Source organism: Pseudomonas sp. KK4 (assembly GCF_001984065.1).
Taxonomy (GTDB): domain Bacteria; phylum Pseudomonadota; class Gammaproteobacteria; order Pseudomonadales; family Pseudomonadaceae; genus Aquipseudomonas.
Genome location: NZ_LYVP01000021.1, coordinates 1 through 57671, shown reverse-complemented (window position 1 = coordinate 57671; position 57671 = coordinate 1). Strand labels below are relative to the sequence as shown.

Annotated in this window: 48 protein-coding genes (1 of these 48 running past the window's edge); 25 read left to right on the top strand and 23 right to left on the bottom strand. The window is 61.1% G+C overall.

From position 1 onward, the window contains the following. The 9 genes from nuoF to nuoN form a co-directional block, all read left to right on the top strand. On the top strand, positions 1 to 813 hold the 3' portion of the coding sequence (gene nuoF, locus B0W55_RS10480) for an NADH-quinone oxidoreductase subunit NuoF (protein WP_077045927.1). Its footprint begins 543 nt before the window's first position; the window shows 813 of its 1356 coding nt (coding positions 544–1356); its start codon lies off the left edge, out of view; the stop codon is at positions 811 to 813. 136 nt (positions 814 to 949) lie between these two features. Next, on the top strand, positions 950 to 3664 hold the full coding sequence (gene nuoG, locus B0W55_RS10475; protein ID WP_077045926.1) for an NADH-quinone oxidoreductase subunit NuoG: 2715 nt from the start codon (positions 950 to 952) through the stop codon (positions 3662 to 3664). Then, the gene (gene nuoH / locus B0W55_RS10470; RefSeq protein ID WP_077045925.1) at positions 3661 to 4668 is read left to right on the top strand and encodes an NADH-quinone oxidoreductase subunit NuoH; all 1008 of its coding nucleotides are present in this window, start codon (positions 3661 to 3663) and stop codon (positions 4666 to 4668) included. Before nuoG ends, nuoH begins: the two co-directional genes overlap by 4 nt. Positions 4669 to 4680: 12 nt before the next feature. Then, positions 4681 to 5226, top strand: coding sequence for an NADH-quinone oxidoreductase subunit NuoI (gene nuoI / locus B0W55_RS10465; RefSeq protein WP_178132024.1), 546 nt, complete (start codon positions 4681 to 4683; stop codon positions 5224 to 5226). Positions 5227 to 5235: 9 nt separating this feature from the next. Then, positions 5236 to 5739 (top strand): NADH-quinone oxidoreductase subunit J, encoded by a 504-nt coding sequence (gene nuoJ / locus B0W55_RS10460; protein ID WP_077045924.1) that lies wholly within the window; start codon positions 5236 to 5238, stop codon positions 5737 to 5739. 2 nt (positions 5740 to 5741) lie between these two features. Continuing rightward, the gene (nuoK, locus tag B0W55_RS10455; protein WP_007946416.1) at positions 5742 to 6050 is read left to right on the top strand and encodes an NADH-quinone oxidoreductase subunit NuoK; all 309 of its coding nucleotides are present in this window, start codon (positions 5742 to 5744) and stop codon (positions 6048 to 6050) included. Continuing rightward, positions 6047 to 7900: an NADH-quinone oxidoreductase subunit L gene (gene nuoL, locus B0W55_RS10450; RefSeq protein ID WP_077045923.1), complete on the top strand. Its 1854-nt coding sequence runs from the start codon at positions 6047 to 6049 to the stop codon at positions 7898 to 7900. Before nuoK ends, nuoL begins: the two co-directional genes overlap by 4 nt. Positions 7901 to 7939: 39 nt before the next feature. Continuing rightward, the gene (gene nuoM, locus B0W55_RS10445; protein ID WP_077045922.1) at positions 7940 to 9472 is read left to right on the top strand and encodes an NADH-quinone oxidoreductase subunit M; all 1533 of its coding nucleotides are present in this window, start codon (positions 7940 to 7942) and stop codon (positions 9470 to 9472) included. 7 nt (positions 9473 to 9479) lie between these two features. Further along, positions 9480 to 10943: an NADH-quinone oxidoreductase subunit NuoN gene (nuoN, locus tag B0W55_RS10440; protein WP_077045921.1), complete on the top strand. Its 1464-nt coding sequence runs from the start codon at positions 9480 to 9482 to the stop codon at positions 10941 to 10943. Positions 10944 to 11080: 137 nt separating this feature from the next. Here the strand turns inward: nuoN and B0W55_RS10435 are convergent, their stop codons facing one another. From B0W55_RS10435 to B0W55_RS31525, 3 genes are read right to left on the bottom strand one after another with little or no spacing between them, the layout of a single operon-like run. Then, positions 11081 to 11524, bottom strand: coding sequence for a hypothetical protein (locus B0W55_RS10435; RefSeq protein ID WP_256576259.1), 444 nt, complete (start codon positions 11522 to 11524; stop codon positions 11081 to 11083). After that, a complete protein-coding gene (locus tag B0W55_RS31110; protein WP_077045920.1) occupies positions 11505 to 11972 on the bottom strand; it encodes a polymorphic toxin type 44 domain-containing protein in 468 nt (155 codons plus the stop codon). Before B0W55_RS31110 ends, B0W55_RS10435 begins: the two co-directional genes overlap by 20 nt. 24 nt (positions 11973 to 11996) lie before the next feature. Then, the gene (locus B0W55_RS31525) at positions 11997 to 12614 is read right to left on the bottom strand and encodes a PAAR domain-containing protein (protein ID WP_371807263.1); all 618 of its coding nucleotides are present in this window, start codon (positions 12612 to 12614) and stop codon (positions 11997 to 11999) included. A gap of 752 nt (positions 12615 to 13366) precedes the next feature. On the opposite strand from B0W55_RS31525, the gene B0W55_RS10420 reads away from it, so the two are divergent. After that, complete coding sequence (locus B0W55_RS10420) at positions 13367 to 13702, top strand: type II toxin-antitoxin system Phd/YefM family antitoxin (RefSeq protein WP_256576260.1); 336 nt, start codon at positions 13367 to 13369, stop codon at positions 13700 to 13702. After that, positions 13699 to 14076, top strand: coding sequence for a type II toxin-antitoxin system VapC family toxin (locus B0W55_RS10415; RefSeq protein ID WP_077045918.1), 378 nt, complete (start codon positions 13699 to 13701; stop codon positions 14074 to 14076). Before B0W55_RS10420 ends, B0W55_RS10415 begins: the two co-directional genes overlap by 4 nt. 260 nt (positions 14077 to 14336) lie before the next feature. Here the strand turns inward: B0W55_RS10415 and B0W55_RS10410 are convergent, their stop codons facing one another. Genes B0W55_RS10410 through B0W55_RS10385 form a run of 6 tightly spaced genes read right to left on the bottom strand, consistent with a single transcriptional unit; the run spans position 14337 to position 20293 of the window. Then, a complete protein-coding gene (locus B0W55_RS10410; protein ID WP_077045917.1) occupies positions 14337 to 16079 on the bottom strand; it encodes an ABC transporter substrate-binding protein in 1743 nt (580 codons plus the stop codon). Positions 16080 to 16126: 47 nt separating this feature from the next. Next, on the bottom strand, positions 16127 to 16399 hold the full coding sequence (locus B0W55_RS10405; protein ID WP_056854889.1) for a DUF2160 domain-containing protein: 273 nt from the start codon (positions 16397 to 16399) through the stop codon (positions 16127 to 16129). 10 nt (positions 16400 to 16409) lie between these two features. Continuing rightward, positions 16410 to 17210 (bottom strand): carbohydrate ABC transporter permease, encoded by an 801-nt coding sequence (locus B0W55_RS10400; protein ID WP_077045916.1) that lies wholly within the window; start codon positions 17208 to 17210, stop codon positions 16410 to 16412. Positions 17211 to 17220: 10 nt separating this feature from the next. After that, positions 17221 to 18087: a carbohydrate ABC transporter permease gene (locus B0W55_RS10395; protein ID WP_077045915.1), complete on the bottom strand. Its 867-nt coding sequence runs from the start codon at positions 18085 to 18087 to the stop codon at positions 17221 to 17223. After that, the gene (locus tag B0W55_RS10390) at positions 18084 to 19199 is read right to left on the bottom strand and encodes an ABC transporter ATP-binding protein (RefSeq protein WP_077045914.1); all 1116 of its coding nucleotides are present in this window, start codon (positions 19197 to 19199) and stop codon (positions 18084 to 18086) included. Before B0W55_RS10390 ends, B0W55_RS10395 begins: the two co-directional genes overlap by 4 nt. Continuing rightward, positions 19199 to 20293 (bottom strand): ABC transporter ATP-binding protein, encoded by a 1095-nt coding sequence (locus B0W55_RS10385; RefSeq protein WP_077045913.1) that lies wholly within the window; start codon positions 20291 to 20293, stop codon positions 19199 to 19201. The genes B0W55_RS10390 and B0W55_RS10385 overlap by 1 nt, the downstream gene beginning before the upstream one ends. 404 nt (positions 20294 to 20697) lie before the next feature. Here B0W55_RS10385 and B0W55_RS10380 point away from each other — a divergent pair, with 404 nt between their 5' ends. Then, on the top strand, positions 20698 to 22542 hold the full coding sequence (locus tag B0W55_RS10380; RefSeq protein WP_077045912.1) for a sigma-54-dependent Fis family transcriptional regulator: 1845 nt from the start codon (positions 20698 to 20700) through the stop codon (positions 22540 to 22542). A gap of 167 nt (positions 22543 to 22709) precedes the next feature. On the opposite strand, the gene cysS is transcribed toward B0W55_RS10380, so the two are convergent. Together cysS and B0W55_RS10370 are read right to left on the bottom strand one after the other, a co-directional pair. Beyond that, a complete protein-coding gene (gene cysS / locus B0W55_RS10375; protein ID WP_077045911.1) occupies positions 22710 to 24092 on the bottom strand; it encodes a cysteine--tRNA ligase in 1383 nt (460 codons plus the stop codon). Positions 24093 to 24107: 15 nt separating this feature from the next. Then, positions 24108 to 25805, bottom strand: a complete 1698-nt coding sequence (locus tag B0W55_RS10370) for a glutamine--tRNA ligase/YqeY domain fusion protein (RefSeq protein ID WP_077045910.1) — start codon at positions 25803 to 25805, stop codon at positions 24108 to 24110. Positions 25806 to 26053: 248 nt separating this feature from the next. On the opposite strand from B0W55_RS10370, the gene B0W55_RS10365 reads away from it, so the two are divergent. Both B0W55_RS10365 and lpxH read left to right on the top strand, forming a co-directional pair. Continuing rightward, entirely contained in the window at positions 26054 to 26557 is a 504-nt protein-coding gene (locus B0W55_RS10365) for a peptidylprolyl isomerase (RefSeq protein WP_077045909.1), read from the top strand. Further along, positions 26554 to 27306 carry a UDP-2,3-diacylglucosamine diphosphatase gene (gene lpxH, locus B0W55_RS10360; protein WP_077045908.1) on the top strand — a complete coding sequence of 251 codons (753 nt, stop codon included), beginning with the start codon at positions 26554 to 26556 and terminating at the stop codon, positions 27304 to 27306. Before B0W55_RS10365 ends, lpxH begins: the two co-directional genes overlap by 4 nt. A 126-nt stretch (positions 27307 to 27432) precedes the next feature. Here lpxH and B0W55_RS10355 read toward each other — a convergent pair whose 3' ends face one another. The 7 genes from B0W55_RS10355 to B0W55_RS10325 form a co-directional block, all read right to left on the bottom strand. Next, entirely contained in the window at positions 27433 to 28965 is a 1533-nt protein-coding gene (locus B0W55_RS10355) for a DHA2 family efflux MFS transporter permease subunit (protein WP_077045907.1), read from the bottom strand. Between the two features lie 151 nt (positions 28966 to 29116). Beyond that, positions 29117 to 30319, bottom strand: a complete 1203-nt coding sequence (locus B0W55_RS10350; protein WP_077045906.1) for an efflux RND transporter periplasmic adaptor subunit — start codon at positions 30317 to 30319, stop codon at positions 29117 to 29119. Positions 30320 to 30334: 15 nt separating this feature from the next. Beyond that, entirely contained in the window at positions 30335 to 31804 is a 1470-nt protein-coding gene (locus tag B0W55_RS10345; RefSeq protein ID WP_077045905.1) for an efflux transporter outer membrane subunit, read from the bottom strand. After that, on the bottom strand, positions 31794 to 32276 hold the full coding sequence (locus B0W55_RS10340; RefSeq protein ID WP_077045904.1) for a MarR family winged helix-turn-helix transcriptional regulator: 483 nt from the start codon (positions 32274 to 32276) through the stop codon (positions 31794 to 31796). Before B0W55_RS10340 ends, B0W55_RS10345 begins: the two co-directional genes overlap by 11 nt. Positions 32277 to 32540: 264 nt before the next feature. Further along, a complete protein-coding gene (locus B0W55_RS10335) occupies positions 32541 to 36209 on the bottom strand; it encodes a translocation/assembly module TamB domain-containing protein (protein WP_077045903.1) in 3669 nt (1222 codons plus the stop codon). Further along, positions 36206 to 37933 (bottom strand): autotransporter assembly complex family protein, encoded by a 1728-nt coding sequence (locus B0W55_RS10330; RefSeq protein ID WP_077045902.1) that lies wholly within the window; start codon positions 37931 to 37933, stop codon positions 36206 to 36208. The genes B0W55_RS10335 and B0W55_RS10330 overlap by 4 nt, the downstream gene beginning before the upstream one ends. Positions 37934 to 37998: 65 nt before the next feature. Further along, positions 37999 to 38649, bottom strand: coding sequence for an N-acetyltransferase (locus B0W55_RS10325; protein ID WP_077045901.1), 651 nt, complete (start codon positions 38647 to 38649; stop codon positions 37999 to 38001). A 264-nt stretch (positions 38650 to 38913) separates the two neighbouring features. On the opposite strand from B0W55_RS10325, the gene xthA reads away from it, so the two are divergent. Next, positions 38914 to 39726, top strand: coding sequence for an exodeoxyribonuclease III (gene xthA, locus B0W55_RS10320; RefSeq protein ID WP_077045900.1), 813 nt, complete (start codon positions 38914 to 38916; stop codon positions 39724 to 39726). A gap of 191 nt (positions 39727 to 39917) precedes the next feature. Continuing rightward, positions 39918 to 41258 (top strand): substrate-binding domain-containing protein, encoded by a 1341-nt coding sequence (locus B0W55_RS10315; RefSeq protein WP_077045899.1) that lies wholly within the window; start codon positions 39918 to 39920, stop codon positions 41256 to 41258. A gap of 112 nt (positions 41259 to 41370) precedes the next feature. Here the strand turns inward: B0W55_RS10315 and B0W55_RS10310 are convergent, their stop codons facing one another. Next, complete coding sequence (locus tag B0W55_RS10310) at positions 41371 to 42600, bottom strand: acyl-CoA dehydrogenase (RefSeq protein WP_077045898.1); 1230 nt, start codon at positions 42598 to 42600, stop codon at positions 41371 to 41373. A gap of 164 nt (positions 42601 to 42764) precedes the next feature. Between B0W55_RS10310 and B0W55_RS10305 the strand changes: the two genes are divergently transcribed. From B0W55_RS10305 to B0W55_RS10295, 3 genes are all read left to right on the top strand, one after another. Next, on the top strand, positions 42765 to 43694 hold the full coding sequence (locus B0W55_RS10305) for a LysR family transcriptional regulator (RefSeq protein ID WP_077045897.1): 930 nt from the start codon (positions 42765 to 42767) through the stop codon (positions 43692 to 43694). 182 nt (positions 43695 to 43876) lie between these two features. Beyond that, positions 43877 to 44278, top strand: a complete 402-nt coding sequence (locus B0W55_RS10300; protein WP_077045896.1) for a MerR family DNA-binding transcriptional regulator — start codon at positions 43877 to 43879, stop codon at positions 44276 to 44278. A gap of 142 nt (positions 44279 to 44420) precedes the next feature. Then, a complete protein-coding gene (locus B0W55_RS10295; protein ID WP_077045895.1) occupies positions 44421 to 45320 on the top strand; it encodes a hydroxymethylglutaryl-CoA lyase in 900 nt (299 codons plus the stop codon). A 679-nt stretch (positions 45321 to 45999) separates the two neighbouring features. Here the strand turns inward: B0W55_RS10295 and B0W55_RS10290 are convergent. Beyond that, positions 46000 to 47697 (bottom strand): AMP-binding protein, encoded by a 1698-nt coding sequence (locus B0W55_RS10290; protein ID WP_077045894.1) that lies wholly within the window; start codon positions 47695 to 47697, stop codon positions 46000 to 46002. Between the two features lie 201 nt (positions 47698 to 47898). On the opposite strand from B0W55_RS10290, the gene B0W55_RS10285 reads away from it, so the two are divergent. The 4 genes from B0W55_RS10285 to B0W55_RS10270 all read left to right on the top strand — a co-directional run bounded on the left by B0W55_RS10285 (position 47899) and on the right by B0W55_RS10270 (position 53586). After that, positions 47899 to 49062 (top strand): isovaleryl-CoA dehydrogenase, encoded by a 1164-nt coding sequence (locus B0W55_RS10285; RefSeq protein ID WP_077045893.1) that lies wholly within the window; start codon positions 47899 to 47901, stop codon positions 49060 to 49062. Positions 49063 to 49075: 13 nt separating this feature from the next. Further along, positions 49076 to 50683 (top strand): carboxyl transferase domain-containing protein, encoded by a 1608-nt coding sequence (locus tag B0W55_RS10280; RefSeq protein WP_077045892.1) that lies wholly within the window; start codon positions 49076 to 49078, stop codon positions 50681 to 50683. A gap of 132 nt (positions 50684 to 50815) precedes the next feature. After that, entirely contained in the window at positions 50816 to 51631 is an 816-nt protein-coding gene (locus B0W55_RS10275; RefSeq protein WP_077045891.1) for a gamma-carboxygeranoyl-CoA hydratase, read from the top strand. Further along, complete coding sequence (locus B0W55_RS10270) at positions 51631 to 53586, top strand: acetyl/propionyl/methylcrotonyl-CoA carboxylase subunit alpha (RefSeq protein ID WP_077045890.1); 1956 nt, start codon at positions 51631 to 51633, stop codon at positions 53584 to 53586. The genes B0W55_RS10275 and B0W55_RS10270 overlap by 1 nt, the downstream gene beginning before the upstream one ends. Positions 53587 to 53625: 39 nt before the next feature. Here the strand turns inward: B0W55_RS10270 and B0W55_RS10265 are convergent, their stop codons facing one another. Continuing rightward, a complete protein-coding gene (locus B0W55_RS10265; protein WP_077045889.1) occupies positions 53626 to 54264 on the bottom strand; it encodes a LexA family transcriptional regulator in 639 nt (212 codons plus the stop codon). A gap of 129 nt (positions 54265 to 54393) precedes the next feature. Here B0W55_RS10265 and B0W55_RS10260 point away from each other — a divergent pair, with 129 nt between their 5' ends. Together B0W55_RS10260 and B0W55_RS10255 are read left to right on the top strand one after the other, a co-directional pair. After that, a complete protein-coding gene (locus B0W55_RS10260; RefSeq protein WP_077045888.1) occupies positions 54394 to 54735 on the top strand; it encodes a DUF6124 family protein in 342 nt (113 codons plus the stop codon). A gap of 555 nt (positions 54736 to 55290) precedes the next feature. Next, positions 55291 to 56442, top strand: a complete 1152-nt coding sequence (locus B0W55_RS10255) for a M14-type cytosolic carboxypeptidase (protein ID WP_077045887.1) — start codon at positions 55291 to 55293, stop codon at positions 56440 to 56442. A gap of 44 nt (positions 56443 to 56486) precedes the next feature. On the opposite strand, the gene B0W55_RS10250 is transcribed toward B0W55_RS10255, so the two are convergent. Beyond that, the gene (locus B0W55_RS10250; RefSeq protein WP_077045886.1) at positions 56487 to 57032 is read right to left on the bottom strand and encodes a cytochrome b; all 546 of its coding nucleotides are present in this window, start codon (positions 57030 to 57032) and stop codon (positions 56487 to 56489) included. Continuing rightward, positions 57029 to 57671 (bottom strand): catalase family peroxidase (locus B0W55_RS10245; RefSeq protein ID WP_139340891.1); only part of this gene is annotated, 643 nt, incomplete at its 5' end. The genes B0W55_RS10245 and B0W55_RS10250, both read right to left, overlap by 4 nt.

Sequence of the window (57671 nt, the reverse complement as noted above, 5' to 3'; positions counted from 1 at the left end):
GGCGCCGGGCGTTACATCTGCGGTGAAGAAACCGCACTGATCAACTCCCTGGAAGGTCGCCGCGCCAACCCACGCTCCAAGCCGCCCTTCCCTGCCGCCGTTGGCGTGTGGGGCAAGCCGACTTGCGTGAACAACGTCGAAACCCTGTGCAACGTGCCGGCGATCATTGCCGACGGCGTGGACTGGTACAAATCGTTGTCCCGCGAGGGCAGTGAAGACATGGGCACCAAGCTCATGGGCTTCTCCGGCAAGGTCAAGAACCCGGGCCTGTGGGAATTGCCGTTCGGCATCACCGGTCGCGAACTGTTCGAAGACTACGCCGGCGGCATGCGCGACGGTTACCAGCTCAAGGCCTGGCAACCCGGCGGCGCCGGTACCGGCTTCCTGTTGCCGGAACACCTGGACGCGCAAATGTATGCCGGCGGCATCGCCAAAGTGGGCACCCGCATGGGTACCGGCCTGGCCATGGCGGTGGACGACAGCGTCAACATGGTGTCCCTGCTGCGCAACATGGAAGAGTTCTTCTCCCGCGAGTCGTGCGGTTTCTGCACCCCGTGCCGTGACGGTCTGCCGTGGAGCGTCAAGCTGCTGCGCGCGATCGAGAACGGTCAGGGTCAGGCCGGCGACATCGAGACCCTGCTGGGTCTGGTCGGCTTCCTCGGCCCAGGCAAGACCTTCTGTGCTCACGCACCGGGCGCCGTGGAGCCGTTGGGCAGCGCAATCAAATACTTCCGCCACGAGTTCGAAGCCGGCATCGCGCCTACCAGCGCCGCCGTCCCGCCTCTGGCCAGGCCGATCGTAGTCGGCGCTTAACGCTTTAAAAAAGCGAAGGGTCCGTGCCTTTCGCTTTTCCCGCGATGACGCCTTCAACGGCTGTGTTGATTCGCGCGGACAACAAGATTCCATTAGCCACGCCCGCTGACACCGGGCCAACGAAGAACTTTGAACCATGGCCACTATCCACGTAGACGGCAAAGAGCTCGAAGTCGATGGGGCAGACAACCTGTTACAGGCATGTCTGTCGCTAGGCCTCGATATCCCTTATTTCTGCTGGCACCCCGCCCTTGGCAGCGTTGGCGCTTGCCGCCAGTGCGCGGTCAAGCAGTACACCGACGAGAACGACAAGCGTGGTCGGATCGTCATGTCCTGCATGACCCCCGCCACCGACGGCAGCTGGATCTCCATCGACGACGAAGAAGCGAAAGTGTTTCGCGCCAGCGTCGTTGAATGGCTGATGACCAACCACCCTCACGACTGCCCGGTCTGTGAAGAAGGCGGTCACTGCCACCTGCAAGACATGACGGTAATGACCGGCCACAACGAGCGCCGTTACCGCTTCACCAAGCGTACCCACCAGAACCAGCAACTGGGCCCGTTCATTTCCCACGAAATGAACCGCTGCATCGCCTGCTACCGCTGCGTGCGCTTCTATAAGGACTACGCCGGCGGCACCGACCTGGGTGTATTCGGCGCCCACGACAACGTGTACTTCGGTCGCGTTGAAGACGGCACCCTGGAAAGCGAGTTCTCCGGCAACCTCACCGAGGTCTGCCCGACCGGTGTGTTCACCGACAAGACTCACTCCGAGCGCTACAACCGCAAGTGGGACATGCAGTTCTCGCCGAGCATCTGCCATGGCTGCTCCAGCGGTTGCAACATCTCCCCGGGCGAGCGTTACGGCGAACTGCGTCGCATCGAAAACCGTTTCAACGGTTCGGTGAACCAGTATTTCCTGTGCGACCGTGGCCGTTTCGGCTACGGCTACGTCAACCGCGAAGATCGCCCGCGTCAGCCACTGCTGGCCAACGGCGCCAAGCTGAGCCTGGACGAAGCCCTGGATAAAGCGGCCGAGTTGTTGCGCGGTCGCAACATCGTCGGTATCGGTTCGCCCCGCGCCAGCCTCGAAAGCAACTACGCGTTGCGCGAGCTGGTCGGTGCCGAGCACTTCTACTCCGGTATCGAAGCCGGTGAGCTGGAACGCATCCGCCTGGTCCTGCAGGTATTGAAAGACAGCCCGCTGCCTGTGCCGAACATGCGCGACATCGAAGACCACGACGCCGTGTTCGTCCTCGGTGAAGACCTGACCCAGACCGCTGCCCGCATGGCGCTGTCCCTGCGTCAATCGGTCAAGGGTAAAGCTGAAGACATGGCCGACGCCATGCGCGTCCAGCCTTGGCTCGACGCTGCGGTGAAGAACATCGGTCAGCACGCGCTGAACCCGCTGTTCATTGCCAGCCTGGCTGAAACCAAGCTCGACGACATCGCCGAAGAGTGCGTTCACGCCGCGCCCGACGACCTGGCCCGCATCGGTTTCGCCGTGGCCCACGCCCTGGACGCCAGCGCACCGGCCGTCGAAGGCCTGGACACCGAAGCCCTGGACCTGGCCAAGCGTATCGCCGACGCCCTGCTCGCGGCCAAGCGCCCACTGATCATCGCCGGTACTTCCCTGGGCTCCAAAGCCTTGATCGAAGCCGCCGCGAACATCGCCAAAGCCCTGAAGCTGCGCGAGAAAAACGGTTCCATCAGCCTGATCGTGCCAGAGGCCAACAGCCTGGGCCTGGCCATGCTCGGTGGCGAATCGGTCGACGCCGCGCTGCAAGCGGTGATCGACGGTAAGGCCGACGCCATCGTCGTGCTGGAAAACGATCTGTACACCCGCACCGACAAGGCCAAGGTCGACGCTGCCCTGAGCGCCGCCCAAGTGTTGATCGTTGCCGACCACCAGAAGACCGCCACCAGCGATCGCGCGCACCTGGTCCTGCCAGCTGCCAGCTTCGCTGAAGGCGACGGTACCCTGGTCAGCCAGGAAGGCCGCGCCCAGCGTTTCTTCCAGGTGTTCGATCCGAAGTACATGGACGCCAGCATCCTGGTTCACGAAGGCTGGCGCTGGCTGCATGCCCTGCGCGCCACCTTGCTGAACCAGCCGATCGACTGGACCCAACTCGACCACGTCACCGCCGCCGTCGCCTCGAGCACCCCGCTGCTCAACCGCATCGTCGACGCCGCACCGTCCGCCGCGTTCCGCATCAAGGGTCTGAAACTGGCCCGTGAACCGCTGCGTTACTCCGGTCGTACCGCCATGCGCGCCGACATCAGCGTGCACGAACCGCGTACCCCGCAGGACAAGGACACCGCGTTCGCCTTCTCCATGGAAGGTTACTCGGGCTCGGCCGAACCGCGTCAGCAAGTGCCGTTCGCCTGGTCTCCGGGCTGGAACTCGCCGCAGGCCTGGAACAAGTTCCAGGACGAAGTCGGTGGTCACATCCGTGCCGGCGACCCGGGCACCCGCCTGATCGAAAGCACCGGTGACTCGCTGAACTGGTTCGCCAACGTTCCGCGCGCGTTCAACCCGGCCCAGGGTACCTGGCAGGTTGTGCCGTTCTTCCACCTGTTCGGCAGCGAAGAGAACTCTTCGAAAGCCGCGCCGGTTCAGGAACGCATTCCGGCTGCCTACGTCGCTTTGGCCAAGTCCGAAGCCGACCGCCTGGGCGTCAACGACGGTGCCCTGCTGAGCTTGAACGTAGCCGGCCAGGCCCTGCGTCTGCCGCTGCGCATCAATGAAGAGCTGGGCGCTGGTCTGGTGGCACTGCCTGCGGGCATTGCCGGCATTCCGCCAGCAATCTTTGGCAAATCCGTTGACGGTCTGCAGGAGGCAGCGCAATGACCTTGTTCACTCCTGAAGTGATCGACATCATCATCGCGGTCCTCAAGGCCGTGGTGATCCTGCTTGCCGTGGTGGTCTGCGGCGCCCTGCTCAGCTGGGTCGAGCGTCGTCTGCTCGCCCTCTGGCAGGACCGTTACGGTCCGAACCGCGTCGGCCCGTTCGGCGCGTTCCAGATCGCTGCCGACATGATCAAGATGTTCTTCAAGGAAGACTGGACCCCACCGTTCGCCGACAAGATGATCTTCACCCTGGCACCGGTCGTGGCCATGAGCGCCCTGCTGATTGCCTTCGCGATCATCCCGATCACCCCGACCTGGGGCGTGGCGGACCTGAACATCGGCATCCTGTTCTTCTTCGCCATGGCCGGTCTGTCGGTCTACGCGGTGCTGTTCGCCGGTTGGTCGAGCAACAACAAGTTCGCCCTGCTGGGCAGCTTGCGGGCCTCGGCCCAGACCGTGTCGTACGAAGTGTTCATGGGCCTGTCGCTGATGGGCATCGTGATTCAGGTCGGCTCGTTCAACATGCGCGACATCGTCGATTACCAGGCCCAGCACCTGTGGTTCATCATTCCGCAGATCTTCGGTTTCCTGACCTTCTTCATCGCAGGCGTGGCCGTGACTCACCGTCACCCCTTCGACCAGCCGGAAGCGGAACAGGAACTGGCCGACGGTTACCACATTGAATACGCCGGCATGAAATGGGGCATGTTCTTCGTCGGCGAGTACATCGGCATCGTGTTGATTTCGGCACTGCTGGTGACCTTGTTCTTCGGTGGCTGGCACGGTCCGTTCGGCATCCTGCCGCAGATCCCGTTCATCTGGTTCGCACTGAAAACCGGTTTCTTCATCATGATGTTCATCCTGCTGCGCGCTTCCATTCCGCGCCCACGGTATGACCAAGTGATGGATTTCAGCTGGAAGTTCTGCCTGCCGCTGACCCTCGTCAACATGCTGGTGACCGCTGCGATCGTGTTGCTCAACACGCCCGCCGTCGCGGCTCAGTGAGGATAGAGAATCATGAAGTACATTTTTGACATCGTGCATGGCCTCTACACCCAGCTTCGCAGCCTGGTGATGATTTTCGGCCACGCCTTCCGCAAGCGCGACACGCTGCAGTATCCGGAAGAACCGGTCTACCTGCCGCCGCGCTACCGTGGCCGTATCGTCCTGACCCGCGACCCCGACGGCGAAGAGCGCTGCGTGGCCTGCAACCTGTGCGCCGTGGCTTGCCCGGTCGGTTGCATCTCGCTGCAGAAAGCTGAAACCGAAGACGGTCGCTGGTACCCGGACTTCTTCCGCATCAACTTCTCGCGCTGCATTTTCTGCGGTCTCTGTGAGGAAGCCTGCCCGACCACCGCGATCCAGCTGACACCGGATTTCGAGATGGCCGAGTTCAAACGTCAGGACCTGGTTTACGAGAAAGAAGATCTTTTGATCTCCGGCCCCGGCAAAAACCCTGATTACAACTTCTATCGTGTTGCAGGTATGGCGATTGCCGGTAAGCCGAAAGGCTCCGCGCAGAATGAAGCCGAACCGATCAACGTGAAGAGCTTGCTGCCTTAAGGAAGAAAGATGGAATTCGCTTTCTATTTCGCATCGGGTATCGCTGTGGTGTCCACGCTTCGCGTGATCACCAACACCAACCCCGTGCACGCCCTGCTCTACCTGATCATTTCGCTGATCGCCGTGGCCATGACGTTCTTCGCCCTCGGCGCACCGTTTGCCGGTGTCCTGGAAGTGATCGCCTACGCTGGCGCCATCATGGTGCTGTTCGTGTTCGTGGTGATGATGCTGAACCTGGGGCCCGCCTCGGTTCAGCAAGAGCGCGTCTGGCTCAAGCCCGGTATCTGGGGCGGCCCGGTCGCCCTCGCCGCCTTGCTGCTGGTTGAACTGCTGTATGTGCTGTTCGCCCACCAGAGCGGTCAGGCCGTCGGCCACACCACCGTAGACGCCAAGGCCGTGGGCATCAGCCTGTTCGGTCCTTACCTGCTGGTGGTCGAACTCGCCTCGATGCTGCTGCTTGCCGCAGCCGTCACGGCGTTCCACTTGGGCCGCAACGAAGCCAAGGAGCAATGACGATGCCTGCTATCCCTATGGAGCATGGTCTGGCGGTCGCCGGCATCCTGTTCTGCCTCGGTCTGGTCGGCCTGATGGTCCGCCGCAACATTTTGTTCGTGTTGATGAGTCTTGAAGTGATGATGAACGCCTCCGCACTGGCGTTCATCGTGGCCGGCAGCCGCTGGGCGCAGCCGGATGGACAGATCATGTTCATCCTGGTGATCAGCCTGGCAGCCGCCGAGGCCAGTATCGGCCTGGCGATCCTGCTGCAACTGTATCGCCGCTTCCACACGCTCGATATCGACGCTGCCAGTGAGATGCGCGGATGAACCTACTCTTTCTGACTTTCGTATTCCCTCTCATTGGTTTCCTGCTGCTGTCGTTCTCCCGTGGACGCATCTCGGAAAACCTCGCGGCGCTGATCGGCGTCGGCTCCATCGGCCTGTCGGCGATCGTCACCGCCTACGTGATCTGGCAGTTCAACGTGGCCCCACCGGAAGGTGGCGCCTACGTTCAAGTGCTGTGGCGCTGGATGGCGGTGGAAGGCTTCACGCCGAACTTCGCCCTGTACCTGGATGGTCTGTCCGTGACCATGCTTGGTGTGGTGGTGGGCGTCGGCTTCCTGATCCACCTGTTCGCCTCCTGGTACATGCGTGGTGAAGACGGTTACTCGCGTTTCTTCGCCTACACCAACCTGTTCATCGCCAGCATGCTGTTCCTGATCCTGGGCGATAACCTGTTGTTCCTGTACTTCGGCTGGGAAGGCGTGGGCCTGTGCTCGTACCTGTTGATCGGTTTCTACTACAGCAACCGCAACAATGGTAACGCCGCACTCAAGGCCTTCATCGTGACCCGTATCGGCGACGTGTTCATGGCCATCGGCCTGTTCATCCTGTTCGCCCAACTGGGCACGCTGAACGTTCAGGAACTGCTGGTGCTGGCACCGCAGAAATTCCAGGCTGGCGACACCTGGATGGTCCTGGCCACCCTGATGCTGCTGGGCGGCGCTGTCGGTAAATCCGCGCAACTGCCGCTGCAAACCTGGCTGGCGGACGCGATGGCCGGTCCTACCCCGGTTTCGGCACTGATCCACGCCGCAACCATGGTGACCGCCGGTGTCTACCTGATCGCCCGTACCCACGGCCTGTTCACCCTGGCGCCGGAAATCCTGCACCTGGTGGGCCTGGTGGGTGGCGTGACCCTGGTCCTGGCCGGTTTTGCCGCGCTGGTCCAGACCGACATCAAGCGAATCCTCGCCTACTCGACCATGAGCCAGATCGGCTACATGTTCCTGGCCCTGGGCGTCGGTGCCTGGGATGGCGCGATTTTCCACCTGATGACCCACGCCTTCTTCAAGGCCCTGCTGTTCCTTGCCTCCGGTGCGGTGATCGTTGCCTGCCACCACGAGCAGAACATCTTCAAGATGGGCGGCCTGTGGAAGAAACTGCCGCTGGCCTACGCCAGCTTCATCGTCGGCGGTGCGGCCCTGGCGGCCCTGCCACTGGTGACCGCAGGCTTCTACTCCAAGGACGAAATCCTCTGGGAAGCGTTCGCCAGCGGCAACCACGGTCTGCTCTACGCAGGTCTGGTCGGCGCGTTCATGACCTCGCTGTACACCTTCCGCCTGATCTTCATCGCGTTCCACGGTGAAGCGAAGACCGAAGCCCATGCCGGTCACGGCATTGCCCACTGGCTGCCACTGTCGGTGCTGATCGTATTGTCCACCGCCATCGGCGCGATGATCGTTCCGCCACTGCACGGCGTACTGCCGGAAAGCGTCGGCCATGCCGGCGGCGAAGCCAAGCACAGTCTGGAAATCGCTTCGGGCGCCATCGCCCTGGCCGGTATCCTGCTGGCCGCGCTGCTGTTCCTGGGCAAGCGCCGCTTCGTCACCGCCATCGCCAACAGCGGCATCGGCCGTTTCCTGTCGGCCTGGTGGTTCGCTGCCTGGGGCTTCGACTGGATCTACGACAAACTGTTCGTCAAGCCATACCTGGCGATCAGCCACATGCTGCGCAAAGACCCGCTCGACCAGACCATCGGTCTGATCCCGCGCATGGCCAAAGGCGGTCACACCGCCCTGAGCCGTACCGAGACCGGTCAACTGCGTTGGTATGCCGCCTCGATGGCTGCTGGTGCCGTGCTGGTCATTGGCGCTGTCGTGCTGGTAGCGGTCTGATATGAACCTTGCGAACTTGCGAAAGGAATTGAGCCCGTCATGATTCTGCCTTGGCTAATCCTGATCCCCTTCATCGGCGGCCTGCTGTGCTGGATGGGTGAGCGCTTCGGCGCCACCCTCCCCCGCTGGATTGCGCTGTTGACCATGTCCCTGGAACTCGCTCTCGGCCTCTGGCTGTGGGCCCATGGCGACTATTCGTTTGCTCCGGCGCCGGGCGCCGATCCGACCTGGGTGATTGAATTCAAACACGTCTGGATCCAGCGCTTCGGCATCAACGTGCACTTGGCCCTCGACGGCCTGTCGCTGTTGATGATCCTGCTGACCGGTCTGCTGGGTGTCCTCTCGGTACTCTGCTCGTGGAAAGAGATTCAACGTCACGTTGGCTTCTTCCACCTGAACCTGATGTGGATCCTGGGCGGTGTCGTCGGCGTGTTCCTGGCCCTCGATCTGTTCATGTTCTTCTTCTTCTGGGAAATGATGCTGGTGCCGATGTACTTCCTCATCGCGCTCTGGGGTCACAGTTCTTCGGACGGCAAGAAAACCCGGATCTACGCAGCGACCAAGTTCTTCATCTTCACTCAGGCGTCCGGCCTGATCATGCTGGTGGCGATCCTGGGTCTGGTGCTGGTCAACTACAACGACACCGGCGTGATTACCTTCAACTACGCCGACCTGCTGAAAACCAAGATGTCGCTCACCACCGAGTACATCCTGATGCTCGGCTTCTTCATCGCTTTCGCGGTCAAGCTGCCGGTCGTGCCGTTCCACTCCTGGCTGCCTGACGCTCACGCCCAGGCACCGACCGCAGGTTCCGTCGACCTGGCCGGTATCCTGCTGAAAACCGCGGCCTACGGTCTGCTGCGTTTCGCCCTGCCGCTGTTCCCGAACGCGTCGGCCGAGTTCGCGCCGATCGCCATGACCCTGGGTCTGATCGGGATCTTCTACGGTGCATTCCTGGCGTTCGCGCAAACCGACATCAAGCGTCTGATCGCCTTCTCGTCCGTTTCCCACATGGGCTTCGTACTGATCGGCATCTACTCCGGCAGCCAACTGGCGCTGCAGGGCGCGGTGATGCAGATGCTGGCGCACGGTCTGTCCGCGGCCGCACTCTTTATCCTGAGCGGTCAGCTGTACGAACGCACCCACACCCGCGACATGCGTGAGATGGGCGGCCTATGGTCGAAGATCGCCTACCTGCCGGCCCTGAGCCTGTTCTTTGCAGCCGCCTCCCTGGGCCTGCCGGGTACCGGTAACTTCGTCGGCGAGTTCCTGATCCTGATCGGCACCTTCAACTTCGCCCCATGGATCACCGTGATCGCGACGACTGGCCTGGTGTTCGGTTCGGTCTACTCGCTGATCATGATCCACCGTGCCTATTTCGGTCCGGCCAAATCGGACGCGGTGCTGCATGGCATGGACGGTCGCGAAATGATCATGGTGGTCGGTCTGGCAGCGCTGCTGATTTACCTCGGCGTCTACCCGCAACCGTTCCTCGATACCTCTGCCGCTACGATGCATGGCGTGCAGCAATGGCTCGGCACCGCCTTCACTCAACTCGCTTCGGCCCGGTAAGAGCGCTATGGAATTCACGATTCAACACTTTATTGCGCTTGCGCCATTGTTGATCACCAGCGCCACGATCATCGTGGTGATGCTGGCTATCGCCTGGCGCCGCAACCACTCCCAGACCTTCCTGCTGTCGGTGGCGGGTCTGAACCTGGCTTTGCTGTCGATCCTGCCGGCCCTGAAAGTCGCGCCTCTGGCCGTGACCCCTTTGCTGCAGATCGACACCTTCGCCTGCCTGTACATGGCGCTGATCCTGGTCGCCACCCTCGCCTGCGTAACCCTCGCCCACGCCTACCTGGGCGATGGCGGTTCGGGTTACCCGGGCAACCGTGAAGAACTGTACCTGCTGATCCTGATGGCCGCCGCCGGTGGCCTGGTACTGGTCAGCGCGCAGCACCTGGCCGGCTTGTTCATCGGTCTGGAGCTGCTGTCGGTACCGGTCTACGGTCTGGTGGCCTACGCCTTCTTCAACAAGCGTTCGCTGGAAGCCGGCATCAAGTACATGGTGCTGTCGGCGGCCGGTTCCGCGTTCCTGCTGTTCGGTATGGCCCTGCTCTACGCTGACGCCGGCTCCCTGAGCTTCGTCGGCATCGGCCAGGCCCTGGCGGCCACCGGCCTGCCGAGCTCCCTGGCGCAGTTGGGCCTGGGCATGATGCTGATCGGCCTGGCGTTCAAACTGTCGCTGGTACCGTTCCACCTCTGGACCCCGGACGTCTACGAAGGTGCTCCGGCACCGGTTGCAGCGTTCCTGGCCACCGCCTCCAAAGTCGCCGTGTTCGCGGTGATGGTGCGCCTGTTCCAGATTTCGCCAGCGGCGAGCAGCGGCGTGCTGAGCAACGTACTGACCATCATCGCCATCGCGTCGATCCTGTTCGGTAACCTGCTGGCCCTGACCCAGAGCAACCTCAAGCGTCTGCTGGGTTACTCGTCCATCGCCCACTTCGGCTACCTGCTGATCGCCCTGGTGGCGAGCAAAGGCCTGGCCGTGGAAGCCATCGGCGTGTACCTGGTCACCTACGTGATCACCAGCCTCGGCGCCTTCGGCGTGATCACCCTGATGTCCTCGCCGTACAACGGCCGCGACGCCGACGCCCTGTACGAATACCGCGGCCTGTTCTGGCGCCGTCCGTACCTGACCGCCGTACTGACCGTGATGATGCTGTCCCTGGCCGGCATCCCGCTGACCGCGGGCTTCATCGGCAAGTTCTACATCATCGCCACTGGCGTCGAGTCGCACCAATGGTGGCTGGTCGGCTCCCTGGTACTGGGCAGCGCCATCGGCGTGTTCTACTACCTGCGTGTCATGGTCACCCTGTACCTGATCGAACCGAACCTGCGCCGTCACGACGCCCAGCTGCACTGGGAACAGAAGGCAGGCGGCGTGATGCTGCTGGCCATCGCCATCGTCGCGTTCTTCTTGGGCGTGTACCCACAACCGCTGCTGACCCTGGTTCAGCAATCGGGATTGGCGGGTTGATCGCTTAGGAATCTGGCAGGAAAAGAAACGGCACCTTCGGGTGCCGTTTTTTGTTTGTAGAATTTTTTACCGCTGCCCTCCCCTCTTGCGGAAAACCCGTAAATCTCTTGCGCACAACCTTTCGCTACCGTTCGTGATCATGGTTTCACCAAATCCCATTGACACTCTTTTAACCTGACACCGTCGATAACACTCCCTTTCTCGATATCGATGTCGCCGTCAGCATCGAGGAAAACATGCGTGTTGGGCCACTTCGGTGTGATGCTGATGCAATGCCAACGCTCGTTCTCGGCTGCCCACGAAAACTCCATGAAAAACTCGGTATCCGGGAATAGATATCCATGGTCACTCACCGCATTTCCAGGAGACATCCGTCCCCGGTATATCCGGTCTTGGACGTTCCATGTGTACCGTAATCCCTGCTTGGCATCCTTGGAATAATTGACGGTTGCGCCGGGTAGTACATAAACATCCCATAGGGCGATCAAGCACAACGCCAGCAGTGGCAGCAGCAGTGGTAGCAATGGAATCCTTATCCATCCCAGATAACGAAATCGCGGTTTATGTACAGACGTGGACACTGACTCCATCTCCCCAGTCTTCTGGAGCTACTGCCAACACTTTACTCATGATCATTTGCGCTGTTATCCCGCCATTAGGATATTGATGGGCGAGCTTTACGCCGATGCTTATCGACACTCTGTCAGCTACATCATCCCATGATCGTAATTCAGTCCAAGAGCTTGCCGTTGGATGAGGGCCAGGGAGTTTTCTATCTTTTTTGGGGATAGTTCGTATCTCTTCGACCTTGCGCAGGGTATCTGATGCAATTTGTTCGGCTCCTGCGCCGTCTAGTAGCAAGGTTTCGGAAAGCCCGCCTATGATTCCGACATAACCGTAGTGGATGTTTGACCAAATATCGTAGTAGTACTCGTACTTGCCTTGTTTGTGTCGAACTCCGGCGAATCGTTTCCGAAGTTTCGGCTTGTGATCCCACTCCATATTTTGACCGACTTGCTTGGTCCACATTGCCATTGCCTCAAGCTGCTTCGTCTATGCGATAGCTTTGAAATTCGGCGGCCCCGCCAGTCTGGCGTACCAAGGTAACTGCAGAAACTTTCTGGCAGCCGCGCTGCTGTCGTAATCAAGCAGTTCCTTCATTTGCAAAACGACGGGATGCCGGATGTTCCGATTCATCTCCCCAGCTATATACCCGGCCAGTTCTTCCATTTGATCCGGATGGTTGCAGCTGGCGGTTGCAAGAAGACCACCGCGTGAGGTGGCGAATGGCCTGGCAAGTTTTGGATCAGCCATTCGGGAGTCTGACGTCACCACTCTTTCCGACGGTCTGGCGGAATGAACGGCGGCCCTGCCCGCTGGCGGTGCGGCGTTGGCGCTTTCATAAGTGGCCCCGAACACCGAGGGGATCAGTCGGGCCTTGCAGGGGCAATTGCTATAGCTATCCAGCGTGCCGGCGATGGCTTTGCCATGACTGATCATGTAGGAAATGCCACCGACAATGTTGTAGGTCTTGCCATCCTTGCCACAGGTGACTCGGTCGCCTTCGCGGGCATGGGCAATGCCGAACATCATGATGCCGGTATGGCCATCCAGGACTTTGCCGCCGCAGGTGGTCTTGTCGTGCAGGCCAATGAAATGCCCTTCGCTCATTGATGTTCTCCCTGCTGGATGCGAGGCAGACATTCCTCGACCAGGGGCGCGCGCTCCCGACCCACCAACAAGCAACCGCCTCGCAATGTGTTCACGATCCCGTGACCGTTGCACAAATGGCGGCCGACCAGCGCCAGAGAATCATCGGATAACGCTACGAGTCGCTCTTCAGTGAGTACGGGGCGTCCAGATTGCGCAGGTATCCGGCGCTGACTTCGTTGGGATAGGAGGGGTTCAGGGGGGCATGCATGTGCAACGTCCTTATTGTCATCGATTTGAGTTGCCCTCCCCTCCCTCTCGCAGAGGCGGGAAAGGATTGGGCGATGACTAATAAGAAGTTGGGAGCCTGCTGGCAGCAATCCCGATGGCACGGTCAAAAAGAACGAATAGGAAGTTTCGCAGAAGCAAACTGCCTATTTCCTACAGCGGTAGTTACAAACGACGACTTTTCGGCCAGTGGCCGCCCACATGGCGACCCTGCGGGTGGACCCTTGCTCGTTGAACAATAAGACCTGCGCCGAAGCAACGTTCTCGCTTTACCGAGCGCAGCCTGCGACAGCTCTTACAGGGTCTATGCCCTGCCCGTGTAGGAGTTGTCGCCCGTTACGATCTTTTGGTCTTCCTGCCTACCACTTGTCCAGAAGAGTGGTGCATCGCAATCCGTCATTACTGACATACCACTATCGATCCGAACGTTAAGGTAAGTCGCAGTTAGACAGGAGTGGTCAATGACACAGGATATATGTATGACGATGTGCAACGTCGGGGAACAAGCAACCTATTATTCATCTGCCTTTACCGCCCCGAAATATTCTGGCTATATTTGTCCAGAATACGGGAGAGAACCCATGATCATCGTTCCTTTGGCCGAAGCCAAAAACAATCTGTCCAAGCTCGTCGATGAAGCGGCAGCCGGGAAAATCATCACGATTGCCAAACATGGTCGGGCCCTGGCTAGTCTGGTTCCAGTGGGAAAAACCGGTGGCCGGCGTATCGGTGCGATGAAGGGCAAACTGGTTCTACCCCAAGACTTTGATGCACCACTGCCAGACGAAATGCTCGATGCATTCGAAGGAACTCATGAATGAGGGTTTTGCTCGACACCCATATTCTGCTCTGGTCACTCAGCGATGATCCCAGGCTTTCAGCCAAGGCGAGAAAACTGATCGAAAGCGCTGCGGACATCTACGTGAGCGCAGCGACATTCTGGGAAATGGCGATCAAGGTCGGGCTGGGTAAACTGGATGTAGATCCGGACGAAATACGCCAGTACTGCCTCGAAAGCGGGTTCATTGAGTTGCCAGTAACGCCAGAACACGCGATTGCGGTGAAAAACCTGGAACATCACCATCGCGACCCGTTCGATCGCCTCATCGTGGCCACCGCCATGACAGAACCCATGAAACTGCTCACCGTCGATCCCATACTGACCCGGTACACCGAACTGGCTGTATTGGTTTAAGCATTTTCAGAATCAAAAGATCGCAGCCTGCGGCAGCTCCTGCACTGGAATCCGATCCTCCTGTAGGAGCTGCCGCAGGCTGCGATCTTTTGATTTTCATGATGGTCAGGGACATGGGTGTGAGGGCTGGCCCCTTCGCGAGCAAGCCCGCTCCCACATTTGACTGCATTGCATCAATCGAACCTGGTTGAGTGTGGATGCGAATCGTCAAAAGAAAACGGCACCTTTCGGTGCCGTTCGCCTTTCACACTACAGCCGTTTTATTTAGGCGCATTCGCCCAGGATTTCAGCAGCTCGGTATAGCTCACGGTTTCGCCTTTGGGCTTTTCGTTGGCCAGTTTCGGCTTGGGTGCGCCCGGTTGGTCGAACCAGTATTGCGCGTCGCGCTCGGGGTTCATTTTCGGGGCGCAGGTGGTTTGCGCTTTCGAACGTTCCAGGCGGGACATGATGGCGTCCTGATCCTTGGCCAGACCGTCGAGGGCTTGCTGTGGGGTTTTCTCGCCGCTGGCGGCTTCGGCGATGTGACTCCACCACAGCTGCGCAAGACGCGGATAGTCCGGCACGTTGGTCCCGGTCGGGGTCCATTGCACGCGGGCCGGGCTGCGGTAGAACTCCACCAGGCCGCCGAGTTTCGGCGCCAGGTCGGTCATGGCCTGCGAGTTGATGTCCGACTCGCGGATCGGCGTCAGGCCGACGATGGTTTTCTTCAGCGACACGGTTTTCGAGGTCACGAACTGCGCGTACAGCCAGGCTGCGAGTTTCTGCTTCTCAGGCGTGGACTTCATGAAGGTCCAGGAACCCACGTCCTGATAACCCAGCTTCATGCCCTCTTCCCAGTACGGGCCGCGTGGCGACGGCGCCATGCGCCATTTCGGCGTGCCGTCGGCGTTCACTACCGGCAGGCCAGGCTTGGTCATGTCGGCGGTGAAGGCGGTGTACCAGAAGATCTGCTGGGCGATGTTGCCCTGGGACGGTACCGGACCGGATTCGGAGAAGGTCATGCCCGCCGCTTCCGGTGGCGCGTAGGCCTTGAGCCAGTCGACGTATTTCTGCGTGGCGAAGACCGCTGCCGGGCCGTTGGTGTCGCCGCCGCGGGTCACGCTGGAACCGACCGGATGGCAGTCCTCGACGCGAATCCCCCACTCGTCCACCGGCAAGCCGTTGGGCAGGCCCTTGTCACCGCCACCGGCCATGGAGAACCAGGCATCGGTGAAGCGCCAGCCCAGGGACGGGTCTTTCTTGCCGTAGTCCATGTGCCCGTAGACGCGCTTGCCGTCGATCTCTTTAACGTCTTCGCTGAAGAATTTGGCAATGTCTTCATAGGCTGACCAGTTCACCGGTACGCCCAGCTCATAGCCATACTTTTCCTTGAACTTGGCTTTGAGGTCTGCACGCTCGAACCAATCGGCGCGGAACCAGTACAGGTTGGCGAATTGCTGGTCAGGCAGTTGGTAAAGCTTGCCGTCCGGCGCAGTGGTGAAGGACAGGCCGATGAAGTCCTTGAGATCCAGGGTCGGCGAGGTGAAGTTCTTGCCTTCGTTGGCCATCAGGTCGGTGATCGCTTCGGTCTTGCCGTAGCGAAAGTGCGTACCGATCAGGTCCGAGTCGTTGACCCAACCGTCATAGATGCTCTTGTCCGACTGCATCACGGTCTGCAGCTTTTCCACCACGTCGCCTTCCTGCAGCAAGTCGTGGGTGACCTTGATCCCGGTGATCTCGGTAAAGGCCTTGGCCAGTACCTTGGATTCATACTCGTGGGTGGTCAGGGTTTCGGAGACGACCTTGATGTCCATCCCGCGAAACGGCTCGGCCGCCTTGATGAACCACTTCAGTTCTGCCAGTTGTTGATCCGCCGTCAAGGTGGACGGCTTGAACTCACTGCCGATCCATTTCTTCGCGGCATCTTCATAGGCATCGGCCCAGGCCGAAGCGCTCAAACCGCTGAGTGCCAGCATGGCTGCCAATGAAATGCTATGTCGCAGCTTATTGTTTTTGTCGAACATAGAGACCTCCTTATTGAATTTGGGAGCAACATTGCCGAGCGATTCGACTAGCCCCAACGCATCACAGCCAACAGCCACACCAGGGACAACGCGAACGCCACCCAGATGCTCCAGTCGGTCACGCCAATTACCAGCAAATGCAAGTAGGCGCTGCCGAGAAGACCGATAAACAACCGATCGCCACGGGTGGTGGCAATCGGCAGAAAACCACGCCGAAGAACGCTCGGCGAGCGCAACTCCCAAGTGGTCATGCCCACCAGGATCAAGCCAATCACACCGAAGAATGCCGCCGTGGGGACGGTCCAGCTCATCCATTCCATCATCGATTCCTCATACCCGGCCCAGGGCAAAGCCCTTGGCCACGTGGTTGCGAACAAACCAGATCACCAGCATGCCCGGCAGGATGGTCAACACCCCCGCCGCCGCCAGCACGCCCCAGTCGATACCCGACGCCGACACCGTGCGCGTCATCACCGCCGCGATGGGCTTGGCATTGACCGAGGTGAGGGTTCGCGCCAGCAACAACTCGACCCAGGAAAACATGAAGCAGAAGAACGCCGTCACACCGATGCCGGAGCCGATCAGCGGGATGAATATCTTCACGAAGAACTTGGGGAAACTGTAGCCGTCGATATAGGCCGTTTCGTCGATCTCCTTGGGAACACCGGACATGAAACCTTCCAGAATCCACACCGCCAACGGCACGTTGAACAGGCAGTGGGCCAGGGCCACGGCGATGTGCGTATCGAACAGGCCGATCGATGAATACAACTGGAAAAACGGCAGCAGAAACACCGCCGGCGGCGCCATGCGGTTGGTCAGCAACCAGAAGAACAGGTGCTTGTCCCCCAGGAAACGATAGCGCGAGAACGCGTAAGCCGCCGGCAACGCCACGCTCAGGGAAATGACCGTGTTCAGGCTCACGTAGTACAGCGAGTTGAGGTAACCGGTGTACCAGGCCGGATCGGTGAAGATCACCTTGTAGTTGTGCAGGGTGAAGTCAGTAGGAAACAGCGTCAAACCGCCGAGGATTTCGGTGTTGCTCTTGAACGACATGTTCAGCAGCCAGTAGATCGGCACCAGCAGGAACAGGATGTAGAGCAGCAACGGGATCAGCTTTCTTTTGCTCATGGCGCGGGCCTCAACGGTTGGCGTCTGAGTGAGTCATGGCGGTATAGAACAGCCAGGACACCAACAGGATGATCAGGAAGTACACCAGCGAGAACGCCGCCGCCGGCCCCAGGTCGAACTGGCCGATCGCCATTTGCGTCAGGGTCTGGCTGAGGAACGTCGTGGCATTGCCCGGGCCGCCACCGGTGAGCACGAACGGCTCGGTGTAGATCATGAAGCTGTCCATGAAGCGCAGCATCACCGCGATCAACAGCACGCTCTTGAGCTTGGGTAACTGAATGTGCCGGAACACCGCCCAGGCCGAGGCCCGGTCGATCCGTGCCGCCTGGTAATACACATCCGGAATCGCCCGCAGACCGGAGAAGCACAACAGCGCCACCAGCGAGGTCCAGTGCCATACATCCATCACCAACACGGTGACCCAGGCATCCATGGTGTTCGCCGCATAGTTGTAGCTGATGCCCATGGCATTGAGGCTGGAACCGAGCAGGCCGATGTCGGCGCGACCGAAGATCTGCCAGATGGTGCCGACCACGTTCCACGGGATCAGCAACGGAATCGCCAGGACGATCAGCACCGCCGACGACCAGCGCCCCTTGGTCGGCATGGTCAGGGCGATGGCGATCCCCAAGGGGATTTCGATCAGCAGCACGCAGGCCGAGTAGATGAACTGGCGTAGCAAGGAGTCATGCAGACGTTTGTCGAGCAACACCTGTTTGTACCAGTCGGCCCCGACGAAGAAGCGGCTGGACTGGTCGAAGATGTCCTGCACCGAATAGTTGACCACGGTCATCATCGGGATCACCGCACTGAACGCCACCAGCAGGAACACCGGTAGCACCAACCACCAGGCCTTGTTGTTCTGCACCTTGTTCATGGCTGCACCTCATCATTGGCTTGGGATTCGAGCAGGAATTCGTCGGCGTAGACCATCAGCCACTGCGCCGGAAAACTGATGTAGGCCGTGCCTTCGGGTACCGGTTTGTCTTCGGCCAGACGCACCTTGAGGGTGGCGCCGTCGAGGTTCAGGGTCATGATCTTGTAGGTGCCGAGGTCTTCGACGTGTACCACTTGTGCCCGCAGCGCGTCATCGAACGGCTCGTCCCAGACATGGACGAACTCGGGCCGGATGCCGACTTTGAGGGTTTGCCAGGTCGATTCGGCGATGCGTTTCTGCATCGCTTCCGACAGCGGCAAATGGGTCGAGGCGAAGCCCACGCCACCTGGCTGCGGCTGCACTTCGATCAGGTTCATCCCCGGGCTGCCGATGAAATAGCCGACGAAGGTGTGGCTCGGCCGTTCGAACAATTCCCGCGGCGTACCGAACTGCACGATCTGGCCGCCGTACATTACCGCGATCTTGTCGGCGAAGGTCGAGGCCTCCAGTTGATCGTGGGTGACGTAGACCATGGTGATGTTGAACTGCTCGTGGATCTGCTTGAGCTTGCGCCGCAGTTTCCACTTCAGGTGCGGATCGATCACCGTCAGCGGTTCATCGAACAGGATCGCCGACACGTCATCGCGCACCAGGCCGCGGCCCATGGAGACTTTCTGTTTTTCGTCGGCGGTGAGGTTGCGGGCCTTCTTGTTCAGCAGGTTCTGCAGGTCGAGGACTTCAGCGATTTCCTGGACCTTGGTGTGGATTTTCGCTTCGGCCATGCCCTGGTTGCGCAGCGGGAAAGCCAGGTTGTCGAACACCGTCATGGTGTCGTAGACCACCGGAAACTGGAACACCTGAGCGATGTTGCGCTTCTCCGGCGTCAGGTCGTTGACCGCCTTGCCGTCAAACAGCACATGGCCCTGGGACGGGCTGAGCAACCCCGAAATGATGTTGAGCAAGGTCGACTTGCCACAGCCCGACGGGCCGAGCAAGGCATAGGCGCCACCCTGTTCCCAGATGTGGTCCATCTCGCGGATCGCGTAATCCTCCGGCCCGCTCGGCGTGCTGGTGTAGCTGTGGGCGAGGTTCTGCAAACGGATTTCGGCCATCAGGCAACCCTCGCGACACGCCGGCCGGGCGCTTGAACCAGCCGCCCCTGCGTATCGAACACAAACAGTTTATGGGTCGGGATGTAGATGCGGATAGGCGCATCGACGTCGTATTCGTGAACGCCGGGCAAGTGCAGCACCAGCAGAAAATGCTCGTTGCGCACGTGCAGGAAGGTTTCCGAGCCGCTGATTTCCGCCACTTCGACGGTCACCGCCAGTTCGAGGTCATCGTCGTTGCTCGGCACCAGCGAGATATGGCTGGGGCGCACGCCAAAGCGAAATTCTCCCTCGCCCACCGGGCGCAGATCGACGTTCAACGGGAAGTGCACGAAATTGGCGAAACTCACTTCGTTGCCGGCGATGCGCCCAGGCATCAGGTTGATCGGCGGCTCGGAAAACAGCTCCGCCGCCAGCACGGTCTGTGGCTGGTGATAGACCGCCGAAGACTGGCCGCTCTGGATCACCCGCCCCTCGTGAAGAATGGTGGTGGTGCCGCCCAGTGCCAGGGCTTCGTTGGGCTCGGTGGTGGCGTAGACGGCGATGGTGTGCCGTGCCTTGAACAGTTCGCGCATTTCCTGGCGCAGCTCTTCGCGCAATTTGTAGTCGAGGTTGACCAGCGGCTCATCGAACAGGATCAGCTCGGCATCCTTGATCAGCGCCCGGGCCATGGCCGTGCGCTGTTGCTGGCCGCCGGAAAGTTCCAGGGGGTAGCGCTTGAGGAATTTCTCGATGCGCAGCATCTTCGCTGTTTCCAACACCTTGCTCTGGATCAGCTCATTGGACACACCGGCCTGGCGCAACGGCGAGGCGATGTTGTCGAAGACGGTCATGGTCGGGTAGTTGATGAACTGCTGATACACCATCGACACATTGCGCAAGCGCACCGGACGTTGGGTGACATCCACGCCATTCATCAGGATGCGGCCGCTGTCGGGCTTGTCCAGCCCGGCCATCAGGCGCATCAGACTGGTTTTGCCGGACAGGGTGCGCCCCAGCAAAACGTTGAAGGATCCAGGTTCGAAACTGAGGCACGCATCGTCAATCCAGGTCTGGCCCTCGACGGTGCGGCTGACATGCTCCAGGGTTAATGACATGGCTCGGCCTTTTTTATTTTTTGGAGTCAAGCGACCGGAGCTCTATAGCGACATCTGTGCCAGAAATCACAACATGTTGATTTTATTGGAAATCGCTGAAAATGACCTATGAGTCGCGTTCGATGCTGAACACAAATGAACAATCGCAACTGAACAACTGAACACTTCAACGGTTGACAATGAACATTAGTGAACAACACTCTACAGGTGCTTTTTGCTTCCCCGGAATCCGGCCAATGCCGCTGAACCCATGTGGGAGCGGGCTTGCTCGCGAAAGCAATGTGTCAGTCGGTACATACATAGGCTGAAATACCGCTTTCGCGAGCAAGCCCGCTCCCACATGGTGTTGTATTCCAGAACTACCTCATAACAACAATAAAAGCGTTAATCAGAGGCTGACTGCCATGGCCGCACCTGCCCCCGCGTTATCCCATGACGCCATCATCCAGGACTCCTGGTCCCGTTGCCGCGCGTTCGGCTTGAGTCATCAAAGCACTCCCGCCTTCGATCAATTGCCGGCGGATGGCATCGCGCAGTTGCTGGAGAGCCAGCATTCATTGGTGCAGACCACGCACCAGGAAGTGCTGCCGTATTACGAGAACATCCTGAGCAACTCCAATTGCCTGATCATGCTGGCCGACAATCAAGGCCAGGTGTTGACCTCCTGGGGCACTCAACGCTTTATCGAGCCTGGCCTGGCCCGTGGTTTCAGCGCCGGCGCCAGTTGGATGGAGCGATGCAGCGGTACCAATGCCATCGGTACTGCGCTGGCCTGTGAACAGGCGGTGCACATCGAGCACGATGAACACTTCCTCAAGGCCAACCGCTTCATGACCGGGTCCGCGGCGCCGATTTTCGATGCCGAGCGCAAGGTCATCGCGGTGCTGGACGTGTCCAGCGACAGCTACCTGCCGCCGTCCCACACCCTGGGCATGGTCAAGATGATGAGCCAGACCGTGGAGAACCGGCTGATCCTCAACCTGTTCCACGGCCAGCATTTCCAGCTGACGTTCAACACCGGCCTGAACAACCTCGACAGTCAGTGGGCCGGGTTGCTGATCTTCGACGAGAGCGGCCAGGTGCTGTCCGCCAACCGTCGCGCCGATAATCTGCTGGGGCTGCGGTTGTCGCGGGTCAGTGTCGAGAGCCTGTTCAAAGTGTCGTTGCTGGAATTGCTCAATCAACCCGAAGGGCTGCCCTTCTCGCTCCAGGCTTCCGGGCGTAACCGTTTCCAGTGCGTGCTGAAACGGCCGAAGCAGGTTCCGGTTCAGGCGCGCGTGTTTTCTGAAGCCAGGACCATGGCGGCACCGGCGCCGACCACCATCAGCCTCAACACCCTGCACTTCGGCGACAGTCGCGTGGAAAAAGCCGTGCGTCAGGCCGAGCGCCTGCTGGAAAAAGACATCCCGCTGTTGATTCATGGCGAAACCGGGGTCGGCAAGGAAGTGTTCGTCAAGGCATTGCATCAGGCCAGCTCCCGCAACAAACAGTCGTTCATTGCGGTGAATTGTGCGGCGATCCCCGCCGAACTGGTGGAGTCCGAGCTGTTCGGCTACGAAAAAGGCGCGTTCACCGGCGCCAACCAGAAAGGCAGCATCGGCCTGATTCGCAAGGCTGACAAAGGCACCCTGTTCCTCGATGAGATCGGCGACATGCCGCTGCCGACCCAGGCCCGATTGTTGCGGGTGTTGCAGGAGCGTTGCGTGCAACCGGTGGGCAGCAGTGAGCTGTTCCCGGTGGACATCCGCATCATTTCGGCGACCAACCGTTCATTGCGCGAGCAGGTGCAGTTGGGGCGTTTCCGCGAGGACCTGTATTACCGCATCGGCGGCTTGACCCTTGAGTTACCGCCCTTGAGAGAACGCAGTGACAAGCAGGCCTTGTTCAAGCGCTTGTGGGAACAGCATCGCGAGCCGACTCAGTGGGCGGGGTTGAGTCGTGAGGTGCTGGAATTATTTGACCGTCATCCGTGGCCGGGGAATTTGCGTCAGGTCAGCAGCGTGATGCAGGTGGCGCTGGCCATGGCCGAAGAACAACCGGTGCGGCCGGAGCATTTGCCGGATGATTTTTTTGTCGATCTGGAGATGGAGCCGGTGCAATCGCCGGAGCCGTTGGCGGTGGACCTGGATGATGCCGAGGATTTGAACCGGCAGTTGCAGGCGGTCGGCGGCAACATTTCGCACTTGGCGCGACGGCTTGGGGTCAGTCGCAATACCCTCTACAAGCGATTGCGCCAATCGGACGGCTGACTGCCGCGCAGTCTTTCGTGAGCAAGCCCGCTCCCACAGGTGACGGTGACCCCATGTGGGAGCGGGCTTGCTCGCGAAGGCGTCAGCCGCGACGCCACTTCACTTACGCCCTGCCCCAAAAACAAAAACCCGCACAAGGCGGGTTTTGCTTTTCAGCGCACAGGCTATCAGTCCGCCAAACGCCAGGTCGTGCCGCCCTTGCCATCCTCCAGCACCACGCCCATGGCGGTGAGCTGGTCGCGGATGCGGTCGGACTCGGCCCAGTCCTTGCCGGCGCGAGCAGCCAGGCGCGCGGCGATCAGCGCTTCGACTTGCGCTGCATCCACACGCCCTTCGGCACCGGCCTGCAGGAAGTCATCGGCTTCGAGCTGCAACACACCCAGCACACTGGCCAGCTCCTTCAAGCGCGCCGCCAGACCGGCCGCCGCGTCGAGATCACTCTCGCGCAGGCGGTTGATCTCACGCACCATCTCGAACAGCACCGCACAGGCTTCCGGGGTACCGAAGTCGTCGTTCATCACCTGGGTGAAGCGCTCGACGAAGGCTTCGCCGCCCGCTGGCGCCACGCTCGGCAGGCCTTTCAACGCGTGGTAGAAACGCTCCAGGGCGCCCTTGGCGTCCTTGAGGTTGTCTTCCGAGTAGTTGATGGCGCTGCGGTAGTGGCTGGACACCAGCAGGTAGCGCACGACTTCCGGGTGGTACTTGTCGAGCACGTCGCGGATGGTGAAGAAGTTGTTCAAGGACTTGGACATCTTCTCGCCATTGATGCGAATCATGCCGCAATGCATCCACGCATTGGCGTAGGTCTTGCCGGTAGCCGCTTCGCTCTGGGCGATTTCGTTTTCATGGTGCGGGAATTCCAGGTCGCTGCCGCCGCCATGAATGTCGAAGGTCTCGCCCAGGCAGCAGGTCGACATCACCGAGCATTCGATGTGCCAGCCCGGACGCCCGGCGCCCCATGGCGACTCCCAGCTCGGCTCGCCCGGCTTGGCGGCTTTCCACAGCACGAAGTCCAGCGGGTCCTGCTTGGACTCGTCGACTTCGATGCGCGCGCCAATGCGCAGGTCTTCGATCTTCTTGCGCGACAGCTTGCCGTAGCCCATGAACTTGCCGACGCGGTAGTACACGTCGCCATTGCCCGGGGCGTAGGCGTAACCCTTGTCGATCAGGGTCTGGATCATCGCGTGCATGCCAGGGATGTGGTCCGTGGCACGCGGCTCCATGTCCGGCTTCTTGATGTTCAGGCGCGCTTCGTCTTCGTGCATCGCCGCGATCATGCGCTCGGTCAGGGCTTCGAACGACTCGCCGTTCTCGTTGGCCCGGTTGATGATCTTGTCGTCGATGTCGGTGATGTTGCGCACGTAGGTCAGGTCGTAACCGCTGAACCGCAACCAGCGGGTCACCAGGTCGAACGCGACCATGCTGCGGCCGTGGCCCAGGTGGCAGTAGTCGTACACGGTCATGCCGCACACGTACATGCGCACCTTGTTGCCATCGAGCGGCTTGAAGACTTCTTTGCTCTTGGTGAGCGTGTTGTAGATCGTAAGCACGTTAAATCCCTTGAATCACTGGCCCCACGAATCACGCAGGGTCACGGTACGGTTGAATACCGGAGCGCCCGGTTTCGAGTCCTTGATATCCGCGACGAAGTAGCCTTCGCGTTCGAACTGGAAACGGTCTTCCGGCTGTGCGTTGCCCAGCGAAGGCTCGGCACGACAACCGGTGAGCACCTGCAGCGAGTCAGGGTTGATGTTGTCCAGGAAGCTGGCGCTGTCTTCAGCCTTTTCCGGGTTCGGCGAGCGGAACAGGCGGTCGTACAGACGCACTTCGCACTCGACGCTGGCCGCAGCCGGCACCCAATGCACCACGCCCTTGACCTTGCGGCCTTCAGGGTTCTTGCCCAGGGTGTCCGGGTCGTACGAGCAGCGCAGTTCGACGATGTTGCCGTCGGCGTCCTTGATCGCTTCGTCGGCACGGATCACGTAGCTGCCGCGCAAACGCACTTCGCCGTTCGGCTCCAGGCGCTTGTAGCCCTTCGGCGGCTCTTCCATGAAGTCTTCACGGTCGATATAGATTTCACGGGCGAATGGCAGCGCACGCATGCCCATGTCTTCTTTCGGGTGGCACGGCAGTTCGAGGTTCTCGACCTGGTCTTCCGGATAGTTGGTGATCACGACTTTCAGCGGACGCAGCACGCACATGGCACGCGGGGCGCTCTGGTCGAGGTCGTCACGGATGCTGAACTCGAGCATGCCGAAGTCGACCACGCCGTCGGAACGGTTGGTGCCGATCATTTCGCAGAAGTTGCGGATCGATTTCGGGGTGTAGCCACGGCGGCGGAAGCCCGACAGCGTGGACATGCGCGGGTCGTCCCAGCCGTTGACGTGCTTCTCGTCCACCAGTTGCTTGAGCTTGCGCTTGCTGGTGATCGTGTAGTTCAGGTTCAGGCGGCTGAACTCGTACTGGCGCGGGTTGGCCGGCACCGACAGGTTGTCGAGGAACCACTCGTACAGCGGACGATGGCTTTCGAACTCCAGGGTGCAGATCGAGTGAGTGATGCCTTCTATGGCGTCCGACTGACCGTGGGTGAAGTCATAGTTGGGGTAGATGCACCACTTGTCGCCGGTCTGATGGTGATGGGCGTGACGGATGCGGTACATGATCGGGTCGCGCAGGTTCATGTTCGGCGAAGCCATGTCGATCTTGGCCCGCAGCACGCGGGCACCGTCCGGGAACTCACCGGCGCGCATGCGGGCGAACCAGTCGAGGTTTTCTTCCACGGAGCGATCACGGAACGGGCTGTTGCGGCCCGGCTCGGTCAGGGTGCCGCGGTATTCCTTGGCCTGTTCCGGGCTCAGGTCGTCGACGTAGGCCTTGCCGGCCTTGATCAACTCGACGGCCCAGTCATGCAACTGGTCGAAATACTGCGAGGCGTAGCGCACTTCACCGGACCATTCGAAGCCCAGCCATTTGACGTCGCTTTCGATCGCGTCGATGTATTCCTGGTCTTCCTTGGCCGGGTTGGTGTCGTCGAAACGCAGGTGCGTGACGCCGCCGAATTCCTGGGCCAGGCCGAAGTTCACACAGATCGACTTGGCGTGACCGATGTGCAGGTAGCCGTTGGGCTCAGGCGGGAAACGGGTGACGATCTGCGTGTGCTTGCCCGAGTCCAGGTCCGCCTGGATGATCGGCCGCAGGAAGTTGACCGGCACGGCAGGGCCGGTCTTGGCATTCGAGGTAGGGTCGACAGTGGGCTTGCTCATAGAATCCTTGGCGAGGTGCGTGGCCTGCGTTCAGGCCGGACAAAACAAAGGCGCTATCATAGCCGATGCCGTCAAGCACCTGACAGAGCGTGCTTGGCAAACGGTCGCATTTAATCGGCCGTAAAAGAAAAAACAGCCTCGAAATTCGCGCCTGTCACGCTAAACTGCGCACCTTGGCCGATCAGGCTGAACCGGTAGCGGAACCCCAGGTTCCAATGCCCACGAATTCTATAGAAAGAGTACCGATCATGACCCAAGTCAAACTGACTACCAACTTTGGCGACATCGTCCTCGAACTGAACGCCGACAAGGCCCCGATCACCGTGGCCAACTTCGTCGAGTACGTCAAAGCCGGTCACTACGAAAACACCGTTTTCCACCGCGTCATCGGTAACTTCATGATCCAGGGCGGCGGTTTCGAGCCAGGCATGAAAGAAAAGAAAGACAAGCGTCCGAGCATCCAGAACGAAGCCGACAACGGTCTTTCCAACGACAAATACACTGTCGCCATGGCCCGTACCATGGAGCCGCATTCGGCTTCCGCGCAGTTCTTCATCAACGTCGCTGACAACAGCTTCCTCAACCACAGCGGCAAGAACGTGCAGGGCTGGGGCTACGCGGTCTTCGGCAAAGTGACCGCCGGTCAGGACGTTGTCGACAAGATCAAAGCCGTGGCCACCACGTCCAAGGCCGGCCACCAGGACGTTCCAGCAGACGACGTGATCATCGAGAAAGCCGAGATCGTTGAGTGATATTGCTGATTTCAGACTTGCATCTGGAAGAGGAGCGCCCGGACATTACCCGGGCGTTTCTGGATTTGCTCGCCGGACGCGCCCGCTCGGCGAGTGCGTTGTACATTCTGGGCGACGTCTTTGAGGCGTGGATTGGCGATGACGCCATGACCCCCTTCCAGCGTTCCATCTGCCAGGCCCTGCGCGAGTTGAGCGACAGTGGCACGGCCATTTTCCTGATGCACGGCAATCGCGATTTCATGCTCGGCCAGGCCTTCTGCAGACAGGCCGGCTGCACCTTGCTGAAAGACCCGAGTGTCGTGCAGTTCAACGGCGAGCCGGTGCTGTTGATGCACGGCGACAGCCTGTGCACCCGCGACGAAGCCTACATGAAGCTGCGTCGCTACCTGCGCAACCCCATCACCCTGTTCATCCTGCGCCATCTGCCCTTGAGTACGCGGCACAAACTGGCGCGCAAGCTGCGCAGTGAAAGCCGGGCGCAAACACGGATGAAGGCCAATGACATCGTCGACGTCACGCCCGAAGAAATCCCGCGGATCATGCAGCAATATGGCGTGAAAACCCTGATCCACGGCCACACCCACCGCCCGGCCGTGCACAAGTTGCAGCTGGGTGATCAGGCCGCCCGGCGCATTGTGCTGGGGGATTGGGATCGTCAGGGCTGGGCGTTGCAGGTCGATGATGGCGGGTTTGCGTTGGCGCCGTTCGATTTCACCCCGCCGCCGCAATTGGCTGCGCCTTCCGCCTAGCCACCGCCCTCTGTAGGAGCGAGTTTACTCGCGATGGAAGCCGGCGCACCGCGGGGTATCAGGTTCCCCGCGTCATCGTTGACGTCCATCGCGAGTGAACTCGCTCCTACAAGGGGGCGGCGGTGCTTAGTGGCCCGCAGAGGCCGCAGGACCGGCCTTGGCGGTGAACGGTGGTTTGGCCAGCCACACGATCAGTATCAGCCCCATGAACATCCAGCCCAGCAAGGTGAAGTAGTCCACCGTGGACATGATGTACGCCTGGCTGATCACCGTCTGTTCCAGCTGCGTATAAGCCTTGGCCCCTGCCCCGCCCAGATTCGTCAGCGCCTCGCGGGTGGCCGGGTCGAACGGCGTGATGCTTTCGGTCAGGTACGCATGGTGCTGGTCGGCGCGGCGGATCCAGATCCAGGTGGTCAGCGAGGCAGCAAAGCTGCCGCCCAGGGTCCGCAGAAAGGTGGCCAGGCCCGAGCCATCGGCAATCTGGTGCGGCGGCAGGTCCGACAGCAGGATGGTCAGGGTCGGCATGAAGAACAGCGCCACGCCAATGCCCATGAACAGTTGCACCATCGCGATGTGCTGAAAGTCCACTTCGTTGGTGAAGCCGGCGCGCATGAAACAGCTTAGACCGATGGCCAGGAACGCCCCGCCCGCCAGGACCCGCATGTCGAAACGCGGTGCGTATTTGCCGACAAACGGTGACAGCAGCACCGGCAGGATGCCCAGCGGCGCCACGGCGAAACCGGCCCAGGTCGCGGTGTAGCCCAAACGGGTTTGCAGCCACTGCGGCAGGATCAGGTTGATGCCGAAGAACCCCGCATAGCCCAGAATCAGCACGATGGTGCCCCACCGGAAGTTGCGGTAGGCGAACAACCGCAAGTTGACCACCGGATGCTCATCGGTCATTTCCCAGATCACGAAGAACGCCAGGGCGATCACGGAAATCACCGAGCCGATGACAATGAAGCTCGATTCGAACCAATCTGCATCGTTGCCTTTATCAAGGACGATCTGCAAAGCGCCGACGCCGATGATCAAGGCGATCAAACCGACGTAATCCATTGGCTGGCGACTGGTGACCACCGGGCGTTTCTTCATCTGCTGCGTGACCACCCAGGCGGCGAACAGGCCGATTGGCACGTTGATGAAGAAGATCCACGGCCAACTGTAGCTGTCGGTGATCCAGCCACCGAGGATCGGCCCGGCAATCGGCGCCACCACCGTCACCATCGCCAGCAGCGCCAGGGCCATCCCCCGTTTCGCCGGCGGGTAGACCGCAATCAGCAAGGTCTGGGTCATCGGGTACAACGGCCCCGCCACCACCCCTTGCAGGACTCGAAAGCCCACCAGTTCCGGCATCGAAGTAGAAATCCCGCACAGGAACGACGCCAGCACGAACAGCAGCGTGGCCCAGATGAACAGTTTGACCTCGCCGAAACGCCGGCTGAGCCAGCCCGTCAGCGGCAGGGCGATGGCGTTGCTCACCGCAAACGAAGTGATGACCCAGGTGCCCTGCTCGGAACTCACCCCCAGGTTGCCGGAAATGGTCGGCAGCGCCACGTTGGCAATGGTGGTGTCGAGCACTTGCATGAAGGTCGCCAGCGACAGGCCGATGGTGCTGAGCACCAGGCTGGGCGGCGTGAACGACGCGTTATTGCTCATCGCGAATCCTTTGAAACCTGAATATCACAAACGCAACTGACCCTGTGGGAGCGGGCTTGCTCGCGAAAGCGGTGTGTCAGTCACATCAAGGCTGGATGTGCCGACCCATTGGCGAGCAAGCCCGCTCCCACCGAGTCGGCACATTGTCAAATCAGCGATTGGCGGTCTTGCTGACCGCGGCGCTGTTGTCGTGAATCAGTTGCGTGATCATCGCATCGGCTTCGGCCAACTGACGGTCGTAGACGTTGGTGCTGAACGACGCCTTTTGCGGCGGCTGTTGCGCCAGCACCGGGCCGCTCTGGTCGTGCAGGTCCACATCGACCACCGTCGACAGGCCGACCCGCAACGGGTGCTTGGCCAGTTGGTCGGCGTTGATATGAATCCGCACCGGCACCCGCTGGACGATCTTGATCCAGTTACCGGTGGCGTTCTGCGCTGGCAGCAGAGCAAACGCGCTGCCGGTACCGGCGCCGAGGCTGTCGATGGTGCCGCTGTATTTCACACTGCTGCCGTAGACGTCGGCTTCGACGTCCACCGGCTGGCCGATGCGCATGTCACGCAGTTGGGTTTCCTTGAAGTTGGCGTCAATCCACAGTTGATCCAGCGGGATCACGGCCATCAATGCGGTGCCCGGCTGGACCCGCTGGCCCAGTTGCACGGTACGTTTGGCCACATAACCGGTGACCGGCGCAATCAAGGTGCTGCGTGCGTTGGTCAGGTAGGCCTGACGCAGTTGCGCGGCGGCGGCCATCACGTCCGGATGGGAAGAAACCACGGTGTCGTCGACCAGCGCGCTGGTGGTCTTGAGTTTCTGCTCGGCGTTGGCCAGGGCGTTTTGCGCCGAGGTCAGGTCGTCCCGGGCGTGGGATAGCTCTTCCTGGGAAATCGCCCCGCCGGCGGCGAGGTTCTTGCGGCGGCTGAAGTTGTCCTGGGCTTTCTGCACTTCGGCTTTCTGCGCATTGACCTGGGCTTTCATGCCATCGACATCGCTGTACAGGCCACGCACCTGACGCACGGTGCGCGCCAACTGAGCCTGGGCATTCTGCAGGCCGATTTCGGCGTCGTTGGGGTCGAAGTTCACCAGCACCTGACCTTCGTGAACAAGGTCGCCATCATCGGCGCCGATGCTCACCACGGTGCCGGTGACCAGCGGGGTGATTTCCACCACGTTGCCGTTGACGTAGGCGTCATCGGTGCTTTCGCTCCAGCGCCCGTAGAACTCGTGATAAGCCCAGACGCCCGCGCCGGCCAGGACGACCACGATGGCGAGGATCAGCAACATGAGTTTGCGCTTGCCCTTGTTGGGAGTGCCCTGGGCGTTTTCAGCAGTTGGGGTTGTATCGGCAGTGGCCATGACAAGTACCTTGAATTAATGGGTCAGCGTGGCTGGTGTGGCGTTCGCCGAGGCAACAGCCTCAGGCTCGAAACCGCCGCCCAGTGCCTGCATCAGTTGAATCGACAGGTCGATCCGCTCGGCATTCAGGTTGGCCAGCTGACGCTGGGCCTGGAGCAATTGCTGCTCGATGCTGAGCACGTCCAGGTAGTTACCGATGCCGGAACCGTACCGCTGGACCACGGTGTTGTAAGAATCCTGAGCGATCTCGGTAGCGTGCTGCTGGGCAGCGATCTGCCGGCCGATATCGCGTAACTGGTTGACGCTGTCACTGACATCCCCCAGCGCCCGCACCAGACTTTTGTTGTACTGCGCTACCGCGAGGTCGTAATCGGCATCGCGGGAATCGAGGTCGGCGCGCAGGCGGCCGCCATCGAAAATCGGTACGGAAATGGTCGGTGCAATGTTGAAGAAGCGGCTTGCCGAACCGAACATCGCATCGCCCAACAACGATTCGGCACCGGCGGCGGCACTGAGGTTCAAGTTGGGATAGAAGCGGGTCTTGCCGGCGTCGATGTTCTTGCTCGCCGCCTCGACCCGCCAGCGCGCGGCCACCAGGTCCGGGCGACGCCCGAGCAGTTCGGCCGGCAACACCGACGGCAGTGCCACGGCGCTGGCCTTGAGAATTTGCGGCCGGGCGATTTCATTGCCGCGGTCCGGGCCTTTGCCGAGCAGTACGGCCAGGGCGATTTTCGCGCTGTTCAGGCGTTTCTCGGCGTCGACCAGATTGGCCTGGGAAGTGGCTTCCAGGCTTTCGGTTTGCTGGAACTGGTACTGGCTGTCGATCCCGGCACTCAGGCGACGTTGGCTCAGGTCGAGCATTTGCCGGGTGCGCTTGAGGTCTTCGGCGGACAGGTCATAAACGATGTGCGCCTGGCCCAGGTCGCTGTAGGCGCGGGCGACGTCGGCAGACAGTGACAATTGCGCGGCCTGCCGGTCGACTTCGGCGGCACGGGCCTGGCCCAGTGCGGCTTCCCAGGCATCGCGCTGACCGCCCCACAGGTCGAAGTTGTAATTGAAACTGGCACCGATGTTGCGCACGGTGGCGTAGTTGCCACCCTGCCCCTTCGGGTCTTGATCGCGGGCAAGTCGCGAACGGCTGACACCGGCGCTGGCATCGAGGGTCGGCATCCGATCGGCGTCGGCGGCTGAGGCCGCCGCGTTGGCCTGATGGGCACGGGCGTCGGCGATCTGCATGTCCGGGCTGTCGCGCAGGGCCTCGCGGATCAGGCCGTCGAGCTGCGGGTCGCCGAGGCTTTTCCACCAGTCGCGCTTGGGCCACGCCGCTGGCGACAGGGTCACGCCGCTGAGGGATTGCCCGGCCTTGAGGTTCTTCGCATCGAGGCTGACGCCTTCGGTGGTCAGGCCGCTGTAATTGGCGCAACCGGCCAGGGTCATGGCCAACAGCACCAGGCTGAGGCCAGTGCGCAGGGTTTTACTGTTCATCGTTACCACCTACCCGCAGCAGGGTGATCGAGTCCCCGGCCGCCAGCAAAATTTTCTTGAGGATGTGTTCCAGGGTCTTCAGTTCTTCAGGGGATACCGCGCCTGCCAGCTCGTTCATGGCGTCGGCGCCGATGTGCGGCAACAGGCCAGCCAGTTGCTGGCCCTGTTCGGTCAATACCAGTTGCACCTGACGGCGATCGGCTTCCGAGCGTTGGCGAGCGAGGAAGCCTTTCTGTTCCAGACGATCGAGCATGCGGGTCATCGAGCCGCTGTCGAGGGACAAGTGCCGGCACAGCTCGCCCGGCGTATCGACACCGTACTGGGCCATGATGATCAGCACCTTGAACTGCGCGGCGGTGATGCCGTGGGGTTCCATGTGCGTATCGATGATCCGGTCCTTGAGCAGCGCAGCGCGGCCGAGCAACAGGCCGAGATGGCAATTGTGGAAGTTGTCTGGAGAGAAATGCTTCATCTGACCACCCGTTAGCTGCCTAGGCAGTGAATGTATGACCAGATGTTACTGCCTAGGCAGCGAATGTCAACGTAATAGTTAGGATGCTTTGTAATTAGTTGACCAAAGGCATCGGGATTGCCCCAATCCCGTGGCGAGGGAGCTCGCTCCCGTCCGGCTGCGAAGCAGCCGTTTGCAGGGTTTCAGGAGATATGAAGTTGCAGGGTCTGGGGCCGCTGCGCGGACCAGCGGGGATAAATTCCCTCACACAGGGGATCGTGAGGGTTAGAAATCGCGCTTGTAGAAGATATCCAGCGAACTGGCCACGCCGCCGGCGGCTTCGAGGTAGACCTTTTTGCTCAGCTTGTAGCGCAAGGCAATGGTGTTGGCCGGTTCGAACACGCCCACGCCGTAACGCAGGCTGAGCTTCTCGGAGAGGTTGCCGCTGGCGACCACGCTGGTGGCGTTGCCGCTGCCCTGGGTGTCGAGCTGGAAATCCTCGATGCCCAGGTTCTTCGCCAGGCTGCCGGTCACGCCGGAACTGCCCATCAGGCCCAACCCCAGCGCTGCCTGGGCAAGCATGTTGTTGTCCTCGCCGTTGGTGCTCAGCGGACGCCCCAGCACCAGGTAGGACAGCGCCTGCTCCTGGCTCATGGCAGGTTCCGAGAATATCTGCGTGGTCGGCTGCTCGGCGCTACCGCTCAGGCGAATACCAGCGATCACGTCGTCGGTCTGGCGAATGGCTTCGATATCCAGGTACGGCTGATCGATGGGGCCGGCGAACAGCAGGCGCGCCCGGCGCACGGTCAGGCGCTGGCCATAGGCACGGTAGCGCCCGTCGTTGAGCCAGAGCTCACCCCGGGTATCGAGGTTGTCGCCAATGTGCACATGCCCCTTGAGGTTCGCCGTCAGGCCGAAGCCGGCAAAACTCAGTTTGTCATCGCCCACCACCACCTCGATGTCCATCAGCGTGGCCATCGGCGGTTTGCCCTCCTCGGTCTGCTGGCCGACGATCACCGTGTCATCGGAGACCTTGACCGTCGACGGCGGTAATTCACGGACCGTGATCTCGCCACGGGGCACCAGCACCTTGCCGGCCACCGCCAGTTTGTCGTCCTTGATCGAAATCTTCAGGTCCGGCGCCACTTCGAGCTTGGCGTAGGGCTCGACGGTCACCGGCAACTGCGAGCCCTTGAGCGCCAGGTCCACCACCAGCGCCTGCCCCCAGGCGACGTTGCCGCTGAGCGTGCCCTGCCCGGCCTTGCCGCTTTTCCAGTCACCGTTGAGCTGCACGGTTTCGCCGGCGATCACCGCCCGCAGTTGCAAGGCCTGAATTTCCAGCGGCAATTCAGGGCCGGACACTTGGCCATCGCTGAGCAGCACGTTGCCATTGACCTGCGGCGCCAGCAGGGTACCGCCGATGCTGCCGCTGCCGTTCAAGCGCCCGGTCAGCTTCTCGACCATGGGCACGAACGGGCGCGCCACCGACAGGTCCAGGCCACTCAAGCGGAAGGAGCCGGTCATGGGTTTGTCTTTGGGCAGCGGGTTGATCTGCGCCTGCACCATCAGCTCACCGAGCTTGCCGCCAACGAAGTTCAACGTCGTGTCGATACGCTTGGGCGTGAGTTTGCTGGTGAGGTTCAGGGTCTGGTACGGGAAGTCCAGCCACTGGTCCTTGTCCTTGACCCGTAGGGTACCGCCGCTGGCATCGATGCTGATCTGACCGTTCGGGCCGCTGGCCGGCACGTCCAGTTGCACGTCTGCGTTGAGGCGACCCTGCCAGGCGAAATCCTTGGGCAGCCACTGGGCCAGGCTGTCGATCGGGAACTGCTTGAGGTGATAGCGCAGCTTGGGTTCGGGCATCAGGCGCTGATCTTCACCGCACAGGCTGGCCGCGCCGGACATCCAGCAATGGGCGCCGAAGTTGATTTTGCCGTCTGCCAGTCGCTCCAGTTTTGCCGGGCCTTGCAGCTTCCAGTCCTGGCCACCGGCCTGGATATCGCCGCTGGCCAAGCGGCCGCGCCAGTTGTCTTTGTCCAGCGCGCCATCGAAGCCCAGGGCCAGTTTCAGCTTCGGTCCTTGCAAGTCAAGGTTGAGCTTCTGGTTCTTGATGTCGCCCTGACCGCTGGCGGTCAAGGTGCCGATGGAGGTATCACCGGTCTGGATGCCGCTGCCCTTGAGTTCGATCTTCGCCCGTTGCGCGCTGTCGAGGGTGGCGTCCAGGTTCAGGCTTTGCAGGCGATTGTCGGCGAACGCCAGTTGCGCACCTTGCAGGTCGAGCTTGCCCTGGGGCGCCTTGAGCGTGCCGGCGACGTCCACCCGGCCGTTGATCTGGCCGCGCAGTTGCGGCCAGAGCTGGGCCAGGCGCGGCAATTTGATGTCGATCTGCCCGGCCAGTTTCTGTTGCAGGCTGCCCTTGCCGCTGATGCTGTTGTCACCCAGGCGGATTTGCAGCGCATTGAGATTCCACTGCTCGCCGCCGCCATCGGCCTTGGCTTGCAGAACGGCCGGTTGGCCACGCAGCTTGCCCTTCAAGTCCAGATCGGCGTTCAGACTGAGCTTGTCATTCTTCATCTCACCTTTGCTGCGCAGCGGCCCGGCAAGGGTACCCGGCAGCTGCGCGACCCAATACGCCGGGTTGATCGCCGACAGGTCCAGCGCCGTGTCCCAGGCGATGCCATCGGCGAATTGCAGGTTCAGGTGCCCTTCGGCCTTGCCCTGGCCAGCGGTCAGTTGAATTTGTTGCAGGTAGATTTTCGTCAGGTCGCCGGCAAAGGGGCTGGTCAGGCTGAACGCCCCGGCCGGGCCATCCAGTGCGGCATCGAAATGACCGAGGTATTTGCCGTCGGTGTAGGACACTTCGCCGTTGAAGGTGCGCAGGGCCACTTCGGGTTCGTCGATCAGCGGGTAGAGACGGTGCCAGGGGAAATCCAGCCAGGCGACCTTCGCCTCGGCAGTCAATCCTTTGCTCCAGTCCAGCACCCCGGTGAGCTTGAGGTGTTGCGTGTCGCTGGCGGTCAGGTCCAGGGCGGCGATCTGCGCGCCGTTGGCGTCGACCTTGCCCTGCAGCGCCAGCGCCACCGGGCCTTGTTCGGCGGGCAGCGTCGCGTGCCCCGTCAACTGATAGCCGTTTTTAAGGTCACCGTCGCCCGTCAGTTCAAGTTGATTGAGTTGCAGGGTATCCGGCAGATCGGCGTCGGGCTTGAAGCCGTCTGCGCTGATACGCACCTTGGCCGGCAGGTTTTCAACCAGCGGCTGCAGTTCGCCGGTCAGTTGCCCGTTCAGGTAGCCGCGGCTGTCGGCTTTGAGGTTCAGGGTCTTGAGCAGGTCGCCATCGACTTTCAGCGCCAAGGTCCAGGGGGCGGGCGTGGTCAGGATCAATTGCCCTTCGGCGCTGAGCGGCCAGTTGCCACCGGGTTGCAGGTGGCCGGACAGATTCAGGCTCAGGTCGTCCCGTTGCAGTTTCACCGAGTCGATCTGCATCCCGGTCCGGGTCCAGTGTGCCGCCAGTTGCAGCCCCCTGAGTGCTTCACTGCCGTTGAACAGCAGGCTGCCGACCTGCACATCCCCCAGCTCCAGCGCCAGGGGCAACTGCAAGTCCGGGAGGCTGAGCGGCCCGCTGCTGTCTTCATCCGTGCCGGGCGGCAATTGCAGGCTGACCTGATCGGCCTTCAGTTGGTCGATGCACAGGGTCATGCGCGTCAGGCACACCGGCGACCAGGCGAAGATCACCTTGTCCAGTTCCACCCGGCTGCTGCCCTGCTGCCACAGCACATGGTCGGCGCTCCACTGCCCGCCCAGGCGACCCTGGAAATTGTCCAGGTGCAAACCGGGCACAAAACCCAGTGCCCAGCGACTGCCGCTGGCCGTCCCCAGCACCGTGGCCAGACTCAGGACGATCAGCGACAGCAGCGCCACAATCGCCAGCAGCGTTATTTTCACACCACGCTTCACAGCTCAGGCCCCATGGAAAAGTGCAAGCGGATACCGCCATCGTCGTCCAGCGCATGGGCCAGGTCGAGGCGGATCGGCCCTACCGGTGACACCCAGCGCACGCCGATACCGACCCCGGTCTTGAGGCTCGGCAGTTCGAGGTTGTTGAAGGCATTGCCCTGGTCGACGAACGTCGCGATCCGCCATTTGTCAGCCACGGAATATTGATACTCGGCGGTGCCAGTGATCATGTAGCGGCCGCCGATGTGGTCACCCTGGTTGTTTTTCGGCGACAGGCTCTGATAGTCGTAGCCACGCACGCTCTGGTCGCCCCCGGCGAAGAAGCGCAGCGACGGCGGTATCGATTTATAGCCGTTGGTGGCGCTGCCGCCGACCTGCACCCGCCCCAGGAAGCGGTGCTTGTCGAACACCGTGGTCAGCCCTTTGACCAGCGCCGTGCCGTATACCAGGTTGTTGTCCGAGCCCAGGCCTTCCTTGGCCACCCGGGTTTCGAACGCCAGGCGATAACCGTTATGCGGGTCGATCCGATTGTCGCTCTTGAGGTAGGAATAGCTCACGCCGGGCATCAACAAGGTACTGAGTCCGGAATCGTCACCAAGCCGGTATTCCTCCCGCTGCCACTTGAGCGATACCACCCGCTCCCAACCGCTGGGCAGTTTGCTGTGCCACTCCGGGCCGAGGGTCAGCAGCTTGCTGAGGCTGTCCTTGTCGGCGATTTCCTCATTCTGGTAGCCGCCGGCGAAACGCAATTTGTCGGTCAGTGGCGGGTCCAGCGGGATGTCGTAGAACACCCCGACGTTTTGCCGTGGCGCCGAGATTTCGGTTTCCCAGCCATAGCTGTGCCCTTGCGGGTTGACCCAGTGCCGGGTCCAGTTGGCTTTGATCCGTGGGCCCACGTCGGTGGAGTATCCCAGCCCCAGGCCCATGGTCCGCGGCTTGCGGGTCTCCAGCTGGACGTCCACCGGGATCACATTGTTCTTCGAAGCCGTGGGGGCGGCATCGACTCGCACGTTCTCGAAGTAACCGCTCGATTGCAGCGCCTGGTTGAGTTCGGCGATCAGCTCGGAGTCGTAGGGTGCGCCGGCCTTGAACGGCACCATGCGTTGCAGCAAGTCTTCGTCGAACGGCGTGTCGCCTTCGAAACTGACCTTGCCCATGGCATAACGCGGGCCGCTGTCGTAGACCAGTTCAATATCGGCGACACCTGCCCGCGGGTCCACCGACAGTTTCGAGCTCGTGAAGTGACCGCTGAAAAAGCCGAAGCGCGAGGCCTGGTTCTGGATCAGGCGCTTGGCGTCTTCATATTGACCATGGTTAAGCACGGCGCCGGTTTGCAGCGCATGGCTCTTGGGCACACGAAAGGATTTGAGGGCGGCCGCCGGACCGTCGACGCGGATAGTGACGTTGCGCAAATGCACCGGCTCGCCAGGCTCGATGTTGAGGATCAGGTGCGGTGTCTTGCCCCCCGTCACCTTGCTGTCGATCTGCGGCTGATAGTAGCCAAGGGCCTGGGCAGCCTTGCGCGCCTGTTCCTCGGCGCCACGACTGAAGCGCAGCAAGGCTTCTTCGTCACGATCGCCGAGACTGCCGATATAGCCCTCTATATTGGCTTTGAGTGCATCGTTGGACGGGTCGATCCGCACATCCAATTCACTTTGGGCCAGTGCCGTGCAACTGCTGATCAGCATGAGCACGCCACTGGTAATTCTTCCTGGAAACTTCATAGGCGCGGATGCTATCACGAGCTAAAGAGGGTGATAGAGCCGGACCCGTCCGGAAAGTTCGTCATTTAAGCGGTTGCTGTTTGTAGGACCTGTGGATTGGGATGGAAAAAAACGTGCTCTCGGACAGGTCCTACAGCCACCTCACCAATTTCCTCGTAACCCTGGCGTTTGTAGAACTCCAGATAGCGCGGATTGCCGGTGTCGAGCATCACCCCCTGAGAGTTTTCATCCACTGCGCACCAGTTATGCACCGCTTGCAGCAGTTGTTCGCCGAAGTGTTTGCCCTGGAATTGCGGGTGAACCCCCAGCAACGGCAGGACGTGCACAGAGTCCGATGGCGCGCAGGCCGCGACGGCATCGTGATATTCGAGGTAGCGACGGGTGCAGCGAAAACCCGTGCTGAGCACCATGCGCAGGCGCCAGGCCCAACTTTCGGTGATGCCCAGCCGACGTTGCGGCGGCGCAATGAGCGCTATGCCGATCAGCCGATCGTTGACCAGCAGGCCGATGGCCGGCAAATCCTGCAGAAAGTGCTGCTTGACCAATTCCCTCACGGTGGCGCGTACCCGTTGTTCATAGCCTGGGCGTTCTGATTCGAACAGGTAGCCGTAGGTCGGCTCGTGCCGATAGGCCTGGTACAACAGAGAACGCGCTTCGCGGGAATAGCCGCTGTCGAGCATGTGGATATCGGCGATCGCGGTGGAAGTTTCGGGCATGACGGTAGATCTCCCCGGCGCGGCTCGAGTGGCTGCGCTCTTGTTGGTACGAACCTCTGGGTGGCATCACAGTTCCCCCACAGGTATAGACCAGACTCAACGGTTGTGGGCGTCGTGCACAAATCCGAAGTGGGAGCGGGCTTGCTCGCGAAGAGGCCAGAACAGGCCATGAATATCTGCCTGGCACGGCCAATCCTCTCAACCCGGCACTGGCCGCAATCCTGCTGGTCAGCTAGCATCGCCCTTTTGCCAGGACTGCCGACCATGAAGATCGTCTCCTTCAACATCAACGGGCTGCGCGCCCGTCCCCATCAGCTGGCGGCGCTGATCGAAAAGCACCAGCCGGACGTGATCGGCTTGCAGGAAACCAAGGTCCACGACGACCAGTTCCCGCTCGATGAAGTCAGGGCGCTGGGCTACCACGTGTATTTCCACGGGCAAAAAGGCCATTACGGCGTGGCCCTGCTCTCGCGCCAGGAACCGATTGCCCTGCACAAAGGCTTCGCCACCGACGAAGAAGACGCCCAGCGACGCTTCATCTGGGGCACCTTCGCTGATGCCAACGGCGTGCCGGTCACCATCATGAACGGCTATTTCCCACAGGGCGAAAGCCGCGACCACCCGACCAAATTCCCGGCCAAGGAACGCTTCTACAGCGACTTGCAGCAACTGCTGGAAAGCCAGTTCCAGAACGATCAGGCGCTGGTGGTCATGGGCGACGTGAACATTTCCCCGCAAGACTGCGACATCGGTATCGGCCCGGACAACATCAAGCGCTGGTTGAAGACCGGCAAGTGCAGCTTCCTGCCGGAAGAACGCGAGTGGATGGCCCGCCTGAAAAACTGGGGCCTGGTGGACAGCTTTCGCCATCTCAACCCGGAGGTGACCGATCGCTTCAGCTGGTTCGACTACCGCAGCCGCGGCTTTGAAGACGAGCCCAAGCGTGGCCTGCGCATCGACCTGATCCTGACGTCCCATGGCTTGTTGCCGCGGGTCAAGGACGCCGGTGTGGACTACGAACTGCGTGGCATGGAAAAACCCTCGGATCATGCGCCGATCTGGCTTGAATTGAGCTGATCTCAGCCTCACCACATTGCCCCCTTGTGGGAGCGGGCTTGCTCGCGAAGGCAGTGTGTCAGCCGACGACAATGCTGACTGACACGCCGCCTTCGCGAGCAAGCCCGCTCCCACAGGGGGAAAGTGTCATATTTTGGAAACCTTACTGACTTAATCTCCCGACACCTCCTTTGGCTATATAAGGTGCCGGCATGATGCTGCGCGTGTTGTTCCTGTTGATGCTCTGCTACTGGCTGCCGCTGACGGCTTCGGCCAGCGGGTTGCCGACGCCCGAACAGGGCCCGGCGTTGCGCATCCATGGTTCCAACACCATCGGGGCGGCATTAGGACCGGCGTTGGTCGAGGGCCTGATGCGCCAGCAAGGGTTGGCCAACGTGCACACCGAGACCCCGGATACCGCCAACGAACTGCGCATCGTCGGTGAAACAACCGAGGGACGCCGGGTCGAGGTGGAGCTGGCGGCCCATGGTTCCAGCACCGGTTTCAGTGCACTGAAAACCGGCGACGCCGATCTGGCCGCCTCCTCCCGTCCCATCAAGGACCATGAACTGACAGGCCTGCAGGCACTGGGCGACCTGAAAAGCCCCGGCGCCGAGCAGGTCATCGCCATCGATGGCCTGGCGATCATCCTGCATCCGCACAATCCCCTCAACCAACTCGACACCGTACAACTGGCGCGGATTTTCAGCGGCGAAGCCAGGACCTGGGAAGACGTCGGTGGTCGCGGCGGGCCGATTCATCTATATGCGCGCGATGATCAGTCCGGCACCTACGACACCTTCAAGGAACTGGTCCTCAGCGGGCACGGCAAAACCCTGAGCAGCGCCGCGAAACGCTTCGAATCGAGCGAGCAATTGTCCGACGCTATCAGCCTGGACCCGCAAGGCATCGGCTTCATCGGTCTGCCCTACGTGCGTCAGGCCAAAGCGGTGGCGATTGTCGACGGTCAATCCCAGGCCATGTTGCCGCAGGGCAGCCTGATCGCCACCGAAGACTATCCCTTGTCCCGCCGCCTGTTCTTTTACCTACCGCCGACCGGGAACAATCCATGGGCCAAGGCCCTGGTAACGTTCGCCCAGAGCAGTCAGGGCCAGGCGATTGTGGCCGCCAACGGCTTCATCGCCCAGACCGTGCAGGCCATGGCCGTCACACCGAATGCACTGATGCCTGAGGGCTATCAGGGCTTGAGCCGGCACGCCCAGCGCCTGTCGGTGAATTTTCGCTTCGAAGAAGGCAGTGCGAGCCTGGACAACAAGGCCCGCCAGGACCTGTCACGGGTACTCGACTATATAAAGCAGCATGATAAGAACGATCGGCAGGTCACCCTGGTAGGCTTTGGCGATGCCAAGAGCGACCCGGCGCGTGCGGACCTGTTGTCCAAGCTGCGGGTCATGGCGGTACGGCGGGAGCTGGTGAAAAGCGGCGTGGTGTTGCGTGAGGTGCGCGGGTTTGGCGCTGAGATGCCGGTGGCGGCCAACAGCGAGGATGAAGGGCGGATCAGGAATCGGCGGGTTGAGGTTTGGGTGTACTGAGTCTGATGTTGATGCGCTGAATGGGTCAACGCCTTCGCGGCCGAGCCTCACTCCTACGGATCACCCGGACCTGCAGGAGCGAGGCTTGCCCGCGAAGAACGATAACGCGGTACTACTGCCCGCTACGCATCATTTCTTTTGGCACGTACTTGCCGATTTCAAACTTGCCGATCGCCGCGCGGTGCACTTCGTCCGGGCCGTCAGCCAGACGCAGGGTGCGCTGCATCGCGTACATGTAGGCCAGCGGGAAGTCGTTCGACACCCCTGCCCCGCCATGAATCTGGATCGCCCGGTCGATCACTCGCAGGGCCACGTTCGGCGCCACTACCTTGATCTGCGCGATTTCGCTCTTGGCCACTTTGTTGCCGACGGTGTCCATCATGTACGCCGCCTTCAAGGTCAGCAGGCGCGCCATGTCGATTTCCATCCGCGAGTCGGCGATCTTGTCGATGTTGCCGCCCAGGCGTGCCAGGGGCTTGCCGAACGCCGTGCGGTTCACCGAGCGCTTGCACATCAATTCCAGGGCGCGTTCGGCCATGCCGATCGAGCGCATGCAGTGGTGAATCCGGCCCGGGCCGAGGCGCCCTTGAGCGATCTCGAAGCCGCGTCCTTCGCCCAGCAGGACGTTTTCGTAAGGCACGCGTACGTTTTCGAACAGCACTTCAGCATGGCCGTGTGGCGCATCGTCATAACCGAACACCGGCAGCGGGCGCACGATCTTCACCCCGGGGGTATCGACCGGCACCAGGATCATCGAGTGCTGGGCGTGACGCGGCGCGTCGGGGTTGCTCAGGCCCATGAAAATCAGGATTTTGCAGCGCGGGTCACAGGCGCCGGAGGTCCACCACTTCTTGCCGTTGATCACCCACTGGTCGCCGTCGCGCACTGCACGGGCGGCCATGTTGGTGGCATCGGAGGACGCCACGTCGGGTTCGGTCATGGCGAACGCCGAGCGGATCTCGCCGCGCAACAGCGGTTCGAGCCAGCGCTGTTTCTGTTCTTCGTTGGCGTAGCGCACCAGTACTTCCATGTTGCCGGTGTCCGGCGCCGAGCAGTTGAACGGCTCGGGGCCCAGCAGCGAGCGGCCCATGATTTCCGCCAAAGGCGCGTATTCGAGGTTGGTCAGGCCAGCGCCGAGCTCCGACTCAGGCAGAAACAAATTCCACAGGCCTTCAGCCTTGGCCTTGAGTTTGAGTTCTTCCATGATCGCCGTCGGCTGCCAGCGATCGCCCTCGGCGACCTGGCGCTCGAACACGGCTTCGGCAGGGTAAACGTAGGTGTCCATGAACGCGGTCACGCGCTCACGCAGTTCTTGCACCTTGGGCGAATAAGCGAAATCCATGAGCGGATACCTTCTTGGGGGAGGTTGTTTAGATCATGCAATCGATGCTAGAACAGCTACGAAAATTTACCTAGCCTATTCTCGGCGTGTATTAACATTCATCACCGATATATGATCGGCTGATCGTCACGGTCAGTCCGCCAACACAATAAGAGAGCCGCGTAATGAATCTGAGCAAGGTCGACCTCAACCTTTTCATCGTCTTCGACGCGATCTACACCGAAGCCAACCTGACCCGCGCCGGGCAGATTGTCGGCATTACTCAACCGGCGGTGTCCAACGCTCTGGCCCGTCTGCGCGAAACCTTCAACGATCCATTATTCGTGCGTACCGCCCAGGGCATGGTGCCCACGCCCATGGCCCAGAACATCATCGGTCCGGTGCGCAACGCTTTGTCGCTGCTGCGGGTATCGGTACAGGAAAGCCGAATTTTCAACCCGCTGCAGGCCGTCAAGACCTATCGCATCAGCATGACCGACCTCACCGAAGCGGTGATCCTGCCGCCGCTGTTCCAGCGCCTGCGTCGCCTGGCGCCGACTGTGATCATCGAAAGTTTCCTGTCCAAGCGACGAGAGACCACCAAGGAACTGGCGGCCGGACGGCTGGATTTTGCCGTGGACGCGCCGCTCAACACCGACCCGCAGGTGCGCCACGTCAAGTTGATGGAGGACCGTTACGTGTGCGCCATGCGCAAGGGGCATCCGCTGGCGACCAAAGAGAAATTGACCCTCGATGATTACCTGGGCCTGACCCACATCCATATTTCCAGCCGCCGCAGTGGTTTGGGCCATGTCGATCTGGCTTTGGGCAAGATGGGCATCCAGCGCAAGATCGCCCTGCGCTCACAGCATTACCTGATGGCCTCGCAAGTACTGCAGCAGACCGACATGGTCATGACCGTGCCGGAGCGCTTCGCCCGCCGCAACGATCTGCACGCCTTCAGCCTGCCGGTCAACGACGTGCCGCCGGTGGAAACCCACCTCTACTGGCACGAAAGCACCGATCAGGACCCGGCCAATCGCTGGATGCGTGAGCAGATGATCGAGTTGTGCCAGCAGGTGACGGCGCATGAGAAGAAGCTCGAGAAGGTGTAGGGCGTTGATCCGCGTTATCGTTCTTCGCGAGCAAGCCCGCTCCCACATTCGACCGCGTTGCGGTTAACGGTGGGAGCGGGCTTGCTCGCGAAGAGGCCAGTGATCACACCGCAGAACCCGCCCCTTGACGTAAACGTCAACCTGCCATTAGCTTAGCGCCATGACCTTTTGCGAGCGCTTCCATGAGCAGCCAGACCTACAGCATCTCCGACCTCGCCCGCGAGCTCGACATTACCACCCGGGCCATTCGCTTCTATGAGGAACAAGGCCTGCTCAGCCCCGAGCGCCGTGGCCAGGAACGCATCTATTCACCCCGGGACAAGGTCAGCCTGAAACTAATCCTGCGGGGCAAGCGCATCGGCTTTTCCCTGGCCGAATGCCGTGAGCTGATAGAGCTTTACGACCCGTCCAGCGGTAACACCAAGCAACTGAACAGCATGCTGGCGAAAATCAGCGAGCGTCGGCAACAGCTGGAACAGCAGATGCTGGACATCGAACAAATGAAACTGGAACTCGACACGGCCGAAGAGCGCTGCGTACAGGCGCTGGAACAGACCCTCAAGAGCCAGCAAACCGTTCAATAGGTCAACACTCATCCCCTGTGGGAGCGGGCTTGCTCGCGAAGGCGACTGTACATCCAAGATGGATGTCGACTGATCCACCGCATTCGCGAGCAAGCCCGCTCCCACAATTGATCATCGCTCACCCATTACTCTGGTGAACTCCATGCCCCTGCCTACACACGTACGCCTTGTCGAAGTCGGTCCCCGCGACGGCCTGCAAAACGAAGCCCAACCCATCAGCGTCGCCGACAAGGTGCAACTGGTCGATGCGCTGACGGCCGCAGGCCTTGGCTATATAGAAGTCGGCAGTTTCGTTTCGCCCAAATGGGTGCCGCAGATGGCAGGGTCAGCCGAGGTTTTCGCGCAGATCCAGCGCAAACCGGGTGTGACCTATGGCGCGCTGGCGCCCAACCTGCGTGGCTTTGAAGACGCCCTCGCGGCCGGGGTCAAGGAAGTCGCGGTGTTCGCCGCCGCGTCCGAAGCCTTTTCCCAGCGCAACATCAATTGCTCGATCAGCGAAAGCCTGGCGCGCTTCGTGCCGATCATGGAAGCGGCCAGGCAACACGGCGTGACCGTGCGCGGTTACGTGTCCTGTGTGCTGGGCTGCCCTTATGAAGGTCATGTCGCGCCGGAACAGGTGGCCCTTGTCGCCCGCGAACTCTACGCCATGGGCTGCTATGAGGTCTCTCTGGGCGACACCATCGGCACCGGTACCGCCGGTGCAACCCGTCGGATGTTCGAGGTGGTCTCGGCCGATGTGCCGCGAGAAAAACTTGCCGGGCATTTCCACGACACCTACGGCCAGGCCATGGCCAACATCTACGCCAGCCTGCTCGAAGGCATCTCGGTGTTCGACAGCTCGATTGCCGGCCTCGGTGGCTGCCCCTACGCCAAGGGCGCCAGCGGTAACGTCGCCACCGAAGACGTGGTTTACCTGCTCAACGGCCTGGGTATCGAAACCGGTATCGACCTGGATGCGCTGATCCTGGCCGGTCAACAAATCAGCGCGGTGCTTGGCCGTCCTACCGGTTCCCGTGTGGCCAAGGCCCGTAGCGCGCAGTGAGTGCGCGCGGGTGTGTCCGGGTGTTACCGCCCCATCCGGAATGTGGGGAAAAGCGAGTAACACGGAAACAAATTGTCAGGGTTTGCCTGAGGCAAAAAACCCCAAAAGAATTAAATCATTGATTTTAAAGGATTTTTAAAAGTTGGCACGCCTTCTGCTATCTCTATGGCATAACAAGAATAAAAAAACGCGACACACCTAATAAAAACAAGACGTAACGACTCTGACATAACAAAAACAACACGGCAGAGACGCAGCTAACAGATTTTTTTGGAGAAGATGTGCTTTTCAGGGTGCTTTTCGGAGTGACCCGCAACCGGGCAGAGAACAATAAAACTACCTTCAGGTAGCTCCCGAACTGGTTGGATCGCTTAAGCGAAAAAGTAGATCAGCGCTCAAAAAAATACGTTTGCTCTTGATCCCGGATGGGGATCGCCAAAAACAGCGGTAAAGGGCAACGGTTGCCAAAAACAAAAACAGACCGACCCTCAATAATAAAAAAAGAGCACGCGCAACGAAAATTAAAGGGGAGCTTCGGCTCCCCTTTGTGCTGTCTGGCGTTCAGCTTTTTACCCTCCTTGTAGGAGCGAGCTTGCTCGCGAAGGCGGCGTATCAGTCCCCTTATTCATTGACTGACACTGCGCATTCGCGAGCAAGCCCGCTCCCACAGGGTTTGGGGTCAGCCCTGCTGGCTGCGCAATTCTTCGACACTGATCTCGCGCATGCGGAATTTCTGGATCTTGCCGGTCACGGTCATCGGGAACTCGTCCACGAACTTGAAGTAACGCGGCGTTTTGAAGTGCGCGATGCGCTCCTTGCACCAGGCCTGCAGCTCCTGCTCGGTCGCACTGTGACCGGGGTGGAATTTGATCCAGGCAACGATCTCCTCGCCATAGCGCGAGCAGGGAATGCCGATCACCTGCACGTCGGCCACGGCCGGGTGGGTGAAGAAGAACTCCTCCAGCTCCCGCGGATAAATGTTCTCGCCGCCACGGATGATCATGTCCTTGTTACGCCCGGCAATGCACACATAACCCTCGTCATTCATGCTCGCCAGGTCACCGGTGTGCATCCAGCCCGCCTGGTCGATGGCCTCGGCGGTACCTTGCGGGTTGTTCCAGTAGCCGAGCATCACGCTGTAACCACGGGTGCACAGCTCACCGATGGTGCCACGCGGTACCAGGTTGCCCGCCTCGTCGATGATCTTGCTTTCCAGTTGCGGCTGGGTGCGGCCGACGGTGGTGACGCGCAGCTCCAAATCGTCGGACGGACCGGTCTGCAACGACACCGGACTGGTTTCGGTCATGCCGTAGGCAATCTGCACTTCACTCATGTGCATTTCACTGATGACCCGGCGCATCACCTCGATCGGGCAGGTCGCGCCCGCCATAATTCCGGTGCGCAGGCTCGACAGGTCGAACTCGGCCCGTTGCGGCTGATCGAGCATGGCGATGAACATGGTCGGCACGCCGTACAGGGCGGTGGCCTTTTCTTCGGCGACGGTGCTCAGGGTCAGCAGTGGATCGAAGGCATCGTTGGGGTAGATCATGGTGCTGCCATGGGTGATGCACCCCAGGTTGCCCATGACCATGCCGAAGCAGTGATACAGCGGCACCGGGATCACCAGGCGATCGGCGGCGGTCAGGCCAAGGCTTTCGCCGACCATGTAACCGTTGTTGAGAATGTTGTAGTGACTGAGGGTCGCGCCCTTGGGGAAACCGGTGGTGCCGGAGGTGTACTGGATGTTCACCGCCTGATCGAAATGCAGGCTGTCCTGGCACTCGCGCAGGCGCTCCGTCGATACGCCGCCGGCCAGATCGGTCAACTGCGACCATGGCAAAAAACCGCTCGGCGGTTGCGCATCCAGGCTGATCACACCACGCAGATCCGGCAGGCGTTCGCTCTGCAACTGGCCGATCGATTGCTCTGCCAGCTCCGGCACCAGACCTTGCAGCATGGCGTGGTAGTTGGATGACTTGAAGGCGCCGGCGCACACCAGCCATTGGCAGCCGGACTGCTTCAACACATATTCCAGCTCGGAACTGCGGTAGGCCGGGTTGATGTTGACCAGGATCACGCCGATTTTCGCCGTGGCGATCTGCGTGATGCACCACTGAGCGCAGTTCGGTGCCCAGATTCCGAGGCGGTCGCCAGTCTGCAGGCCCAACGCCAGCAGCGCCCGGGCATGAATATCCGCTTCCTGCGCAAGTTGCCGCCAGGTGTAGCGCAACCGTTGATGGCGCACGACCAGCGCCTCGCCGTCGGGGTGCTGCACCACCGTGTGATCGAACGCCTGTCCGATGGTCATCGCCAACAGGGCTTTATCCTGAGAACCACGGGTGTAGCTGCGCTGCGGGTTTGCACTGGGTTGATCCATGACGACCCCTATTGTCTTTATTAATGGGTGTAACAGCGGCCCCCACTCTGGGTGCTTGTCTGTAGGAACGGTCCTACTGTCGCTCAAGTTGACGTTAACGTAAAGGGTGATTGACAGCCATTCGTCACAGGCTTACGTTAACGTAAAGGTGAGAGGTAATTCGCTGTCCTCCCCGTCCTACAAAAAGCCAAAAGGTGACCCATGAGCTACCCATCCCTGAACTTTGCCCTCGGTGAAACCATCGACATGCTGCGCGATCAGGTTCAGTCCTTCGTCGCCAAAGAGATCGCTCCCCGCGCCGCTCAGATCGACATCGACAACCTGTTTCCCGCCGATCTGTGGCGCAAATTCGGCGACATGGGCCTGCTGGGGATTACCGTGCCGGAAGAGTACGGCGGCGCTGGCCTGGGCTACCTGGCCCATGTGGTGGCGATGGAAGAGATCAGCCGGGGTTCGGCCTCTGTCGCCCTGTCCTACGGCGCCCACTCCAACCTCTGCGTCAATCAGATCAACCGCAACGGCAACCACGAACAGAAACTCAAATACCTGCCCAAACTGATCAGCGGCGAACACATCGGCGCCCTGGCCATGAGCGAACCGAATGCTGGCTCCGACGTGGTGTCGATGAAGCTGCGCGCCGATAAGCGCGGCGACAAATATGTACTCAACGGCAGCAAGACCTGGATCACCAACGGCCCGGACGCGAACACCTACGTGATCTACGCCAAGACCGACCTGGAAAAGGGCCCCCACGGCATCACCGCATTCATTGTCGAGCGCGATTGGAAAGGCTTCAGCCGCAGCAACAAGTTCGACAAACTCGGCATGCGCGGCTCCAACACCTGCGAGTTGTTCTTCGATGACGTCGAAGTGCCGGAAGAGAACATCCTCGGCGTACTCAACGGCGGCGTGAAGGTGCTGATGAGCGGTCTGGACTACGAGCGCGTCGTGCTCTCCGGCGGCCCGACCGGAATCATGCAGGCCTGCATGGACCTGATCGTGCCGTACATCCACGACCGCAAGCAGTTCGGCCAGAGCATCGGCGAATTCCAGCTGATCCAGGGCAAGGTCGCCGACATGTACACCCAACTCAACGCCAGTCGCGCCTACCTGTACGCGGTCGCCCAGGCCTGCGAGCGCGGCGAAACCACCCGCAAGGACGCCGCCGGCGTGATCCTCTATAGCGCCGAGCGCGCCACGCAAATGGCCCTGGACGCGATCCAGATTCTGGGTGGCAACGGCTACATCAACGAATTTCCGGCCGGCCGTCTGCTGCGTGACGCCAAGCTGTACGAAATCGGCGCCGGCACCAGTGAGATCCGTCGCATGCTGATCGGTCGCGAACTGTTCAACGAAACCCGCTAAGACGGAGCTGTCCATGGCTATCCTGCACACCCAGCTCAACCCCCGTTCGGCGGAGTTCGCGACCAACAGCGCAGCGATGCTCGAACAGGTCGACGCCCTGCACACCCTGCTCGCCCAGGTCGCGCAAGGTGGTGGCCCGAAAGCGCAAGAACGCCACACCTCGCGGGGCAAGTTGCTGCCCCGTGAGCGGATCAATCGCCTGCTGGATACGGGCTCGCCGTTCCTGGAAATCAGCCAACTGGCCGCTTACCAGGTATACGGCGAAGACGTGCCGGCCGCTGGCGTGATCGCCGGAATCGGCCGGGTGGAAGGCGTCGAATGCATGATTGTCGCCAACGATGCCACGGTAAAAGGGGGCTCGTACTACCCGCTGACCGTGAAAAAGCACCTGCGCGCCCAGACTATCGCCCAGCAGAACCGCTTGCCGTGCATCTATCTGGTGGACTCCGGTGGCGCCAACCTGCCGCGTCAGGACGAGGTGTTCCCGGATCGTGAACATTTCGGCCGGATCTTCTTCAACCAGGCCAACATGAGCGCCCTGGGCATTCCGCAAATCGCAGTGGTCATGGGCTCCTGCACCGCCGGTGGCGCCTACGTGCCGGCGATGGCCGACGAAGCGATCATGGTCCGCGAACAGGCGACGATTTTCCTCGCCGGCCCACCGCTGGTGAAAGCGGCGACCGGTGAAGTGGTCAGCGCCGAAGACCTGGGCGGTGCCGATGTGCACTGCAAGATTTCCGGGGTCGCCGACCACTACGCCGAGAGCGATGAGCATGCCCTGGCCATCGCCCGACGCAGCATCGCCAACCTCAACTGGCGCAAGCTCGGCGAAGTGCAGCAACGCACTCCAATCGCCCCGCTCTACAGCTGCGACGAGCTGTACGGCGTGGTGCCGGCCGACGCCAAGCAACCGTTCGACGTGCGCGAAGTGATCGCGCGGCTGGTGGACGGTTCGGTGTTCGATGAATTCAAGGCGCTGTTCGGGACAACGCTGGTGTGCGGTTTTGCCCACCTGCACGGTTACCCGATCGCGATCCTCGCCAACAACGGCATCCTCTTCGCCGAAGCCGCGCAGAAAGGCGCGCACTTCATCGAACTGGCCTGCCAGCGCGGCATCCCGCTGCTGTTCCTGCAGAACATCACCGGGTTCATGGTCGGCCAGAAATACGAGGCCGGCGGCATCGCCAAGCACGGCGCAAAACTGGTGACGGCCGTGGCCTGCGCCAAAGTGCCGAAGTTCACGGTGATCATTGGCGGCAGTTTCGGGGCCGGTAACTACGGCATGTGCGGTCGGGCCTACGACCCGCGCTTTCTGTGGATGTGGCCGAATGCGCGCATCGGCGTGATGGGCGCCGAACAGGCGGCCGGCGTACTGGTGCAGGTCAAGCGCGAACAGGCCGAGCGCAGTGGCCAAGGGTTCAGCGCCGAGCAGGAAGCCGAGATCAAGCAACCGATCCTCGACCAGTACGAAGAACAGGGCCACCCCTATTACTCCAGCGCTCGCTTGTGGGACGACGGCGTCATTGACCCGGCGCAGACCCGTGACGTGCTGGCCCTGGCCTTGTCCGCGTCGCTGAACGCACCAATCGAACCGAGCCGCTTCGGCGTGTTCCGGATGTGATTTTTTGTTGTAGGAGCGAGCTTGCTCGCGATGGACGTTAACGATAACGCGTGTTTTCTGAAAAAACGCGTCGCCCTGTAGCCCATCGCGAGCAAGCTCGCTCCTACACAAGAGCCGTGGAGACGGACGAATATGAGCGACTTCAACACCCTCGAACTGCTGACCGACCCAAGGGGTTTTGCGACTCTCTGGCTCAGCCGTGAAGAAAAGAACAACGCGTTCAATGCCGAAATGATCCGCGAACTGATCCTCGCGCTGGATCAGGTGTCGAGCGATGCCAGCCTACGCTTCCTGCTGCTGCGCGGTCGCGGCAAGCATTTCAGCGCTGGCGCCGATCTGGCGTGGATGCAGCAGTCGGCCGAGCTCGATTACCACACCAACCTCGACGACGCCCGGGAGCTGGCGGAGTTGATGTACAACCTGGCCAAACTGAAAGTGCCGACCTTGGCCGTGGTGCAAGGCGCAGCCTTCGGTGGGGCCTTGGGCCTGATCAGTTGCTGCGACATGGCCATTGGCGCCGATGACGCGCAGTTCTGCCTGTCGGAAGTGCGCATCGGCCTGGCGCCTGCGGTGATCAGCCCGTTCGTGGTGCAAGCCATCGGCGAACGCGCCACCCGCCGCTACGCCTTGACCGCCGAGCGTTTTGGCGGCCAGCGGGCACGGGAACTGGGGCTGCTGTCGGAGAGCTATCCGCTGGCCGACCTTGAGCAAAAGGTCGAGCAGTGGATCGACAACCTGCTGCTCAACAGCCCCGCCGCCATGCGCGCCAGCAAGGACCTGCTGCGTGAGGTGGGTGACGGCTCGCTGCTCCCGGCCCTGCGCCGCTACACCGAAAACGCCATCGCCCGTATCCGCGTCAGCCCCGAAGGCCAGGAAGGTCTGCGGGCCTTCCTGCAAAAGCGCCCGCCGAGCTGGCAGGCCGAAATCACCACCAAGGAGCCGCGTTGATGAGCGCCCCCGTCCTCACCACCCTGCTGGTGGCCAACCGCGGCGAGATCGCTTGCCGCGTGATGCGTACCGCCAAGGCCCTGGGCCTGACCACCGTCGCCGTGCACAGCGCCACCGACCGTGATGCGCGCCACAGCCGCGAAGCGGATATCCGTGTCGACCTCGGCGGCAGCAAGGCCGCCGACAGCTACCTGCAAATCGACAAGCTGATCGCCGCAGCCAAGGCCAGCGGCGCCCAGGCGATCCATCCCGGTTATGGCTTTTTGTCGGAGAACGCCGGGTTTGCCCGCGCGATCGAAGCCGCCGGCCTGATCTTCCTCGGCCCGCCCGCCTCGGCCATCGACGCCATGGGCAGCAAATCCGCCGCCAAAGCGCTGATGGAGACCGCCGGCGTGCCGCTGGTGCCGGGTTATCACGGTGAGGCTCAGGACCTCGACACTTTCCGCGCCGCCTGTGAACGCATCGGTTACCCGGTGCTGCTCAAGGCCACGGCGGGCGGCGGCGGCAAGGGCATGAAGGTGGTGGAGGACGTCAGCCAATTGGCCGAAGCCCTGGCCTCGGCCCAGCGTGAAGCCCAGTCGTCCTTCGGCGATTCGCGGATGCTGGTGGAAAAATACCTGCTCAAACCCCGTCACGTGGAAATCCAGGTGTTCGCCGACCAGCACGGCAACTGCCTGTACCTCAACGAACGTGACTGCTCGATCCAGCGTCGCCACCAGAAGGTCGTCGAAGAAGCGCCAGCACCCGGCTTGAGCCCGGAACTGCGCCGGGCCATGGGCGAAGCCGCCGTGCGTTCGGCCCAGGCCATCGGCTACGTCGGTGCCGGCACCGTGGAGTTTTTGCTGGACGCCCGTGGTGAGTTCTTCTTCATGGAGATGAACACCCGCCTGCAGGTCGAGCACCCGGTCACCGAAGCCATCACCGGCCTCGATCTGGTGGCGTGGCAGATTCGCGTGGCCCGTGGCGAAGCATTGCCCATGACCCAGGATCAGGTGCCGCTGGTTGGTCATGCGATTGAAGTGCGGCTGTATGCCGAAGACCCGGGCAACGACTTCCTGCCGGCCACCGGACGCCTGGAGCTGTACCGCGAATCGTCGCCGGGCGCGGGTCGGCGGGTGGACAGCGGCGTCGAAGAAGGCGACGAGATTTCCCCGTTCTATGACCCGATGCTCGGCAAGCTGATTGCCTGGGGTGAGGACCGAGAACAGGCCCGTCTGCGCCTGTTGAGCATGCTCGATGAGTTCGCCATTGGCGGCCTGAAGACCAACATCAACTTTTTGCGCCGGATCATTGCCCATCCCGCGTTTGCCGCGGCGGAACTGGATACCGGTTTCATCCCGCGCTATCAGGAACAGTTGCTGCCGGCTCCTGCGGACCTGAGCGATGAGTTCTGGCACGCCGCCGCCCAGGCTTTTGCGCAGAGCCAGCCCGATGCGGCGCGCGGTGATGACCCCAGTTCGCCATGGGCGATCGGCAATGGCTTGCGGGCCGGATTGCCGGCGCAAGTCACCCTTCACCTGGCCTGCGAAGGCCAGGATCGCGCCCTGACACTGGGCGCATCCCAGATCCGCAGCGCGCAGCTCAAGGGCGAACATCTGTTGACCGAGCACGACGGCGTGCGCCGCCAGCATCGGGCGATTCGCCGAGGCAATCTGGTGTATCTGCAATGGGAAGGTGAACTGCACCGCATCGAGCCGTACGACCCGATCAGCGCGGTCGAGGCCAGCCACAGCCACCAGGGCGGACTGACCGCGCCCATGAACGGCAGCATCGTGCGGGTATTGGTGGAGGCCGGGCAAACGGTCGAAGCCGGCGCGCAACTGGTGGTGCTGGAAGCGATGAAGATGGAGCACAGTATCCGCGCGCCCCATGCCGGGGTGATCAAGGCGCTGTATTGCCAGGAAGGCGAGATGGTCAGCGAAGGCAGTGCGTTGGTGGAACTGGAAGAGGCATGAAATGAAGATCGGCCCTGCGCTGTGCGAGGGCCGATCTGACTAGAATTTAGCGGTTGCCTGCACCACCACGCCGATGATTCGGCACTCGTCGGTGAACAGGGCTTTGGGGTACGTCGGATTGAGCGGAACCAGATAACGCTCCCCGCCCTCCTCGATCAACTTGCGAAAAATCGCCTCGTGGCTGCTCGGCCACTGGGCGATCACCAGTTTGCCGGGTTCGGCCTGGACGTCCGGGTCGACAAGGATAAGCATGCCCTCGGCAATGCTAAGGCCGCTGGGCGCCGTCATCGCATCCCCCGCCACCGTCAGCCAGAACGCCGCGCCACGGGCGTGATAGTCGGACAGCTCGAAACGGTACTGGCCCCGTTCGCCATCACGCACTTGCGTCGTCTGCTGCCAATCGCTGACCGGGTAGCGAAAGTACGGGTTGTACTTTTGCGTCAGGGGCATTGCCTCGTCCGGGGCATCCGAGGGTTCGCGAATCACCAGCGCCACTTCGAGAAAGTCCATGCCCAGTGCCTTGAGCACACGGTTCATATCCTCGATGCCCGGTTCGCGTCGTTTGTTGAGCCAGTGCCCAACGCCGCCCTGGGACATCCCGAGGCGCTCGGCGAGCACTTCCTGAGTGACTTTGAGTTCACTCATCTTGGCCTTGACCAATTCAATCCATTTATCCATGTGCGGCACGATACGTGGTGGGCTCCGACCATCAAAACACAAAATGTAGTATTTAAATTATGGTCACAAATACAGATCGTACTAGGATGGCTTCACGGATCTGAACCTATCACTGAGCTTGCCATCACCATGACCCATTCCCTTGACGACTTGCCTGATATGCAAATTGACACGTCACTCACCTCTCCTCAGGGTTGCGCGGCCGCCCAGCGCGCGCTGGACTACTACCTGAAACCGGCCGCAGCGCAAGAAGCAGGCGAAGTGCGCTTCTTTGAGGTAAACCCGAATGTCACCAACGAGGAGGCGCTGGTCCGTGCCTCGGACCTGTTGCGCTGTGCCGCCGCCACGGCCTATGAATCGGCCAGCCAATTGCAGGGGACGCCCCGGGACCTGGCGTTTTCGGCGGTGCACATGATCGACATGGCCAAGGCGTTGGTAGACCGATCCCTGGAGAGGCATCAGAGCATCTGAAGCAAAGGCGCACGAAGAGGACGGAACGAATTTTCCGCTCGCAATGATTAAATCCCTTGACTCTTAAATGAGAATGATTATTATTGCATCAACTGATCGCGAGATCAGTCGATGGGCCAAGGGACCTTAGGTCGGACTCTTGGACTGTCTCCTCATCAGGCTAATCACGGTTTTTGACCCGGCTTTTTGCCGGGTCTTTTTTTGTCAGTTTTCTGGCTGACTTCTTCAGGCCATGAAGTCTTCGGGTGCTGCAAATCAGTGACGCGGATGTGATGAAAAGATTATTCGCCGACAGGAAAGACCGTTTATCAACACGGCACGGTTATGGCAAATAGCACTTGAGAATCAATTGCACAGTCTCTAAGCTGCGTTGGCGTCAAGGAGGACGCCCCCACGCTCTAACCCTCTGATTTCATTCACCTCACTGCATAAATCCGGCCATTCGTGCTCGTGGTTTTCAATGCCTGCGCCAAGCCACCGGTGAAACGTTTTTTCTTCGCTGTCAGCCCCTTCTCTTGCGTGTAAAGTAGCCGCCATAAATCCAAATCAGGAAACCTGACCGTGGCTAAATCCTCCCTCGATATTTCTGCCAATTTCGACAGCGGCAACATCCAGGTCATCGACATCAGCGACCCGCTCAAACCGTTGCTGGCCATCCGCCCGGATACCCGCAGCCCACACTTTCAATGGTTCCATTTCAAGGCCAGCGGCCTGCACGTCGGCCAGGAGCACTGGTTTCGCCTCAACAACGCCAGCCAGTCTTCCTACAACAAGGCCTGGGACGGCTATCAGGCGGTGGCTTCCTACGATCACGTCAACTGGTTTCGTGTGCCGACGATCTTCGAAGGCGACTGCCTGCGCTTCTGCCTCGAAGCCACGCAGACCCACGCCTGGTTCGCCTATTTCGAACCCTACAGCCGCGGACGCCACGATTGGTTGATCGAGCAGGCACTGACCAAGGCGGGCACCGAGTTGCTGGCGACCGGCAAGAGCGTCGAAGGCCGTGACATTCAACTGCTGCGCAAGGGCTCGGGAGCCGAAGGCCGGCGCAAGGTGTGGATGATTGCCCAGCAACACCCTGGTGAACACATGGCCGAGTGGTTCATGGAAGGCGTGATCGAACGCCTGGAGCACCACGACGATCCGGTCCTGGACAAACTGCTGGCCAGCGCCGACCTGTACCTGGTGCCGAACATGAACCCGGATGGCGCGTTCCACGGCCACCTGCGCACCAACGCCATGGGCCAGGACCTGAACCGCGCCTGGCAAAGCGCCAGCCCGGAAATCAGCCCGGAGGTGTTCTTCGTTCAGCAGCAGATGGAAAAGTACGGCGTCGACCTGTTCATCGACGTTCACGGTGACGAGGAAATCCCCCACGTGTTCACCGCCGCTTGCGAAGGCAACCCTGGCTACACGCCGCGCATCGAAAAACTCGAAGAGCAGTTCCGCAGCCACCTGAAAAAAACCACCAAGGACTTCCAGACCAAGTACGGCTACACCCGGGACGAGCCGGGCCAGGCCAACATGACCCTGGCCTGCAACAGTGTCGGCCAGAAGTACGACTGCCTGTCGCTGACCCTGGAAATGCCGTTCAAGGACCATGACGACCACCCCAACCCGGTCACTGGCTGGTCGGGCAAGCGCTCCAAGCAGTTGGGCAAGGATGTGTTGACCACCGTGGCCGAGATGGTCGATAGCCTGCGTTGAAATCCTGTGGGAGCGAGTTCGCTCGCTCCCACACGGGCCGGCACTCAGCCGCGATCCTTACCCCTCAACATGCTGTCCAGCACATCATCACGGCGTACCCAGGCGTGGAACAGCGCCGCCGCCAGATGCAGCAACACCGTCAAGAACAGCAGATACGCCAGGTACCCGTGGGCCTTGCGCAAAAACGCGAACACCTGCGCGTTGGCCGCTACGATCGAAGGCAATTGCAATGAACTGCCGAGCATCACCGGCTCGCCCGACGCCGAAATCATCGCCCAGCCCAACAGCGGCAAAACCAACATCAAGACGTAAAGCATTACGTGGGACGCTTTCGCCGCCAGCACTTGCCAGCCCGGCAGGTCCGCCGGCAGTGGCGGCTGCCGGGTGGAAAAGCGCACCGCCAGACGCACGATCGCCAGCAGCAGAATCGCCACGCCCAACGGTTTGTGCAGGTGGATCAGCCATTCATGGCGTTCCGAGACCGAGGCGACCATGCCCGCACCGATGAACAGCATGGCGATGATCATCAGCGCCATCAGCCAGTGCAGCAGGCGCGCCAGTGGAGCGAAATGGTTGGGTTGAGTGCTCATTGCTGGGCCTCCTGTTTGGCGGCGGGCAATTGGCTGACTTCGCTGGTGCGACGCAGGTAGGAATTGGAATAACCGGCAGAACGCGCGGCCAGCAGCGGATCGTCGGACGCTTCGATGCCGGCGGGCAACACCAGCGGGTCATAGTTGATGTCGCGGCACTCGCCGCTCAGTTGCGGCTGGGTCTTTTCCAGCACCAGGGTGCCGGCGTTCAGCACCTTGCGCCCTGCGGGCCAGACCTTGGTGGCGTCGTTCACCGGATCACCGGGGTCGGCCAAGGTGATCAGCAACTGCCAACGCAACGGACCTGCGTTGATGCGCTGCACCAGGTCCTTGTCCAGATAGTCGGTGCCCTCCGGCGCCGTTGCCCCCGGTGCATCCTGGGCCACCGGCACCATGTTCCAGCGCACGGCCTGCCGCTGCCCGGCGGCATTGACCAGATAAAACGCGTTGACGCTGTTATAGGTCTCGGTCGCATAGCTGGCCGACGGCTTGGCAGTCTTGACCCAGGCCAGGAACGCCGCGGCTTCCGGGTGCGAACCGAAGAACGCCGGCACCGCAGCCGGGTCCGGTTTGCCGGTGGAGGGCAGCGGCGACTGGGCCTGCTGCAACTGGTAGAACGCTTCGGGCGTGGCCACCGGG

Coding starts and splice junctions, on each gene's coding strand:
- xthA (WP_077045900.1), top strand. CDS start 38,914: ATGAAGATCGTCTCCTTCAACATCAACGGGCTGCGCGCCCGTCCCCAT.
- B0W55_RS10275 (WP_077045891.1), top strand. CDS start 50,816: ATGAGCGACTTCAACACCCTCGAACTGCTGACCGACCCAAGGGGTTTT.
- nuoM (WP_077045922.1), top strand. CDS start 7,940: ATGATTCTGCCTTGGCTAATCCTGATCCCCTTCATCGGCGGCCTGCTG.
- nuoL (WP_077045923.1), top strand. CDS start 6,047: ATGAACCTACTCTTTCTGACTTTCGTATTCCCTCTCATTGGTTTCCTG.
- B0W55_RS10390 (WP_077045914.1), bottom strand. CDS start 19,199: ATGGCCGAAATCCGTTTGCAGAACCTCGCCCACAGCTACACCAGCACG.
- B0W55_RS10325 (WP_077045901.1), bottom strand. CDS start 38,649: ATGCCCGAAACTTCCACCGCGATCGCCGATATCCACATGCTCGACAGC.
- B0W55_RS10280 (WP_077045892.1), top strand. CDS start 49,076: ATGGCTATCCTGCACACCCAGCTCAACCCCCGTTCGGCGGAGTTCGCG.
- B0W55_RS10295 (WP_077045895.1), top strand. CDS start 44,421: ATGCCCCTGCCTACACACGTACGCCTTGTCGAAGTCGGTCCCCGCGAC.
- B0W55_RS10310 (WP_077045898.1), bottom strand. CDS start 42,600: ATGGATTTCGCTTATTCGCCCAAGGTGCAAGAACTGCGTGAGCGCGTG.
- nuoJ (WP_077045924.1), top strand. CDS start 5,236: ATGGAATTCGCTTTCTATTTCGCATCGGGTATCGCTGTGGTGTCCACG.
- nuoH (WP_077045925.1), top strand. CDS start 3,661: ATGACCTTGTTCACTCCTGAAGTGATCGACATCATCATCGCGGTCCTC.
- B0W55_RS10350 (WP_077045906.1), bottom strand. CDS start 30,319: ATGGCCACTGCCGATACAACCCCAACTGCTGAAAACGCCCAGGGCACT.
- B0W55_RS10380 (WP_077045912.1), top strand. CDS start 20,698: ATGGCCGCACCTGCCCCCGCGTTATCCCATGACGCCATCATCCAGGAC.
- B0W55_RS10420 (WP_256576260.1), top strand. CDS start 13,367: ATGTGCAACGTCGGGGAACAAGCAACCTATTATTCATCTGCCTTTACC.
- nuoI (WP_178132024.1), top strand. CDS start 4,681: ATGAAGTACATTTTTGACATCGTGCATGGCCTCTACACCCAGCTTCGC.
- B0W55_RS10305 (WP_077045897.1), top strand. CDS start 42,765: ATGAATCTGAGCAAGGTCGACCTCAACCTTTTCATCGTCTTCGACGCG.
- B0W55_RS10385 (WP_077045913.1), bottom strand. CDS start 20,293: ATGTCATTAACCCTGGAGCATGTCAGCCGCACCGTCGAGGGCCAGACC.
- B0W55_RS31525 (WP_371807263.1), bottom strand. CDS start 12,614: ATGAGCGAAGGGCATTTCATTGGCCTGCACGACAAGACCACCTGCGGC.
- B0W55_RS10340 (WP_077045904.1), bottom strand. CDS start 32,276: ATGAAGCATTTCTCTCCAGACAACTTCCACAATTGCCATCTCGGCCTG.
- nuoK (WP_007946416.1), top strand. CDS start 5,742: ATGCCTGCTATCCCTATGGAGCATGGTCTGGCGGTCGCCGGCATCCTG.
- B0W55_RS10415 (WP_077045918.1), top strand. CDS start 13,699: ATGAGGGTTTTGCTCGACACCCATATTCTGCTCTGGTCACTCAGCGAT.
- B0W55_RS10410 (WP_077045917.1), bottom strand. CDS start 16,079: ATGTTCGACAAAAACAATAAGCTGCGACATAGCATTTCATTGGCAGCC.
- nuoG (WP_077045926.1), top strand. CDS start 950: ATGGCCACTATCCACGTAGACGGCAAAGAGCTCGAAGTCGATGGGGCA.
- B0W55_RS10290 (WP_077045894.1), bottom strand. CDS start 47,697: ATGGATCAACCCAGTGCAAACCCGCAGCGCAGCTACACCCGTGGTTCT.
- nuoN (WP_077045921.1), top strand. CDS start 9,480: ATGGAATTCACGATTCAACACTTTATTGCGCTTGCGCCATTGTTGATC.
- B0W55_RS10250 (WP_077045886.1), bottom strand. CDS start 57,032: ATGAGCACTCAACCCAACCATTTCGCTCCACTGGCGCGCCTGCTGCAC.
- B0W55_RS31110 (WP_077045920.1), bottom strand. CDS start 11,972: ATGTGGACCAAGCAAGTCGGTCAAAATATGGAGTGGGATCACAAGCCG.
- B0W55_RS10365 (WP_077045909.1), top strand. CDS start 26,054: ATGACCCAAGTCAAACTGACTACCAACTTTGGCGACATCGTCCTCGAA.
- B0W55_RS10260 (WP_077045888.1), top strand. CDS start 54,394: ATGACCCATTCCCTTGACGACTTGCCTGATATGCAAATTGACACGTCA.
- B0W55_RS10330 (WP_077045902.1), bottom strand. CDS start 37,933: ATGAAGTTTCCAGGAAGAATTACCAGTGGCGTGCTCATGCTGATCAGC.
- B0W55_RS10300 (WP_077045896.1), top strand. CDS start 43,877: ATGAGCAGCCAGACCTACAGCATCTCCGACCTCGCCCGCGAGCTCGAC.
- B0W55_RS10405 (WP_056854889.1), bottom strand. CDS start 16,399: ATGGAATGGATGAGCTGGACCGTCCCCACGGCGGCATTCTTCGGTGTG.
- B0W55_RS10315 (WP_077045899.1), top strand. CDS start 39,918: ATGATGCTGCGCGTGTTGTTCCTGTTGATGCTCTGCTACTGGCTGCCG.
- B0W55_RS10370 (WP_077045910.1), bottom strand. CDS start 25,805: ATGAGCAAGCCCACTGTCGACCCTACCTCGAATGCCAAGACCGGCCCT.
- B0W55_RS10345 (WP_077045905.1), bottom strand. CDS start 31,804: ATGAACAGTAAAACCCTGCGCACTGGCCTCAGCCTGGTGCTGTTGGCC.
- B0W55_RS10285 (WP_077045893.1), top strand. CDS start 47,899: ATGAGCTACCCATCCCTGAACTTTGCCCTCGGTGAAACCATCGACATG.
- B0W55_RS10270 (WP_077045890.1), top strand. CDS start 51,631: ATGAGCGCCCCCGTCCTCACCACCCTGCTGGTGGCCAACCGCGGCGAG.
- B0W55_RS10395 (WP_077045915.1), bottom strand. CDS start 18,087: ATGAACAAGGTGCAGAACAACAAGGCCTGGTGGTTGGTGCTACCGGTG.
- B0W55_RS10400 (WP_077045916.1), bottom strand. CDS start 17,210: ATGAGCAAAAGAAAGCTGATCCCGTTGCTGCTCTACATCCTGTTCCTG.
- B0W55_RS10355 (WP_077045907.1), bottom strand. CDS start 28,965: ATGAGCAATAACGCGTCGTTCACGCCGCCCAGCCTGGTGCTCAGCACC.
- B0W55_RS10265 (WP_077045889.1), bottom strand. CDS start 54,264: ATGGATAAATGGATTGAATTGGTCAAGGCCAAGATGAGTGAACTCAAA.